The organism is Flavobacterium hauense (genome assembly GCF_054457175.1).
Genome location: NZ_JBTKVX010000001.1, coordinates 113519 through 171189, shown reverse-complemented (window position 1 = coordinate 171189; position 57671 = coordinate 113519). Strand labels below are relative to the sequence as shown.

Annotated in this window: 58 protein-coding genes and 1 other RNA gene (2 of these 59 running past the window's edge); 34 read left to right on the top strand and 25 right to left on the bottom strand. The window is 40.2% G+C overall.

Annotation, left to right across the window (positions count from 1 at the left end; translation table 11 throughout):
• The 4 genes from ACX0HA_RS00755 to ACX0HA_RS00740 form a co-directional block, all read left to right on the top strand.
• A protein-coding gene (locus tag ACX0HA_RS00755) for a phospho-sugar mutase (protein WP_458843348.1) crosses the window boundary here: on the top strand, positions 1-415 show its 3' end. It extends 1313 nt beyond the left edge of the window; 415 of the gene's 1728 nt are visible here — the last part of the coding sequence; its start codon lies beyond the left edge, outside the window; it ends in the stop codon at positions 413-415.
• Entirely contained in the window at positions 416-2242 is a 1827-nt protein-coding gene (locus ACX0HA_RS00750; RefSeq protein ID WP_458843347.1) for an ABC transporter ATP-binding protein, read from the top strand.
• A gap of 99 nt (positions 2243-2341) precedes the next feature.
• Positions 2342-2965, top strand: coding sequence for an HAD family hydrolase (locus tag ACX0HA_RS00745; protein ID WP_458843346.1), 624 nt, complete (start codon positions 2342-2344; stop codon positions 2963-2965).
• A gap of 197 nt (positions 2966-3162) precedes the next feature.
• Positions 3163-3861: a hypothetical protein gene (locus ACX0HA_RS00740; protein WP_458843345.1), complete on the top strand. Its 699-nt coding sequence runs from the start codon at positions 3163-3165 to the stop codon at positions 3859-3861.
• Positions 3862-3935: 74 nt separating this feature from the next.
• On the opposite strand, the gene ACX0HA_RS00735 is transcribed toward ACX0HA_RS00740, so the two are convergent.
• Genes ACX0HA_RS00735 through ACX0HA_RS00725 form a run of 3 tightly spaced genes read right to left on the bottom strand, consistent with a single transcriptional unit; the run spans position 3936 to position 8890 of the window.
• Complete coding sequence (locus ACX0HA_RS00735) at positions 3936-4664, bottom strand: hypothetical protein (RefSeq protein WP_458843344.1); 729 nt, start codon at positions 4662-4664, stop codon at positions 3936-3938.
• Positions 4665-4710: 46 nt separating this feature from the next.
• On the bottom strand, positions 4711-7188 hold the full coding sequence (locus ACX0HA_RS00730; RefSeq protein WP_458843343.1) for a TonB-dependent receptor: 2478 nt from the start codon (positions 7186-7188) through the stop codon (positions 4711-4713).
• A complete protein-coding gene (locus tag ACX0HA_RS00725) occupies positions 7172-8890 on the bottom strand; it encodes a M23 family metallopeptidase (RefSeq protein WP_458843342.1) in 1719 nt (572 codons plus the stop codon). The genes ACX0HA_RS00730 and ACX0HA_RS00725 overlap by 17 nt, the downstream gene beginning before the upstream one ends.
• 177 nt (positions 8891-9067) lie before the next feature.
• Here ACX0HA_RS00725 and ACX0HA_RS00720 point away from each other — a divergent pair, with 177 nt between their 5' ends.
• The 5 genes from ACX0HA_RS00720 (at position 9068) to ACX0HA_RS00700 (ending at position 12271) form a co-directional block, all read left to right on the top strand.
• Entirely contained in the window at positions 9068-9358 is a 291-nt protein-coding gene (locus ACX0HA_RS00720) for a hypothetical protein (protein WP_458843341.1), read from the top strand.
• 8 nt (positions 9359-9366) lie between these two features.
• Positions 9367-9660: a cell division protein ZapA gene (locus tag ACX0HA_RS00715; protein WP_458843340.1), complete on the top strand. Its 294-nt coding sequence runs from the start codon at positions 9367-9369 to the stop codon at positions 9658-9660.
• Between the two features lie 58 nt (positions 9661-9718).
• Positions 9719-9824: non-coding RNA, 6S RNA (gene ssrS, locus ACX0HA_RS00710), on the top strand.
• A 58-nt stretch (positions 9825-9882) separates the two neighbouring features.
• Positions 9883-11445: a ribonuclease Y gene (rny, locus tag ACX0HA_RS00705; protein ID WP_458843339.1), complete on the top strand. Its 1563-nt coding sequence runs from the start codon at positions 9883-9885 to the stop codon at positions 11443-11445.
• Positions 11446-11569: 124 nt separating this feature from the next.
• A complete protein-coding gene (locus tag ACX0HA_RS00700; RefSeq protein WP_458843338.1) occupies positions 11570-12271 on the top strand; it encodes a putative polyvalent protein kinase domain-containing protein in 702 nt (233 codons plus the stop codon).
• A gap of 95 nt (positions 12272-12366) precedes the next feature.
• On the opposite strand, the gene ACX0HA_RS00695 is transcribed toward ACX0HA_RS00700, so the two are convergent.
• From ACX0HA_RS00695 to ACX0HA_RS00665, 7 genes are all read right to left on the bottom strand, one after another.
• Entirely contained in the window at positions 12367-13779 is a 1413-nt protein-coding gene (locus tag ACX0HA_RS00695) for a TolC family protein (RefSeq protein ID WP_458843337.1), read from the bottom strand.
• Between the two features lie 114 nt (positions 13780-13893).
• Positions 13894-17094 (bottom strand): efflux RND transporter permease subunit, encoded by a 3201-nt coding sequence (locus ACX0HA_RS00690; RefSeq protein WP_458843336.1) that lies wholly within the window; start codon positions 17092-17094, stop codon positions 13894-13896.
• A 31-nt stretch (positions 17095-17125) separates the two neighbouring features.
• On the bottom strand, positions 17126-18271 hold the full coding sequence (locus ACX0HA_RS00685) for an efflux RND transporter periplasmic adaptor subunit (RefSeq protein ID WP_458843335.1): 1146 nt from the start codon (positions 18269-18271) through the stop codon (positions 17126-17128).
• A 201-nt stretch (positions 18272-18472) separates the two neighbouring features.
• On the bottom strand, positions 18473-19066 hold the full coding sequence (locus ACX0HA_RS00680; protein ID WP_458843334.1) for a TetR/AcrR family transcriptional regulator: 594 nt from the start codon (positions 19064-19066) through the stop codon (positions 18473-18475).
• Between the two features lie 118 nt (positions 19067-19184).
• Positions 19185-19577 (bottom strand): response regulator, encoded by a 393-nt coding sequence (locus ACX0HA_RS00675; RefSeq protein ID WP_458843333.1) that lies wholly within the window; start codon positions 19575-19577, stop codon positions 19185-19187.
• Positions 19564-21087 carry a sensor histidine kinase gene (locus ACX0HA_RS00670; RefSeq protein WP_458843332.1) on the bottom strand — a complete coding sequence of 508 codons (1524 nt, stop codon included), beginning with the start codon at positions 21085-21087 and terminating at the stop codon, positions 19564-19566. The genes ACX0HA_RS00675 and ACX0HA_RS00670 overlap by 14 nt, the downstream gene beginning before the upstream one ends.
• Before the next feature lie 74 nt (positions 21088-21161).
• Positions 21162-22079: a site-specific tyrosine recombinase gene (locus tag ACX0HA_RS00665; protein WP_458843331.1), complete on the bottom strand. Its 918-nt coding sequence runs from the start codon at positions 22077-22079 to the stop codon at positions 21162-21164.
• A 94-nt stretch (positions 22080-22173) separates the two neighbouring features.
• Between ACX0HA_RS00665 and ACX0HA_RS00660 the strand changes: the two genes are divergently transcribed.
• Entirely contained in the window at positions 22174-22779 is a 606-nt protein-coding gene (locus ACX0HA_RS00660; protein ID WP_458843330.1) for a porin family protein, read from the top strand.
• Positions 22780-22852: 73 nt separating this feature from the next.
• Here ACX0HA_RS00660 and ACX0HA_RS00655 read toward each other — a convergent pair whose 3' ends face one another.
• Together ACX0HA_RS00655 and ACX0HA_RS00650 are read right to left on the bottom strand one after the other, a co-directional pair.
• Entirely contained in the window at positions 22853-23455 is a 603-nt protein-coding gene (locus ACX0HA_RS00655; RefSeq protein WP_458843329.1) for a porin family protein, read from the bottom strand.
• Positions 23456-23633: 178 nt separating this feature from the next.
• A complete protein-coding gene (locus ACX0HA_RS00650; RefSeq protein WP_458843328.1) occupies positions 23634-24137 on the bottom strand; it encodes an outer membrane beta-barrel protein in 504 nt (167 codons plus the stop codon).
• A 396-nt stretch (positions 24138-24533) separates the two neighbouring features.
• Between ACX0HA_RS00650 and ACX0HA_RS00645 the strand changes: the two genes are divergently transcribed.
• The 3 genes from ACX0HA_RS00645 to ACX0HA_RS00635 all read left to right on the top strand — a co-directional run bounded on the left by ACX0HA_RS00645 (position 24534) and on the right by ACX0HA_RS00635 (position 28144).
• Positions 24534-25082, top strand: coding sequence for a porin family protein (locus ACX0HA_RS00645; protein WP_458843327.1), 549 nt, complete (start codon positions 24534-24536; stop codon positions 25080-25082).
• Positions 25083-25221: 139 nt separating this feature from the next.
• Positions 25222-25638 (top strand): type II 3-dehydroquinate dehydratase, encoded by a 417-nt coding sequence (aroQ, locus tag ACX0HA_RS00640; RefSeq protein WP_458843326.1) that lies wholly within the window; start codon positions 25222-25224, stop codon positions 25636-25638.
• A gap of 10 nt (positions 25639-25648) precedes the next feature.
• Positions 25649-28144 carry a DUF5686 and carboxypeptidase regulatory-like domain-containing protein gene (locus tag ACX0HA_RS00635; RefSeq protein WP_458843325.1) on the top strand — a complete coding sequence of 832 codons (2496 nt, stop codon included), beginning with the start codon at positions 25649-25651 and terminating at the stop codon, positions 28142-28144.
• A 129-nt stretch (positions 28145-28273) separates the two neighbouring features.
• On the opposite strand, the gene ACX0HA_RS00630 is transcribed toward ACX0HA_RS00635, so the two are convergent.
• Genes ACX0HA_RS00630 through ACX0HA_RS00620 form a run of 3 tightly spaced genes read right to left on the bottom strand, consistent with a single transcriptional unit; the run spans position 28274 to position 29958 of the window.
• Positions 28274-28552 carry a hypothetical protein gene (locus ACX0HA_RS00630; protein WP_458843324.1) on the bottom strand — a complete coding sequence of 93 codons (279 nt, stop codon included), beginning with the start codon at positions 28550-28552 and terminating at the stop codon, positions 28274-28276.
• 5 nt (positions 28553-28557) lie between these two features.
• A complete protein-coding gene (locus tag ACX0HA_RS00625; protein WP_458843323.1) occupies positions 28558-29319 on the bottom strand; it encodes an NYN domain-containing protein in 762 nt (253 codons plus the stop codon).
• A gap of 60 nt (positions 29320-29379) precedes the next feature.
• Positions 29380-29958, bottom strand: coding sequence for a cytochrome b/b6 domain-containing protein (locus ACX0HA_RS00620; protein WP_458843322.1), 579 nt, complete (start codon positions 29956-29958; stop codon positions 29380-29382).
• A gap of 205 nt (positions 29959-30163) precedes the next feature.
• On the opposite strand from ACX0HA_RS00620, the gene ACX0HA_RS00615 reads away from it, so the two are divergent.
• Entirely contained in the window at positions 30164-32641 is a 2478-nt protein-coding gene (locus ACX0HA_RS00615) for a DUF5686 and carboxypeptidase regulatory-like domain-containing protein (RefSeq protein WP_458843321.1), read from the top strand.
• 4 nt (positions 32642-32645) lie between these two features.
• Entirely contained in the window at positions 32646-34298 is a 1653-nt protein-coding gene (locus ACX0HA_RS00610) for a S41 family peptidase (RefSeq protein ID WP_458843320.1), read from the top strand.
• A gap of 239 nt (positions 34299-34537) precedes the next feature.
• Here ACX0HA_RS00610 and ACX0HA_RS00605 read toward each other — a convergent pair whose 3' ends face one another.
• The 7 genes from ACX0HA_RS00605 to ACX0HA_RS00575 all read right to left on the bottom strand — a co-directional run bounded on the left by ACX0HA_RS00605 (position 34538) and on the right by ACX0HA_RS00575 (position 39099).
• Positions 34538-35116, bottom strand: coding sequence for an SIMPL domain-containing protein (locus ACX0HA_RS00605; protein ID WP_458843319.1), 579 nt, complete (start codon positions 35114-35116; stop codon positions 34538-34540).
• 30 nt (positions 35117-35146) lie between these two features.
• Entirely contained in the window at positions 35147-35563 is a 417-nt protein-coding gene (locus ACX0HA_RS00600) for a hypothetical protein (protein WP_458843318.1), read from the bottom strand.
• Positions 35564-35566: 3 nt separating this feature from the next.
• Complete coding sequence (locus tag ACX0HA_RS00595; RefSeq protein WP_458843317.1) at positions 35567-36049, bottom strand: hypothetical protein; 483 nt, start codon at positions 36047-36049, stop codon at positions 35567-35569.
• 81 nt (positions 36050-36130) lie between these two features.
• Positions 36131-37441, bottom strand: coding sequence for a UDP-N-acetylglucosamine 1-carboxyvinyltransferase (murA, locus tag ACX0HA_RS00590; protein ID WP_458843316.1), 1311 nt, complete (start codon positions 37439-37441; stop codon positions 36131-36133).
• Between the two features lie 15 nt (positions 37442-37456).
• A complete protein-coding gene (locus ACX0HA_RS00585; protein ID WP_458843315.1) occupies positions 37457-38167 on the bottom strand; it encodes a DUF4290 domain-containing protein in 711 nt (236 codons plus the stop codon).
• Between the two features lie 15 nt (positions 38168-38182).
• Positions 38183-38467, bottom strand: a complete 285-nt coding sequence (locus ACX0HA_RS00580) for a DUF493 family protein (protein ID WP_169521315.1) — start codon at positions 38465-38467, stop codon at positions 38183-38185.
• Between the two features lie 329 nt (positions 38468-38796).
• On the bottom strand, positions 38797-39099 hold the full coding sequence (locus ACX0HA_RS00575; RefSeq protein WP_458843314.1) for a hypothetical protein: 303 nt from the start codon (positions 39097-39099) through the stop codon (positions 38797-38799).
• A gap of 152 nt (positions 39100-39251) precedes the next feature.
• Between ACX0HA_RS00575 and ACX0HA_RS00570 the strand changes: the two genes are divergently transcribed.
• The 11 genes from ACX0HA_RS00570 (at position 39252) to ACX0HA_RS00520 (ending at position 46733) form a co-directional block, all read left to right on the top strand.
• Entirely contained in the window at positions 39252-40091 is an 840-nt protein-coding gene (locus tag ACX0HA_RS00570; RefSeq protein ID WP_458843313.1) for a bifunctional helix-turn-helix domain-containing protein/methylated-DNA--[protein]-cysteine S-methyltransferase, read from the top strand.
• A 2-nt stretch (positions 40092-40093) separates the two neighbouring features.
• Complete coding sequence (locus ACX0HA_RS00565; RefSeq protein WP_458843427.1) at positions 40094-40807, top strand: 2OG-Fe(II) oxygenase; 714 nt, start codon at positions 40094-40096, stop codon at positions 40805-40807.
• Positions 40804-41055 carry an Ada metal-binding domain-containing protein gene (locus ACX0HA_RS00560; RefSeq protein WP_458843312.1) on the top strand — a complete coding sequence of 84 codons (252 nt, stop codon included), beginning with the start codon at positions 40804-40806 and terminating at the stop codon, positions 41053-41055. The genes ACX0HA_RS00565 and ACX0HA_RS00560 overlap by 4 nt, the downstream gene beginning before the upstream one ends.
• Positions 41042-41650, top strand: coding sequence for an alpha-ketoglutarate-dependent dioxygenase AlkB family protein (locus ACX0HA_RS00555; protein WP_458843311.1), 609 nt, complete (start codon positions 41042-41044; stop codon positions 41648-41650). Before ACX0HA_RS00560 ends, ACX0HA_RS00555 begins: the two co-directional genes overlap by 14 nt.
• Before the next feature lie 149 nt (positions 41651-41799).
• On the top strand, positions 41800-42099 hold the full coding sequence (locus tag ACX0HA_RS00550; protein WP_458843310.1) for a hypothetical protein: 300 nt from the start codon (positions 41800-41802) through the stop codon (positions 42097-42099).
• A gap of 214 nt (positions 42100-42313) precedes the next feature.
• The gene (locus ACX0HA_RS00545; protein WP_458843309.1) at positions 42314-42598 is read left to right on the top strand and encodes a hypothetical protein; all 285 of its coding nucleotides are present in this window, start codon (positions 42314-42316) and stop codon (positions 42596-42598) included.
• 71 nt (positions 42599-42669) lie between these two features.
• Positions 42670-43503 (top strand): hypothetical protein, encoded by an 834-nt coding sequence (locus ACX0HA_RS00540; RefSeq protein WP_458843308.1) that lies wholly within the window; start codon positions 42670-42672, stop codon positions 43501-43503.
• Positions 43504-43736: 233 nt separating this feature from the next.
• On the top strand, positions 43737-45101 hold the full coding sequence (locus ACX0HA_RS00535; RefSeq protein ID WP_458843307.1) for a GH1 family beta-glucosidase: 1365 nt from the start codon (positions 43737-43739) through the stop codon (positions 45099-45101).
• Positions 45102-45131: 30 nt separating this feature from the next.
• A complete protein-coding gene (locus ACX0HA_RS00530) occupies positions 45132-46133 on the top strand; it encodes a glycosyltransferase family protein (protein ID WP_458843306.1) in 1002 nt (333 codons plus the stop codon).
• Between the two features lie 134 nt (positions 46134-46267).
• Positions 46268-46486, top strand: coding sequence for a hypothetical protein (locus tag ACX0HA_RS00525; protein ID WP_458843305.1), 219 nt, complete (start codon positions 46268-46270; stop codon positions 46484-46486).
• A gap of 7 nt (positions 46487-46493) precedes the next feature.
• Positions 46494-46733, top strand: coding sequence for a hypothetical protein (locus ACX0HA_RS00520; RefSeq protein ID WP_458843304.1), 240 nt, complete (start codon positions 46494-46496; stop codon positions 46731-46733).
• Positions 46734-46872: 139 nt separating this feature from the next.
• Here ACX0HA_RS00520 and ACX0HA_RS00515 read toward each other — a convergent pair whose 3' ends face one another.
• Positions 46873-47364: a hypothetical protein gene (locus ACX0HA_RS00515; protein WP_458843303.1), complete on the bottom strand. Its 492-nt coding sequence runs from the start codon at positions 47362-47364 to the stop codon at positions 46873-46875.
• A gap of 324 nt (positions 47365-47688) precedes the next feature.
• Here ACX0HA_RS00515 and ACX0HA_RS00510 point away from each other — a divergent pair, with 324 nt between their 5' ends.
• The 4 genes from ACX0HA_RS00510 (at position 47689) to ACX0HA_RS00495 (ending at position 52917) form a co-directional block, all read left to right on the top strand.
• Positions 47689-49998: an Ig-like domain-containing protein gene (locus tag ACX0HA_RS00510; protein WP_458843302.1), complete on the top strand. Its 2310-nt coding sequence runs from the start codon at positions 47689-47691 to the stop codon at positions 49996-49998.
• Between the two features lie 360 nt (positions 49999-50358).
• On the top strand, positions 50359-51171 hold the full coding sequence (locus ACX0HA_RS00505) for an SRPBCC family protein (RefSeq protein WP_458843301.1): 813 nt from the start codon (positions 50359-50361) through the stop codon (positions 51169-51171).
• 158 nt (positions 51172-51329) lie between these two features.
• Positions 51330-51767, top strand: coding sequence for an outer membrane beta-barrel protein (locus tag ACX0HA_RS00500; RefSeq protein WP_458843300.1), 438 nt, complete (start codon positions 51330-51332; stop codon positions 51765-51767).
• 367 nt (positions 51768-52134) lie between these two features.
• Positions 52135-52917, top strand: a complete 783-nt coding sequence (locus ACX0HA_RS00495) for an HNH endonuclease (protein WP_458843299.1) — start codon at positions 52135-52137, stop codon at positions 52915-52917.
• A gap of 171 nt (positions 52918-53088) precedes the next feature.
• On the opposite strand, the gene ACX0HA_RS00490 is transcribed toward ACX0HA_RS00495, so the two are convergent.
• Entirely contained in the window at positions 53089-53268 is a 180-nt protein-coding gene (locus tag ACX0HA_RS00490; RefSeq protein ID WP_458843298.1) for a hypothetical protein, read from the bottom strand.
• Between the two features lie 212 nt (positions 53269-53480).
• Between ACX0HA_RS00490 and ACX0HA_RS00485 the strand changes: the two genes are divergently transcribed.
• The 4 genes from ACX0HA_RS00485 to ACX0HA_RS00470 all read left to right on the top strand — a co-directional run bounded on the left by ACX0HA_RS00485 (position 53481) and on the right by ACX0HA_RS00470 (position 57469).
• Complete coding sequence (locus ACX0HA_RS00485; protein ID WP_458843297.1) at positions 53481-55373, top strand: RecQ family ATP-dependent DNA helicase; 1893 nt, start codon at positions 53481-53483, stop codon at positions 55371-55373.
• 1 nt (position 55374) lies between these two features.
• A complete protein-coding gene (gene fmt / locus ACX0HA_RS00480) occupies positions 55375-56322 on the top strand; it encodes a methionyl-tRNA formyltransferase (protein WP_458843296.1) in 948 nt (315 codons plus the stop codon).
• Between the two features lie 188 nt (positions 56323-56510).
• Positions 56511-56789, top strand: coding sequence for an HU family DNA-binding protein (locus tag ACX0HA_RS00475; protein WP_458843295.1), 279 nt, complete (start codon positions 56511-56513; stop codon positions 56787-56789).
• Between the two features lie 119 nt (positions 56790-56908).
• A complete protein-coding gene (locus tag ACX0HA_RS00470; RefSeq protein WP_458843294.1) occupies positions 56909-57469 on the top strand; it encodes a YqgE/AlgH family protein in 561 nt (186 codons plus the stop codon).
• A gap of 184 nt (positions 57470-57653) precedes the next feature.
• Here the strand turns inward: ACX0HA_RS00470 and ACX0HA_RS00465 are convergent, their stop codons facing one another.
• Positions 57654-57671 carry the 3' end of an aminotransferase class IV gene (locus tag ACX0HA_RS00465; protein WP_458843293.1) on the bottom strand. Its footprint extends 822 nt past the window's final position, so the window shows 18 of its 840 coding nt (coding positions 823-840); its start codon lies off the right edge, out of view — the gene reads right to left on this strand; its stop codon occupies positions 57654-57656.

The window sequence follows — 57671 nt, the reverse complement described above, 5'->3', positions numbered from 1 at the left end:
ACTGCTCAAACTATACGAACAATACGGTTTCTACAAAGAATACCTTATATCACTGACCAAAAAAGGCATGGATGGTGCTGCCGAGATACAGCAGATGATGCTTGACCTGCGCAACAATCCGCTTAAGGAAATAAATGGCGAAAGCGTAGTGATGGTAGAAGATTACAAGGCTTCTACCGCCCTTAACATGTTTACCAACGAGATCGAGGAGCTTAAGCTGCCAAAATCTGACGTGCTTATCTACTATCTTGCAGATGGTACTAAAATATGTGCACGCCCAAGTGGTACAGAACCAAAAATCAAATTCTACTTTAGCGTAAACGAACCGCTAAACGACATTAAAAACTTTAAAGAAGTCGAAGCATCGCTTGATGCCAAGATTAAAAACATCATCGAAGAGATGAGCCTGATCTAAATGAGTAATTTCAAGAAAATTTTTCGCTTTGCGATCCCTTACAAAAAGTACGCTTACCTGAATATTTTTTTTAATATCCTGTATGCGCTTTTTAGCACATTATCATTTATTGCGCTAATACCGATGATTTCGGTAATATTTGATGATACTAAAAAAGTAACAACAATACCTGTATATACTGATATCTGGCATTTAAAGGATTATTTGACAGAATACCTGAATTACTATGTAACAATCACAAACAGTACTAAAGGTCCTGAGGTTACATTAGCCAGCATGGTAGTGATCATTATCAGTATATTCCTTTTAAAAAACCTTTTCAATTATTTAGCCCTATTTTTTGCGACATATCTTCGAAATGGCGTTTTAAGGGATCTTCGTAACGCCATGTATAAAAAGGTAATAGAACTGCCATTGGCTTTCTATTCCGAGAAACGAAAAGGGGATGTAATAGCACGTATGTCTTCAGATGTTAATGAAGTACAAACCTCCTACCTCTCTATTCTTGAATTAATCATCAAAGAACCTCTTACGATTATATTCTCAATCGCATTTATGGTGGGAATAAGTCCTAAACTAACACTTTTTGTTTTCATCTTCATCCCCGTTTCAGGATTTATTATCTCTAAAATTGGTAAATCACTAAAGAAACGATCAGGCAGGGCACAGGTTGAACAAGGTATGTTCCTTTCTATTATTGAAGAAACCCTGGGCGGATTAAAAGTGATAAAAAGCTTTACCTCTGAAGGTTATTTCTCTAAAAAATTCTACGACTCAACCGACAGGCATTACAACTTATCCAATAAGATACTTAACCGACAAAACCTTGCCTCTCCATTAAGCGAATTTATGGGCATCATGGTTATAGCCATATTATTATGGTATGGAGGCCATATGGTACTGGTAGAACATTCCCTTGAAGGAGGAGCATTTATAGGATATATGGGCCTTGCCTACAATATACTTACACCTGCTAAAGCCATTTCTAAAGCATCTTACGACATCAAAAAGGGTAATGCTGCAGCCGACAGGCTTATGGAAGTACTGGAACAGGAAAACCCGATAACCGACAAACCAAAAGCTCTTGACAAGGATACTTTTGAAAGTAACATAAGCATTGAGAATATCAACTTCCGTTATGAAAAAGAAGATGTTCTGAAAGATTTCTCACTTATAGTACCAAAAGGACAGACAGTTGCACTTGTAGGGCAGTCGGGTTCAGGAAAAAGTACGATCGCCAACCTGCTTACACGTTTTTATGATGTTCAGGAGGGTGCAATTAAAATCGACGGAACCGATGTTCGTGATTTTAAGCTCCACTCACTGCGCGGCCTTATGGGACTTGTGACTCAGGACAGCATACTATTTAACGACACTATCCGTAATAACGTTGCCCTGGGCAAAGAGGATGCTACAGATAATGAAATCATCGACGCACTTAAGATTGCCAATGCTTATGAGTTCGTTAAAGATCTTCCGGATGGCATTAACACTAATATTGGCGATAGCGGAAATAAACTTTCCGGTGGTCAGAAACAGCGTCTTAGCATTGCCCGTGCTGTTTTAAAGAACCCTCCTATCATGATCTTAGACGAGGCTACCTCTGCCCTGGATACCGAAAGCGAAAGACTGGTACAGGAAGCATTAGAGAACATGATGCAGAACAGGACATCAGTAGTTATTGCCCACAGGCTTTCTACTATCCAAAAGGCAGACAAGATCGTTGTTATGAAAAAAGGACGCATTGTTGAGCAGGGCACACACGATGAGCTTATTGCTCAGGATGGTGCTTACAAAAAACTCGTAATGATGCAGTCTTTCGAATAGATTTTAGACATCAATAAATAACATAGTATTAATAGCTGCATTTTTTGCAGCTATTTTTTTATGCCTTATTTTTATGCATCCAAAAAACATATAAAGTATATGCCTGTAAAAGCAATCATTTACGACCTTGACAATACCATTTATCCTGTAAGTTCCATTGGCGACAAGCTATTCGGTCCTGTATTTGACCTTATTGCTACCAGCGGAAAACACAATGAAAACCTTGACGACATTCGCAAGGCTATTATGCGTACTCCGTTCAGGCTTGTGGCACAGCGTCATGGCTTTAGCGATGAACTTACCCAACAAGGAATCGATTTACAAGAGGCAATGGACTATCAGGGAGAGATACTTCCTTTTGAAGATTATCCTGAGATAAAACATATTCCCGGAGAGCGTTTCCTTGTTACCACAGGTTTCAGGACCATGCAGCTAAGTAAGATACGTCAGTTGGGTATTCATGACGATTTTAAGGAAATACATGTGGTCAACCCTGTAGAAACTTCCAAGAAAGAAGTGTTTGCCGATATACTAAGACGTTACAGTTATAATCCTGAAGAGGTATTGGTTATTGGCGACGACCCGGAAAGCGAAATTGCAGCCGCCAAAGCATTAAGAATTCCTACCGTGCTTTATGATAAGACAGACAACTTCGGTGAAAAAGAGGCCGATTATAAAATAAAACATTTCGCAGAGCTTGCCGCTATTATTCAAAATTATTGAGTATCTCCATATCATTCTAGCCTTTTGAAATCTCTTTACACATAATGCAATAAACTGAAGTACAGTAAAGTTCAACCCTATAAACCTCACTTTTCTTTCCATAGAATACCTAACCGATTTGTAACGAAAATATAAATTAAATCCGAAAGTTTTAATGTAACTTTAAGCGACTTTCGTTGTACAAAAAACTGCTAACTATGTATATTTTTAATAAAGACATTGAACTACCAAGTAATGATACCATTGTCTGGAAATACATGGACCTTTCTAAATTCCTCGACCTGCTGCTTTGCAGACAAATGTTTATGGCCAGATCGGATAAGTTTGAAGACCAATATGAAGGTACTTTCAGCGAACCTACGTATGAAGAACTGAAAAAATTATCCGAAAACAATCCTGAATTCCTCCAGCACCATAAGACACACCGCAAGAATGTGGTCATAAGCAGTTGGCATATCAATGAATATGAATCGTTTGCTATGTGGCAGATATTCACCAAAAATAACGAAGGCCTGGCAATACAGTCAACAATAGGCCGCATGCAGGAAGCATTGGGCCCCGAAAATCGTTATGATCAGTACATCGGCGCTGTAACCTATATCGATTACAAAAAAGAATATGTGCCTCTTGACAATGCTTTTTTCCCTTTTCTCTTCAAAAGGAAAAGCTTTCAGTACGAACGCGAAGTGAGGATAATCTCTGACCTTTCAGAGCAGCAGATGTACATTAACGAAGGAGTAAAAATAAATGTAGACATCAATAAACTTATTGATAAGATCTACATACACCCAAAATCAGAGAATTGGTATAAAAATCTTGTGATACAACTGATGCAGCAGCTTGGCTTTGATTTTGAAATAGAGAAATCAGACCTGGAGAGCGATATTTTTGTGTAATAGTATTGAGATATGAGATTTTAGATGTGAGACTGTAGACAAGACACGTTAGATGTTTAATCATTTTCCCAATTCTAATTCACAGGCTCATATTCAGAAACAGTCCATTCATCAGAAGTAAGGCTTACGTAATGGTAATGCACTTTATCATTTTTATCGAAAGCACCATTTTTATTGATATCCTCAATAGTACGGAAGTATACCCTGCCCTGCACCTCGATAAGATTCCAGTCAATCAGCTCCTGAGCATCCTGAGATAGTTTCTTGAATCCTTTACCGGCAGCATCACTGATGTAAAGCGACTTGATATCATTCACATCTACTTTGCTGTCCTGATTGGTATCGGCATCGACAAGTGTATAAAGAAGGATATTCTTTTTATACTTTGCCGCGATGGTATTAAGATAAGTAGCAGTCTGTATCTGGATTTTTTTAGTAGTAAGCGGTCGCAATGCCGTTGAGTCAACATGCTGAAACTTCAGGTTTTCGAAATAGCCTGTTATCTCAAAACGATTGTAGTTAGATATCGCATAGCTTACATTACCATTAGTTCGGCTGGTACCATAACTCCTGTTAGAATCATCATACACCCTTATATCCCCCACAGGATGGATAAGATACTTAGTCCCCTCCATATGCACAGGAAGATCGGCTACCTTAATTTCGGTAGAATCAACTTTTTTTGCCTGCCCTTTACCCGAACCGGCTTCATCATAAATAACTTTTGGCTTCTGCTCTTCCTCTTTACAGGCAACAAAAAATAACGAAGACAAGGCGATGATGGCTATAAGGGCTTTTTTCATTGTAATAGGGATATGTAATCAAAAATAAGCAAAATGTTTCAAATAATTATATACTCACATTCAGCTTAAGGCTAAAAACACGGCTGGTAAGGTAATTCGGTATGCCATACTGGCTTTTGGTATACACATCGCGCACCCATGTATTCGTAATTGCATTTTGGTTATTGAACAGGTTAAATATTTCAAGCCCTAATGAAAGATCCCTGAATACTGACAGCCAGTGCCCCTTAGGATAATCTGATTTTGAATCAACAAACACATAGGCAAAGCCAGCATCTACCCTGCGATAATCGTTAAGTCGCGACTGGTAGAGGTACGGATCAGCATAAGATGGCGAACCACCTGGAAGCCCTGTATTATATACCATGTTCAGGTACACTTTTAAACTTGGGATGTTAGGTACATAATCCTGGAAAAGGATTGCAAATTTCAATCTTTGATCTGTAGGCCTTGCTATATATCCCCTGTCATTCAGGTTTTCTTCGGTTTTCATGTAGCCAACAGTAACCCACGACTCAGTACCCGGAACAAACTCACCATTCATCCTGAAATCAAGCCCGTAAGCATAAGCCACCGCATCATTATTGGCACGGTAACGCATACGTACATTCTCAAGGGTATACGTATTTACATTATCCATTTTTTTATACCAAACTTCAGAAACCAATTTAAATGGCCTTTCCCAAAGTTTAAAGCTATAATCATTCCCTGCTACTATATGTATTGATTTTTGAGCCTCTACATTAGGCCTTACCTGACCCAGTGAGTCACGCAGCTCCCTATAGAATGGCGGCTGATGATAAAAACCTCCCGAAAGGCGGAAAAGCATATCCTTATTCCATGAGGGCTTAAGTGTAAGCTGTGCCCTTGGGCTAACGGTTGTTTGGCCTTTACCGTCTAAATTACCACTAACCGTCCAGTGCTGTGCTCTTACCCCTGCATTGATAAAAAGGTCGGCTTCTCCAATTTTAGTCCTGTGGCTCCATTGTGCAAAGCCCGAAAAACGGTTTATCTGGGTAAAGTTTGTCGCTCTCACATTTTGATAAGGTACAAGCGCTCCCGTAAAAGGTGTATAAGGCTGGTCATTTGGAAGATCAACAATTGGTGGCCTTACCGAAAATCCTGCAGAATCTATAACTTCCCATTCCACAAGCCTGTCGCGAATATCTTCGCGGGTATATTTTACACCCCACTCCAGCCTGTTATTATCTATAATATGATACCCCTTAACTTCTGCATTTGCAATAAGTGCATCAAGATTATTACGGGCGTGGTTAAGCTGTGAGCCTACCCCGCGTGCATATTTTATATCTCCAAAAGTATCAGAACCGATATTAGTATCTACTTCACCCAGGTTGTATTGTGCCAGAATGTCGAAATACTCCTGCTCTACTGTATGATATAATGAGCCAATAACCTTGAACTGGAAATTTTCAGACACTGTATAAGTAGATTTTATAGCACCAAAATAAGTAGTGTACTGGTCTTTTTCTTTACCGTTGTAAAATATTTGCAAAGCTATAGGTTCATCGATCGTACCAAAATTAGTTTGCCTGTACAAAGGTTCATAGGTATAATTATTCTGCGATATGTTACCCAAAAAATTCAGTTCCCATTTAGATGAAGGTGTAAAATTTACCATCGCCTGAACATCGGTAAATGTAGGTTTATAATTAGATTCGGTCTCCTGGCTGTTTACCAGAAGGCTGTTATTCCTGTAACGCCCCCCAACGATTGCACTCCACTTCTGGTCTTTAGAAATAGCTTCAGCCGTAAGGCTGGCACCAAGAAAACTCGCTTCGGCCGTAAGGCCAAATCGTGTAGGCCTCCTGTAGGTTATATCAAGCACCGACGACATTTTATCGCCATACTTAGCCTGGAATCCACCAGCTGAGAAATCAACATTCTGAACCATTGATGTATTAGTAAAGCTCAACCCCTCCTGCTGCCCTGATCGGATCAGGAAAGGACGGTATATCTCGATATCTTCTACATAAACAAGGTTCTCATCATAACTCCCCCCGCGCACAGCATACTGTGTACTCATCTCATTATTAGAGTTTCCTCCAAGCAGCTTAACGATATTCTCTACTCCGGCATTAGCTCCGGGGATATTCTGGATAACATCACGTGATATTTTAGTAAGCCCCTGTATGCTCTGGCGGCTTGTTTCGGCATTGATTTTAACCTGTGGCAACATTTTGCTTGTCGCCTCAAGCACAGCATTGATCTCTCCTTTTTTACCTGCCGGCAATGTAATTGGAACTGATGCTGGTGTAAAACTAACATGGGTATAGTAAATGATGATTTCTTTACCTGCCGGTATCTCCAGTTTGTAAAAACCGGTCTTGGCAGAAGCCGTCTCTCCGGTAGCACCATTATCATCATAAGAAACTGTAACACCTTCAACTGGCTGGCCGCTTTCATCTAAAAGTACGCCAAATATTAGAGCCTTATCCTGAGCAAATGCAGTGGCGCTGAACAATACAAACAGCAGCGCAAATATTCTATTTATTGTTTTCAACAGAGGTTGGGTTTTGTGTTCTGAAAAAATGCGTCTCAAAGGTAGCAGAATTTCCCACACTATCAGTAACTATAACTTTTAAATCGTTACGGCCTTCGGCAGCTATGCCGTCACTGAAATTGTGGAAGATGACCCTTGTTTTATAATCGTAATGCATGAGTATCCATTTGCCGTTCAGCCATGCATCTATGGTAGCAATGCCCGAACGGTCGTCACTTACCTTCATATTGAACTGCTTGTTTTTAGTTAGCCATTTGCCCGGTGTAAAGCTCGGACTGAAAATTTTTGGCGGATTGTTATCCTGCGCAAGCTTAAAGTTTCCAAGCGTTTTTACCTTGGCCGTAAGCCTTCCGTTTTCCATAACGCTCGAATTGTACGAAAGTTTCTTTTCGTTAAAGGTGGCAATGAATGTTTTTTGAAGCACTTCTTTAGATATCCCTTTTACATCAAACGATACTGTTATGGGCGTATGCACAGGTACAGTTTCGTTATTTATGTAAAGAATAGAATCCTTCACATCAAAATCCATGTAAAAATCATCATAGAATGCATTTGCAGGAACAAATACCGATATATTGTTCTTGGTATAGTTATTATCATTAGCCGCTTTTACGAGGTAAGGCGTAACTTTTTTAGGTTCTGAAACCTCTGCCGGCTTATCGGAGTATTCAATGCTTCCGTTTATAGTCGTTTTGTTGCCGTGGTAATCACTTACCACGATCCTGTAGTTCTTTACTTCACCGGGAACAACATCAATCTGCCCGTTGGTCGTATTGCTCTTTATCATCGAAAACGCATAAGGCGTGCGATAGAACAACTTTTGGAAACGCTGACCGGTAGTGTAATAACGAGGATAATCTATAAAATTATTGATATAACGTCCTTCGTTGAACGCAAATGTATTGAAGGTATATGTAAAGCCGGGAGTACCATTATAAAACGTCTCCATTTTATAGATACCGTTGTTGCCAACACTGCCTGTAGATTTATCTGAAGTGCTTACTTCAATACCTATCTTTCCTTTCGCTTCAATTTTATCGGCAAGATAAGTACCGTCGCCCTGCATCTTTACATTTACAGGCAATGCCCTGCCCAATTCGTTTACCACAGCACCATCGCTTAACGGATATACCATCAGCCCGTGGAATGAAGGTGCTTTGGTATCCTGCATCTTTTTATCAAGACCAAACAGTAACGGATTGATAACCCATTCTGTTTTTGTATCCCTCACCTCAAAATGCAGGTGTGGCCCTCCTGACCCTCCGGTATTACCGGAAAGCCCTACAAGCTCGCTTTTAGTAACTTTTATTTCGTCTTTAGCCGGAAAAATCTCAATCTCAAAAGACTTTTTCTCATATTGTTTAGCCCTTACATACGCCTCAATTTTATCTGCATAAGCGCTAAGATGCCCATAAACGGTAGTATACCCATTCGGGTGATCTATATACAATACGGTACCATAGCCATACGATGACACTTTTATACGCGATACATACCCATCTGCGGCAGCATATACGGGCAACCCTTCACGCTGCTCGGTACGGAAGTCCAGACCGGCATGAAAGTGATTGGTGCGCAATTCTCCAAAAGTGCCCGAAGGGTGAATAGGTATATCCATAGGCGAACGGAAGTAGTCCTGCGGATAAGGATTCTGTGCTTTGAGCGAAAATGTAATAAGTAAGGATAAAAGAAGTAATCTCATAGGGCTAAAATATAAAAAACCTTAAAAAAAACCTCAGGCTTTAGCTTAATGTTATAACTGTTTACCTCCCAATTTATTACGCCTCTACGAAATTTTTCGCATAATTTTTCCTTAAACTATTGTTTCTAATTAAAGTAATATTAACTTTGTAAAATCATGTAATGAAAGTTGACTGTTATGAACGGATTATCCGAAATAGTTGATGCTCTTGAGATTAAGCTTGAAAGACTGGCTCAGAGGCTGGACAGGTTACAAGCAGAAAAACAGGAGTTGGAAAACGAGGTTTCCCGGTCGGCTTTGGCTTTAAACAGGCAGAGTGACGAGATTTTATTGCTAAAACAGCAAAATGAGTCTTTGAGGATGGCCAATTCATTACTGGGCAGTGACGACAATAAAAGAGACACGAAACTCAAAATAAATTCATTGATCCGCGAAATAGATTATTGCATAGCACAACTATCTGATTAATATAGAAGATGGACGATAAGCTGAAGATCAAAATATCAATTGCTGACAGGGTTTATCCCTTAAACGTGGACCCGTCGCAGGAAGAAGGCTTACGAAGTGCCTCTAAAAAAATTGATGCCATGATAAGGCAGTTCGAAGAAAACTATGCTGTTCGCGATAAACAGGACGTTTTAGCCATGTGTGCATTGCAATTTGCAGCACAGAGCGAACAAAAGCAGATTGATAAGTCTGCCGACCTGGAAGATGCCTTTGAAAGGCTTAGGAAAATGGATGAAAAAGTGAGCAAGCTTCTCTCTGAATAATAAAATACGTTCTTTACATACGTCAAAAATACTGCCTACATTAGTACAAATTTGATAAACTCAACGCCAATTCTTTAAAATGGGTGAATCGTCGCTACTATAGCATGCTGCCTCGAGCAGATCCTTGAACAGCGGGTTAGCCCAAAACTTGTCAATACGAGTTTATACAATTCTTCTGATGTGGGCTTTTTTTATATATAAAAACAACCAAACAAAATCTAAATGGATATAGCTTTAATAATAATTATCGGGATCGTAGGTGTAGCGATAGGATTTGGGGTCGCGAAGTTCCTGGAGAAAAAAAATGTATCAACACTGATAAAAAACGCCAGAAAAGAGGCATCTAATATCATAAAAGACGCTACTAAAGACGGCGAAAACATAAAAAAAGACAAAGAGCTTAGGGCTAAAGAAAAATTTCTTGAACTTAAAGCTGAACATGAGCAGGTAATTTTAGCTAAAGACAGAAAAATTTCAGAAGCTGAAAAAAGAACGCGTGATAAAGAATCTCAGGTATCTAATGAGCTTGCTAAAACTAAGAAAGTAAACGACGAAGCAGAAGCTAAAATCGCCGATTATAACTCTCGCATTGAGTACCTTGACAAGAAACAACACGAGATAGACAGGCTTCACAAAAGCCAGGTAGAACAGCTTGAGGTTATCTCAGGCCTATCTGCTGATGAAGCTAAAAACCAACTTGTAGAAAGCCTTCGTGCAGAAGCTAAAACAAGTGCAATGTCTCACATTCAGGATACTATCGAAGAAGCTAAACTTACTGCACAGCAGGAAGCTAAGAAAATCATCATCAGCACTATTCAGCGTGTAGGTACCGAAGAAGCAGTAGAAAACTGTGTATCGGTATTCAACATCGAGTCTGACGACGTTAAAGGACGTATCATTGGGCGTGAAGGACGTAACATCCGTGCGCTTGAAGCTGCTACAGGTGTTGAGATCATCGTAGACGATACTCCTGAGGCGATCATCCTTTCTTGTTTTGACCCTGTTAGAAGGGAAGTTGCACGTCTTGCTTTACACAAGCTTGTTACTGACGGCAGGATTCACCCTGCACGTATCGAGGAAGTAGTTGCCAAAACAACAAAACAGATCGAAGACGAGATCATCGAAGTTGGTAAACGTACGGTTATCGACCTTGGTATACACGGGCTTCACCCGGAACTTATAAAAATCGTAGGTAGAATGAAATACCGTTCTTCTTACGGACAGAACTTACTACAGCACTCAAGAGAGGTTGCCAAACTTTGTGGTATCATGGCAGCAGAACTTGGCCTTAATGTTAAGCTTGCGAAAAGAGCAGGTCTTCTTCACGATATCGGTAAAGTACCGGATGCTGAAAGCGACCTTCCTCACGCATTGCTTGGTATGCAGTGGGCTGAAAAATATGGTGAGAAAGAAGAAGTATGCAACGCTATTGGTGCTCACCACGACGAGATTGAAATGAAATCATTGCTATCGCCTATCATCCAGGTGTGTGATGCAATCTCAGGTGCAAGACCGGGTGCAAGGAGACAGGTTCTTGACTCTTACATCCAGCGTCTTAAAGATCTTGAAGATATTGCTTACGGATTCCAGGGCGTTAAGAGCGCTTATGCTATCCAGGCAGGACGTGAGCTTCGTGTTATCGTAGAAAGCGAAAAAGTAACCGACGATATGGCGGCGAACCTTTCTTTCGAGATCTCTCACAAGATCCAAACCGAAATGACCTACCCTGGTCAGGTAAAAATTACCGTTATCAGGGAAACAAGAGCGGTTAATATTGCGAAATAAGTTACTGAGGTTCTTAGCTGCTTAGGCACTGAGGCTAAAAATATAAAACTCCGGAGGAAACTTCGGAGTTTTTTTTATGGATTTATTGTTGCCAGAAAATGAGCAAGAGTAGGTTTCCCCTCCTTTGGAGGGGTGGCTGAAAGCCGGGGTGGTTCATTTTAAAATTTTATTTATATTTACTAATACCAAGTTATTAAAAAATGAAATTTATAATATCTTTCAAGGAAAGAGCACAGTTAGGTTTGCACCAACTATCCCAACAGAAACCAGTTACTTTAGAAATGGCTCGTCGTCAGGCGCAACAACTGAAAACACAAAGCACCTCAAAGAACAAGAAGAGCAGAGGCTAGAAGATTTTATATCTGCAAACAATCTTTGGATAAATGATATTGACCTTTCACAATATGTAAGTGAAGGTGCTGAGCAAAAAGTTTATCTAAAAGATTCTGACCATGTTCTTAAACTAAATGATGCTATCTACTATAGCTCATGGAAAGATTATCTTTATAATCTCTTACTCCACAATTATTTCTTCGAAGATACTGCCTACGATTTACTGGGATTTACAAAAAATGAGGATACTCTATATGCCATTGTGCAACAGACTTATGTATCAATTACAGAACTTACAGATTTAAAACAGGTTAAAGCCTTTATGAAGTCCAATGGTTTTGAAAACAATCGCAATAATGATTATATCCACCGTGAACTTGGAATTATTCTTGAAGACTTACACGATGAGAATGTTTTGACTAAAGATGGCTTCCTTTATTTTATCGATACTGTATTTTATCTTAAAGATGAATTTTGGCAAATAGATGAATAACCTCCGGGTATTCAGACTTACATTCTTATACTAATAACAAAACCCTCCCCTGAATGAACAGAGAAGGGTTTCTTCCACTTAAAACAATAACACCATTATCTCCAGCCCCCGCCAAGTGACCTGTATAACTGGGCCACAGCGTTCAGCTGGTCTCTTTTTAATGCTGCCAGATCCAGTTCGCTCTGCAGCACATTGCTTTGTGCATTTATAACTTCCAGATAATTGGCCATACCGCTTTTGAACAGCATGTCGGCATTGGTTGTCGCTTTGTGCAGGTTGGCCACTCGATCTGCCGCAAACTCCTGCTCCTGTTTAAGTTTCTCTACCCTCACCAGTGCGTCTGATACTTCGCCTACAGCTTTTAGTACCGACTGCCTGAAGGCAATAACTGCTTTTTCACGCTCTACTTTAGCTACTTCATATTGCGTACGAAGCTGCTTTCTTTGCAACAGTGGCTGTGTAACGCTACCGGCCACCATACCAAATAATGAAGCTGGCATATTAAACCAGTTATCTGATTTGAAAGAGTTAAGACCGCCTGTCGCTGTAATGTTCAGCGCCGGGTACATAGAGGCTTTGGTTACCCCTACTCTTGCATTGGCCGATACAAGTTCATATTCTGATGCCTTAACATCGGGCCTGTGATTTAAAATTGATGACGGAACTCCAGATGATAGTTCTGTAAGCAAAGGCGTAAGATCCAGCGTGCTGCTTCTCACGATTTCTGACGGAAGCGCACCTGTAAGTAAGCTCAGCCCATTCTCCTGGATGATGATTTCTTTTTCCAGCATGGGTACTATCTGTGCAGCTTTTAATCGTTGTGTTTCTGTCTGCTGAATGGCAAGCGATGTCACCTGCCCTGCATCAAACTGCATTTTTACAATACGCAATGTATTCTCATTCAGTGCAAGGTTCTTTTTGGCAATAGCCAATTGTGAATCCAGCATCAGCAGGTTATAGTAACCCTGTGCTACACCCGCAACAAGATTCGTCTGGATAAGTTTTCTTGCTTCTTCTGTTTTCAAGTATTGGTTCAATGCCTCTTTTTTACGGCCTTTCAGCTTACCCCAGATATCCGCTTCCCACGAAAGGGAAAGATTCGCGTTATAATCTTCGATGTGGCCTGTACCTAAAAAGTTATTGGCACTAAGTCCGTTAAGGCTGTTATCTGAAACAATAGTAGTACTTGCCCCAACATTCGCATTAAGCTGCGGTATATTGTTCCATTTAGTCTGCCTGAACTGCAGCTGTGCAGCCTCAATATTCTTAAGGGCAGTCTGCATATCATAATTCCCGGCAATGGCTTTACCAATCAGATCCTGAAGGGTGGCATCGGGAAAGAATTGTTTCCATTCTATAGTAGCGATACTGGTTGTATCAGCACTGGCTGCCGCGTTCCTGTATTCCTGCGGAAGTTCAGGTTCCGGTGTAGGTATATCTTTTGACACTTTACAGCCTGTTAGTATCAGGAATGCTGTAAAGAGCAGATAAATATTATACGTTTTCATTTTAATGGTGGTGTATATTTAAGTTGATTCCTTTAGTCACTGTCTCCGACCTCCCTTTCATTAGTGGTGAAAGGGAGCGGACAGCTTTATAAACAAACATTTAAGGATAATTTCTTATTTAACTAATTCTAATTCTTCTTTAAGGCTGTCAACTTCGTCGCTTCCAACAGCAGTCAACGGTCTGCCGGACACTTTTTCCTGCAGGTACTGGAACACGATGAACAGTACTGGAATGATGAACAGTCCTAATACAACACCGCTTATCATACCTCCTGCAGCACCTATACTGATGGAGTGGTTACCCTGGGCAGATGGGCCTACGGCGCTCATCATTGGGATAAGTCCCACAATAAAAGCAAGCGAAGTCATGATAATTGGCCTCAGCCTCAGTTTGGCTGCCTCCATGGCAGAAGAGACCAACGACTTGCCTGCCCTTCGTCGCTGAACGGCAAACTCTACAATAAGGATAGCATTCTTAGCAAGTAATCCTATAAGCATCACGAGTGCTACCTGAACATAAATATTATTTGAAATTCCCGTCATGCCTATCGCTGCAAATACCCCAAACACTCCTGTTGGTATTGAAAGGATTACAGCCATTGGTAGGATATAACTTTCGTACTGTGCTGCAAGAAGGAAATACACAAATAGCAAACTCAGCATGAATACAACTGCCGACTGTCCGCCGGAAATAATCTCTTCCCTTGTCATACCCGAAAACTCATAAGAGTAGCCCGGTGGCAAATGTTTAGCAGCAACTTCTTCTACAGCCTTGATGGCCGCTCCGGAGCTAAAACCAGGCTTAGGAATAGCATTTACCGTCATTGAGTTGAACAGGTTATATCGCGAAGCGTTTTCCGGCCCATATACCCTTTCCAGTTTTACGAGCGTATTTATCGGCACCATTTCGCCGGTTTTATTTTTCACGAATACGCCTCCCAGTGATTCAGGATTTGCACGTGTATCTTTATCGGCCTGAACCATTACACGGTAATACTTACCAAATCGGTTAAAGTCTGATACCTGTGCACTACCGTAATATGCCTGAACGGTCTGGAGAAGCTCTTTAACACTAACACCCAGCTGCTCTGCCTTAACATCATCTACTATCATTTCATACTGAGGGTAATCGGCACGGAATGGTGTAAAAGCAACTGCTATTTCCGGCCTCTTCATTAACTCCATAATGAAGTTATTACCTATTCCGCTAAATTTATCCAACCTTCCTCCGGTACGATCCTGAAGTACAAAGTCCAGTCCGTCGATATTACTGAATCCCGGTACTGTAGGGAATGTGAACACAAAGAAGTTTGCGCCTTTTACAGCCGAAAGCCTTTGCCTTACATCATTCATGATATCATCTATATTGCGCATTTCGCCACGCTCATTATTTTCTTTCAGCAATATAAAGGCAACACCAAATGATGGACTCGATGATTGCGTAAGCATATTGAATCCTGAAAGTATATTTACAGTACGCTGGTAGGGTGCCGGCGCAAGTATTTTCTCAACCTGGGCTAACGCTTCCGTTGTACGCTCAAGCGAAGTACCTGCCGGCATGGAAGCAGAGATGGCAATAAAGCCCTGGTCTTCTGAAGGAATGAATCCTGACGGCGTGGTTTTGATCATCCAGGCGGTAGCAAGCACTACAAGTCCAAGCCCACCCAGGCTATACCATCTGTAACGGATCAGGAATTTAATGCTGCCCATATAACGGTTGGTTACCTTATCGAAGCCAACATTAAACCCTTTAAAGAATCGCTCTTTAAAATTTGGCTTATGCTGCTCTATACCATTATGTTCATGGCCGTGGCCAACATGCGGTTTCAGGAATAAAGCTGCCAAGGCCGGACTAAGCGTTAATGCATTAACCGCCGAAATTACAATCGCTATGGCCAGCGTAAGGGCAAACTGTCTGTAGAATACACCCGTTGATCCTTCCATAAAGCCTACCGGCAAGAATACCGCCGACATTACCAGTGTGATAGAGATAATAGCTCCTGTAATTTCACTCATTGCAGATACGGTTGCCTGTTTTGGCTGATAACCCTTCTCGAGTTTGGAGTGCACCGCCTCGACGACGACAATCGCATCATCGACGACAATACCAATAGCCAGTACTAATGCGAACAACGTAAGCAGGTTGATTGAAAAACCAAAAAGCGACATGAAAAAGAACGTACCTAACAAGGCTACCGGAACTGCTATTGCAGGTATTAGTGTTGACCTGAAATCCTGAAGGAAAAGATAAACCACTATAAATACAAGTATGAATGCCTCTAAAAGTGTATGTTCTACCTGTGCGATGGATGCATCAAGGTTTCGTTTGGTATTATAAAGTATAAGATACTTAACATCTTTAGGGAAGTTCTTAGATGCCTTCTCCATAAGTTTTGCAATCTCCACCTGGATGTCGTTAGCATTAGAGCCCGGCAGCTGTATAACTGCAATATTTACCCCCGGTTTACCATCTACCCTGGTATAGTTACCATAGCTGTAGGCACCAAATTCAACACGGGCTACATCTTTAAGTCGCAAAATCGATCCATCAGGATTAGTGCGTACAATTATATTTTCGTAATCGGCAGGCTTGTTCAGCTTACCTTTATATTTAATAACATATTCAAACGACTCGGTACTGCTTTCTCCAAATTTACCCGGAGCAGCTTCAAGGTTTTTATCCTGAATAGCCGCCATTACCTCTCTTGGCGCAATATTATAAGTACTCATTTGAGCCGGCTTAAGCCAAACCCTCATAGAGTAATCCTTATTACCCCCAAATATTGAGGACTGCCCTACTCCCGGAATCCTTTTAATATCAGGAATAATGTTTATTTGCGAATAGTTGGCAAGGAATGTCTGGTCATAAGCTGAAGGATTATCAGAATACATAGAGACCACCATAATAAGGCTGTTCTGTTGTTTTGCTGTAGTTACACCAGCCTGAATAACCTCTGCAGGAAGCTGGCTCGTTGCCTGAGACACCCTGTTCTGAACGTTTACGGCTGCCTGATCAGGGTTAGTGCCAAGCTTAAAATAAACAGTGATAACAAGAGAACCGTCATTACTCGCAGTAGAGCTCATATAGCTCATATTCTCTACACCGTTTATAGCTTCTTCAAGTGATGGTGCTACCGACCTTAGTACGGTCTCGGCATTTGCACCGGGATATAAAGCCGTTACCTGTACCGCCGGTGGGGCGATGTCAGGAAACTGCTGCAAGGGCAGTTTTGTAAGGCCAAGAACCCCTAAAATTACCAATAGGACGGATATGACCGTAGCCAAAACCGGCCGGTCTATAAATTTCTTTAACATGGTTTGTTTTGCTTAAGTGATTAGTTAGTAATTATTTAACTGCAACTTCTTCCTGAATTTTCTCAGGGATGATAACCGTACCGTCTGCAAGGGTTTCGAAGCCTTTGTACACGATCCTGTCGCCTGCTTTAAGACCGTCTTTAATAAGATAATCTGTTCCGCTTTTGCCTAAAATAGTTACCGGTGTCTTGGTTACTTTGTTGTCTTTATCTACAATATATACAAACACCTTGTCCTGAACTTCTGCCGTAGCAGACTGTGGAACAGTAATAGCATTCGCATGGCTGATGCCAAGACGCACCTTTCCTGTATTGCCTGAACGAAGAAGCCCTTTGGTATTAGGGAAATTAGCCCTTAAGGTTATAGCACCTGTAGTACGGTCAAACTGCCCGTCTACCATGTCTATTCTACCTTTTTGCTCATATTCGCTGCCATCTGCAAGCAGCAGGCTAACAGCAGGAAGCTTTTTAAGTTTGTCGCTAAGAGTAGTGCCTTCGTGCTTATCCCTGAAAGCAATGAAATCAGCCTCTCCCAAAGAGAAGTAAGCGTGCACTTCAGTTATATCAGACATTAAAGTAAGAGGTATCGGATCAGCTGCAGAAACAAGGCTTCCCTGCTTTTTGGGAAGTCGGGTAATATAACCGTCTACAGGTGCAGTAATAAGTGTATACCCAAGGTTTATCCTGGCAGATGCTACAGCAGCTTCGGCCTGTTTTTTATTAGCTTCAGCAATTTTTACAGATGCTTTTGCATTCTTAAGCTGATATTCAGAGATTACCTTACCTTCAAAAAGTGGGGTCATTTTCTCAACCTCAAGCTTTGCATTGATAAGTGCACCTTCAGCTCCGTTTAAAGCTCCCTGTGCATTATTAAGCAATTCGCGGTAACGGCTTTCGTTGATCTTAAAAATAGGCTGCCCTGCTTTTACAAAAGCCCCTTCGTCAACAAATACCTTATCAAGGTAACCGTCTACCTGAGGGCGAATCTCTACGTTTACCCTCCCTTCAACGGTAACGGGATACTCCTGATAGGTAACTGCTTCCGCCTGTCCTATTGACAATACAGGAACTGAAACAGCCTGAGGAGCAGCCGCCTGCTCTTCTCCTCCTCCGGTAAATCCGTAGAAGGCAATGCCTGCAACAAGTACTATAGCTATGATAATTATTATACGTTTCATAATAAAGTTAAATAATTTAATGATGTTAAGTGATAGTCCAAAAAAATTAAAAATAATGATTGATGATTGCGCTTTATGCTTTTAAACCATTTAACAGCGTTAAGTAGTTTTGCAAAAAAAAGCAGTAGTGCTAAAAAAGAGTTCTCATGATTATATACTAATTAAATGATTTAATGGTGTTAAGTGAAATGCAAAATTTTTTTATTCTTTAATGTACCGGACAATGCCGTTAATCGCGTCTTTCAGTATTTGTTTATTGATATCATCTGATAAGCCATTACCAACAATATTGATGGAAATAAGCCCATGTATAACTGAAAAGAACGTAAAATATTTTTGCTTGATAACTTCCGGTTTAGGATTCTCATCTTCCATCAGTTGAGCAATAACATTACTTATCAGTGTGTACGGCGCATCGGTTTCGGTATTGCGCTGTGCACAACAAGTCATCTCTACTCCATACATAAGCTGGTACATTTCTTTGTTCTTTAGAGCAAAGTTCCAGTAGGCCAGCCACATCCCTTCCAGTTGCTCGGCAGGATCATTCGATTCTGTTTTTGCAGCTTCCAGGTCTTTTGTCAAAATCCCGAACCCCTTACAGGTAAGTTCCTGTAGTATAGCTTCTTTGTTAGAAAAATATTCGTAAATTATAGGAGCTGTATATTCAATCTTGTCAGCGATCTTGCGCATGCTCAGACCTTGCCAGCCTTCTTCCTTTACTATCTCTCTCGCAGCTTTAAGTATATTCGAACGGGTTTCTTCTTTCTGTCTTAATATTCTCTCTTTACTTCCCATTTAATAGCTTTTAAATTACTTAACAGCGTTAAGCAAAGGTAAGGTGTTATAATTTACGTTTACAGTTTTTCTTTATCACTTTTATTTATAGCTGTCATAAACAAAACTTATACCGCCTTTAAATAAAGATCTTATCAAGGTCTTCCTTGCATATTGGCTTCAAAAAATATCCTTTAACAGCCCCGTCAAACTCTTTGGATTTATTAATATCCACTTCGTTATTCGAAGAACTTATCATGTATATGGTAGGTGTTTTCGAAAGTCCATGGGATATTTTTCCAAATTCTTCCAGGAATTGCCAACCGTTCATGATAGGCATATTTACATCCAGCAATATAAGGTCAGGCAATATATCTTCACCGTTGTTCTTTTTTATGTAATCTATAGCGTCAGAACCATTCACAAAAAATGTAGACGCAACATCTATCCCATTCTGCTTGAACAGGTTTTTCAACAGAAAATGATAGATCTTATCATCATCTATTACATAAAGGTTGCTAATCTTCTTCATCAAAATAAACTTTAAATGTAGTTCCTTTATTTAATTCACTGTTCACTTCAATTTTCCCACCCATGGCCTCAACCTGGTTCTTTGTTATAAACAAGCCTATGCCTCGAGCATTTTGGTTCTTATGGAATGTTTTATACATGCCAAAAAGGGAATTTTTATGTTTTTTCATATCAATTCCGAGTCCGTTATCTGTAATCGAAAGTGCTTTTTTTCCGTCAATTATCTCAAAATCATAGGATATCATTGGCTTCCTGTCCGGACTTGAGTATTTAATGGCATTTGTTGTAAAATTAAGCAATATACTCTCAAGATAAGCAGGATTATACTCTACAGTAACGTCCAAAGGTATATTTATCTCAATATCAACATTATGCTTCTTTATTTCGTTATGCAAAATGTTAAGGATGTTCTTTAAGTAGTGTCTTAAATTAAGCTTTTCTCTTACGTTTTTAATTTCGGTCTGTATCTCAACAAGTTCCTTTAAGTGGCTGATAGTTATGGTCAGACCATCAGAAATTGATTCAAGGTGCTGCAACATCTCCTCTCTTTCTTCTTCATTGGCAGTCTTAAAGAGATCCAGCAGCATTTTAAGATTACTGGCATGCGACCTTAAATTATGGGATACGATGTGTGCAAAATTATTAAGGCGGTTATTCTGACTGACAATAATATTTATAGTATTACCCAGTTCAACCTCTTTTTCCTTGAGCTGATTAATATCTTTTAATGTGCCTATAGCCCTTGACGGGTTTCCGTCTTCATCATAACTCACTACTCTGCCACGGCTCAATACCCACCTGTACTTGCCCTGATCTGTGAGTATACGATAAATGCTCTCATAAGAAGCATTCTTCTTTTTAAAATAATCGGTTTTGCTTTTATCATAAGCAAGGGAATCGTCCGGATGGATACGGCTAAGCCAAAAGGTATTCGGAAAGTAAGCCTCAACCTCTTTCTTTCCCATTATCTTCATGAGCTGTGCAGAAAAATATACAACATTTGTCTTCATATCCCAGTCCCATATGCCTTCAGATGCCGCCTTAAGGGCATAATTAAAACGCTCCTCCGACACGTGAAGCCTGGCCTCCTGCTCTTTATGATCGGTTATGTCGGTTGCCCTGCCATAAAAACTTACAGAACCATCGGGTTTTACTTCGGGAACTGCTGTTACCCGCATCCATCGCAAACCTTTATCCGGCAGCTGAAGCCTGTAAGTATGATCCCATTTCATAAGTTTTTTTCGAGAATCTTCAAGGCTCTCAATAAATGGCAGTGCATCTTCAGGCACCATGCGGTCATAAAAGTAATGATGAGGATCCGACTGGAACACATCCTGAGGAATTTCATAAAGATCTTTAATGCTTTCGCTTAAAAAAATAATGGCATATTTTTCTGTTTCTATGTTCCATCGTATTTTAAAAATAAGATCCGGAACCTGATCCAGCAGTTTTTTATAAAAAGCATTCAGGCTTTCGCCATCATATATATCCTGTTTATCAAAAATCTTCATCCTCCTTTTTCGAAATTAAGTCAAGTGTTAAAATTAAGAACTTTTACTAAAAAAACATGGGTTTTTCTATTAAATTATCGCCTCGGATGGTATGTATTCAAAATTGTATTAAGGAATTTTCTGTCTATATGCATATAGATCTCTGTGGTAGTGATAGATTCGTGTCCCAACATTAATTGAATGGAACGAAGGTCGGCACCATTTTCTAAAAGGTGCGTTGCAAATGAATGCCTGAATGTATGTGGACTGATGGTCTTATTTAACCCTATCTTAACGGCAAGGTCTTTTATTATGGTAAACACCATAGCACGCGTAAGTGCTTTGCCCCTACGGTTAAGGAACAGGGTATCCTCCTGCCCTTTTTGGATAGTAAGTTTGTTTCGATCGGTAGTCACATATAGATTTATATATTTTTGGGTAGATAATCCAATGGGTACAAAACGCTGCTTATTACCCTTACCCGTTATTTTAATAAATCCCTCTTCAAAGAATAAGTCTGAAAGCTTTAAAGTTACCAGTTCCGAAACCCTTAGCCCACAGCTGTAAAGTGTCTCCAGCATTGCCCGGTTGCGTTCGCCCTGCGATTTGCCTTCTTTATCAACTTTTGTCATCTCAATGGCAGCAATAAGAGCGTCAATTTCATTTACCGAGAGCGTATCGGGAAGCTTTCGCCCAATTTTTGGCACTTCAATAAGCTCCATTGGGGTGTCTTTTCGGTAATTTTCAAACACCAAATAGTTAAAAAAACTCTTAAGACCGGAAATTATACGTGCCCTTGAACGTGGATTAAGTTCCGCTGCAATATGATAAATAAACTGTTGGATCACTTCCTCATCGATTACAATAGGCGATACATCAATACAATTGCTATCAAGGTAATCTACAAGCCTTTGCACGTCAAAACAATAATTTTCGATAGAATTTATAGCCAATCCACGCTCAATTTTGAGGTATGATTTATAGTCATTTATAAATTTAATCCAACTTTTCATACACGGTTAAAGTTATGTGAATTAAGAATCCTTTCAGAATTGCACCAATAGTAATGGTATAATTTTGAAATACAAAACTAAAACTTATAAAGTGATGAAACTATTTAAAATGTTATCAGTAGGTGCATTATTACTAGCGGGAGCAGTAACGTATGCACAAAACCCTAAGGGGATGTCGCCAAGCTTTGGTGTAAAAGGTGGTGTTAACTTTGCAACAATATCGGGTGACGATTTTGACAGCCCCGATTCAAGAACCAGCTTTCACGTAGGTGCACTGGCTGAGTTTCCAATGGCAGATATTTTCTCAATTCAGGTTGAGGCATTGTACTCAGGACAAGGTTTTAAATCGGACTACGAAAGCTTTCTTGGCGAAAATGAGAAAGTAGAATACCAATTGGATTACATAAATGTACCTGTACTTGCTAAAGTATACGTATTGGAAGGATTAAGCCTTGAGGTAGGTCCCCAGTTCAGCTTTAAGGTAAACGAAGAAATTGACGGTGACCCAACAGATAATGAGGGGGATATTGACCTTAACGAAGCTAAAGATTTTGAATTTGGTGTAGCTGCCGGTGTTACTTTCCAAACCCAGATGGGATTATTTGCATCAGGAAGGTATAACCTTGGTCTGACTGATATTTTTGAAAACAGTGACGCAAGAAATTCTGTTTTCCAGATAGGTGTAGGATATAAATTTTAAGCATATAGTATTGGTTAAAATTAACAAAGCCTCCGCAATGCGGAGGCTTTTGCCATATAACTAAATACAAATATTAGAATTTGTAAACCATACCAAAGTTGATATCGCTAAAGTTAGCACCAAAATTGAAAGTGTTTGTAGAATCAGCACCATCAACATCCGGCTTAAGCGTATTGTAACCTAAGATTCCGAAAGTAGCCTCGAAAGCAATGTGGTCAGATACGAAATAGCTAACACCCGGAGCTAGTCCGATGTTTACACCATTTTCTTTGTACTCAGGTTCTCCTTCATCTTCTACTTTGTTAGAAACGTAACCAACTGAAAGTTGTCCGAAGAAAGATAAGTTTCTTGCTGGAGTGAAATAATATCTACCAAATGCACCAACTTCAAGACCTGTTTGTTTGTTTTCTACATCTCCTGCAGGAGTTTCAACTGTATCTTTACCAGATGTAAAACCTAATTGAACACCTACAGCAATGTTACTAGTTACAAAGTAACCTGCTTTTGGAGAAAAGTTGAAAGTGTTAGTTTTTGCATCACCAGTTTTTTCACTGCCGAATCCAACTGAACCTGTAATAAACACATCTCCTTCAGAGAAACCAGTTGTAGCTGCTTCCTGAGCATTAGCGAAACCAAAAGCCATTACAGCGATAGCTGATAATAAAATTTTTTTCATTTTAAATTGATTTGATTATTTGACTGCAAAGCTATATAAAATTATTAATAGGAAAATACCCTTTGTTAGGTATTTTTTATAGTTACAATATAGTAACCTGGCATTCACACAGTAAGCCGTTTTAAAAGCATAAAAAAAGCCTCCATTAATGGAGGCTTACTATAATGTGAATTCATTCTTAGAATTTGTATGCAACACCAACAGTAACAGCAGATACATTTCCACCATCTACCGAGATCCCTTTGTAACCTAAATAAACATCAAGCTGTTCAGCAATATGGTAACCTACTTTTGGCTGGTAGTAAAAACCACCATCTCCGTCTCCGCTTCCTGCATAGATAGCATAACCAAGATCAGCTCCGATAAAGAAAGCATCAAAAGAATACTGCCCGGTAGCAGCTACTGGTATGTACCCAAAGTCATCTGCTTTTATTGAACCACCACCCGGTACATCATAGTCTTTGCCCAAAAAATGAGTATATCCTGTTGTTATACCTGCAGAAAAACTGTCAGCTACAGGCCAAAGATATGATACATCTGCACCAAAGTTAAAAGAAGAAACATCGCCTGCATCCCCAATTGGAGCACCTAAATGAATACCTGCCTGAAAACCACTCTCCTGAGCCTGTGCAGCAAAACCAAATGCCATAACAGCTATGGCTGATAAAAAGACTTTTTTCATTTGTTTTAAATTTTAGTTATTGTGTAAATCAAAAATATCAAAATAATTAACACTTAAATTATCGATTAACGTGTCTTTTTAACTATTTTATCAACAATATTTATATATCCAAAATACTGAAGATTTTTATTTAAGGACAAGAAAAACAAATTTACTTAAAATCAACAAGTTACATAAAAAGACCTCCTAAAACCCAACATATTGAAAAATCATCACCATTTAACCCTATAATACAAATAATTAAAGAAAAATTAACATTTTAAAAAAGCCAAAATACGGTTAAAAAACTTTCATTAGTACTACTTTTCTTTACTTTTGCAATGTATATCACCGTAATTAAAGATTGCGCATGTTTATATGAAATATAAGAATAACCATTTTTAAATAAATAAAACCATGAAAAAGATCATTTTCTTATTTGTAGCGCTGGCAGGAAGCTTTGCCGCGCAGGCACAAGGCATTAACTTTGGTATTAAAGCCGGAGCTAACTTCGCTAATTTCTCAGGAGACATTGACACTGACGGAATAACTAACTTCCACGCAGGTGCGGTATTGGAGCTAAACATTGTTCCAATGTTCTCTGTACAGGCTGAAGGTTTATTCTCTTCTCAGGGTGGTAAGTATGACACAGTACTTGACGGTGCTGAAGATATTAACCTTGATTATATCGCAGTACCTGTACTGGCTAAATTCTACATCCTTCCGGACAGATTAAGCATAACCGCAGGACCTCAGTTCTCTTTCCTTGTAAGCGATGCTGACGAAGTTCTTAAAACCAAGAGTTTTGATCTTGCCGCCTCAGGAGGTGTTGAACTAAAAATTATCGCAGGCCTTTTTGCACAGGCACGTTATAACGTAGGTTTAACTGACATTAATGATGATGGCGACTTTAGTGGTAATGTTAAGAACAATGTATTCCAGCTTTCTGTTGGGTATATGTTCTAAGAAATATATAGATTATGCAAAAGCCGGTATATCTTTTAAGATATGACCGGCTTTTTTATAGGCCAATGTGTTAAAAATACTATTAAAGCATATACAGCATACCTCACTAATACTTACTTTTACAATACAAAAATCACTGATGAAGATCATTATTATTAACGGACCTAATCTTAACCTGTTAGGTGTACGCGAACCTGAGATTTACGGCGGACGCACTTTTGAGGACTATCTTGCCGAATTGCAGCAAAAATTCCCAGGGATAAAGCTGGAATACTTTCAGAGCAATATAGAGGGTGAAATAATAACCAGGATTCAGGAGACAGGCTTTACTTATGATGGTATAGTGCTCAATGCCGGCGCTTACACACATACCTCAATAGGTATTGCCGATGCGGTAAAAGCTGTAACATCTCCCGTGATCGAGGTGCATATATCAAATACTTTCTCAAGGGAAACCTTCAGACACCAGTCATACCTCTCCCCTGTGGCTGCAGGAGTGATAGTCGGCTTTGGCCTAAAAGGTTATGAACTCGCGCTACAGGCGCTGTTACCATAAAAAAACTACTATGAAAAATGTTCTGATACTACTATTGCTGCTTGCCGGCCTGACCTCCTATGCTCAGGTAAAAGGCCATGTAAACGCCAAAACCGGCGAACCCGTACCTTTTGCAGGCATAATGGTAGAAGGAACCTATAATAGTACCTCAACTAACGAAGACGGAAGCTATTCTTTGAATGTTTCCGCTAAAGGGCATTATACACTTATATTTCAGTCGCTGGGCTACAAGACCCGGGAGATAACCATAGATATTACCTCCTTTCCACATACCCTTAATGTAACTTTAGAGGAAGAAAAATTTAACCTGAAAGAGGTAGTTATTTCTAATACTGATAATCCTGCCAATGCCATTATCCATAAAGCAATTGAACACCGAAAAGAAAACAGCCAACGCATTATGGGCTTTGAAGCCGATTTCTACTCGCGTGGGATCTTCAGATTGAGGAATGTGCCTGATAAGATACTGGGACAAAAAGTAGGTGACTTTGGTGCATCGCTCGATAAATCAGGGAACGGGATATTATATCTTTCCGAAACCTCATCACATGTAAAATACCAGCAACCCGACAAGATGCACGAACGTGTTATCGCTTCAAAAGTAAGCGGAGACGATAATGGCGTGAGCTACAACAATGCTGCAGCAGCCGAGTTTGATTTTTACCAAAACTATATTCCATTTGAAGTGAACGCAATTTCTCCTATTGCTGACAACGCTTTTAATTATTACAATTATCAGTTGGAAAGCACTTTTTTTGCCAATGACAAATACCTCATCAACAAGATAAAAGTCACTCCAAAAAGAGATAAAGAACCTGCCTTTAGCGGTTACATCTATATTGTCGAGGATACCTGGCAGCTCTATGGTATTGACCTCTCCATAAAAGGCAGCCAGATACAAAAAGACCTGCTTAACATCCTAACCATAAAACAGAATTTTGGCTACAACAACAAAGAGAAAGTATGGACAAAAAACATACAGACACTCGATTTTGATGCCGGACTGTTCGGGGTGGGATTTAACGGAAGATTCTCTTATGTATACAGTAATTTTAAACTGAATCCCGAATTTGAGCCTAAAACATTTGGCCCGGAAATACAGCGTTTTGAGGAAGGTGCTAATGACAAACCCGACTCTTACTGGAATAAAATACGCCCTATACCTCTAACACAGGATGAAATTACAGATTACCGCCGAAAAGACAGCCTTCAGGAAATAAGCGGCAGGAAGTCGCACATGACAGCAATGGACAGGAAACGTAATCGCTTTAAATGGCTGTCTACCCCAATAGGGCATGTATACTACAATACCGAAAAGAACTGGCAGATAAGCTATACCGGAATCATCCGCAGGCTTGGTTTTAATACCGTACAAGCCTATAACCTTGCTCCCGGTTTTTATTTTACAAAACATAATCCTGATAAAAAAACCTACACCACCATAGGCACCGACCTTAACTATGGCTTTGCAGAACAGCGCTTCAGGGCAACAGGAACCATTTCGCATAAGTTCAATAATTTCACGAAACGCATTATAACCCTTAAAGGAGGCAGCAGCATAGAGCAGTTTAATCCTGAGAATCCTATTAACCGTATTGTAAATAGCGTAAGTACGTTATTCTTTAAGGACAATTACATGAAATTGTATGATAACAATTTTCTTCGCCTGAGTTATGAAGAAGAAGTGACCAATGGCCTTTATTTATACGGTACGGCTGAATATACACGTAAACGTTCCTTACTAAACAACACAGAGTTCTCAACACTAAAGAACCTGTACAAGCCTTATACATCGAACAATCCTTTGCTACTGGATCTGCCCCTGCTTCAATACGACAACCGTTTGCCTGCTTTTCAAAAGCATGACATGTACAAAATATCACTGGCTACAAAAATCAGCTTCGGGCAGAAATACAGAACACGCCCCGACGGCAGGGAAACCATACCAAGCGATAAGTACCCACGCATTTTCCTAAAGTATGAAAAAGGCTTTGCGGCAAGCATAAGCGATTATAATTTTGACCATCTTTCGGCAAAAGTGAATTACGATATTACTGTAGGCAATAAAGGAGAGCTCGGCATGAGCTTCAGGACAGGGAAATTCTTTAATTCAGAAAACATCGCCTTTACTGATTACAGGCATTTTAACGGTAACCAGACACATATTGGTAAATCTGAACGCTACCTGAACGTTTTTAATTTCCTGCCTTACTATTCGCATAGTACCAATGACCAATATTTTGAAGGCCATTTAGAACATAACTTTAAAGGATTTTTAACCAATTCAATTCCGTTATTCAATAAGCTGAATTACCATTTGGTAGCGGGATATCATATTCTTGCCGTACCGGAACGCAGTCCTTATTCGGAATTTACCATTGGTCTTGATAATGTGGGTTGGGGAAAAGCACGCTTTTTCAGGATAGATTACATACGATCGTATGAAAGCGGTTTTATAAGTGATGGGGTAATTTTTGGACTTACGTTCCTGGATATATTTGAGTAATTAAGTTTACAGTTATAAGTTAACGGTTAACAGTCCGCCCAACATTCCTTAAAGTTATAATTAGAATATTAGATAGTGAACTTATTCCTATTCGCTAACAACTGTTCGCTGTAAACTGTAAACCTATAACTAATTCTTCTTCCTGTTCTTCAAAACACTTCCCCTGAAGCCTTCTACAGGATCTTTATGCAGAAAACGCTCAAGGTCTTCCCAGGTAGTGCATAGTATTGGATATTTTACACCATCAAAATCCAATGGCAGCGTTACCGATTCGATTCCGGTAAGGTCTTCCTTCAGATAGTCTTCAAGGTCTTCTACCGAATAGAACCATTCCTTATCAAACTGCATTTTGTTTACGCTCTTGTCTTTTCGGAGTACAGCTTCGGTGAGTTTTTTTATTTCTGCCATCTTTCTTATTTATTCTTTACATATACGTGCTTAATCTTGCTTTTGCCCGTATCTCTTTCATCAACAACAAATTTATCAATACTTTTTATTAGTGCCAGCATTTTAGGGTAACCATAGTTCCTTGAGTCGAAATCCGGCTGCTTTTTCAGGATAAAGTTACCCAGGTCGCCCAGATAGGCCCAGCCATTCTCATCGGCAAGATCGTTTATGCTCTGGCTCAGGAGTTTTATCAGTCTCCTGTCTACTTTACTTATAGGCTGCTTAACAATTGGAGCTGCTTTTTCTTCTTTTGTATCATCTTCATGATCATGATCTGCATCAGCTTTTCCTAAGATCTCAATATAGATAAATTTATCACAGGCTGATATAAACGGAATAAGGGTCTTTTTCTCTCCTATACCTATTACCTTCATTCCTGCTTCGCGAAGGCGGGTCGCAAGACGCGTAAAATCGCTATCGGAAGAAACGATACAAAATCCGTCGACCTTACCAGTATAAAGAATATCCATCGCATCGATGATCATCGCACTATCGGTGGCGTTCTTCCCTGTAGAATAACTGTATTGCTGAATGGGCGTAATTGCATTTTCAAGCAATACCTTTTTCCATCCGGATACGGTAGGCTTGGTCCAGTCGGCATAAATACGTTTAAAGGTGGGTGTACCATATTTGGCGATTTCCTCAAACATTTCCTTCACGTTGGCATAAGGAACATTATCGGCATCAATCAAAACGGCAAGCCTGAGATCCTGAATTGTACTACTCATAAGTATAAGATTTACTCAAAGGTAGCGTAAAACTATGACAGCAGCAGAATTTCCGGTAAACTATTGCAAAGGCCTGTCCCCACTTATTATTTTAGAGATAATCCCCCTCTCCTTTCCTGCATCGGCCATCAAAACACCAACAGTATGCAACACAATGAAAGTAACCGAATAGTATAATGACAGTACGTGAATATCTTCCATGGTATGCTCAAGGCTTTCAGGGCCAAATTCCATCATCAATCCTGTAAATAATGAAGCTCCTAAAAGAATATAGAAAATAACATATACCCACGACTTGAATTTATCATACTGCGAAATGCCTTTCTTTAACGGATTAACAAAACCCGCTCCCTGAACCCAGGTCAGGATCATACGTAATACAAATAGCCCAACTAACACATATCCTGCAATGGTGTGCGTGTTCCACATCGGCTTGCGTACTTTTTTTGCAATCACAAATGCATCGTCCTGATTAATGGGAATATTTTGCTCGTTGAGATTCTCCTGTATTATGATTCCCATACTGCCTTTGTTCATCCACCCCATTCGAAGCAGCACGGTTAGCATGATGTATAAAAAGGTAATCGCAATAGCCCAGTGCAGCAGCCTGCTGGCAAGATTAAATCGTTTTTCTCTCATAAGTACAAATTTAGAGGGCACAGTCGGTTCTGCCAAAAGATTATTTTAAAGCGAATGTTAATTTTATTTCCGCCGCCTGTAAGAAAACGGAAACAAAGTCGTTAATAATGGATAAGAAAAACTTTTTTATGCCTATGATACAACCATTGTAAGACTAAAAGCGTCTTGCTTTTATTACCATTGCCTAACTATAACCATTAAACCAATGTACAAATTATTGACAGCATGTTTCCTTTTGCTTGGCGTAGCCGCTAATGCACAGATAAAAGGAAAAATTACTTCCACAAATGGCGAAAGCGTGCCTTTCGTGAGCATCACCATCGAAAACACCTATAATGGTACTACAGCCAACGAAGAAGGCCAGTATGAACTGAATGTAAAAACTCTGGGGAAATATACCGTTATCTTCCAATCCATAGGCTACAAAACACAAAAGCTTGTAGCAGACGTAAAATCACTGCCTCATGTGTTGAATGTGGTTTTGGCCGATGAGAACTACCAGCTTAAAGAGGTAGTGATATCCAATTCTGAAGACCCTGCTTATGCAGTGATCAGGGAAGCAATTGCCCACAGAAAAGAGAACTCTGCCAAAACAGGCCGTTTTGAGTCGGATTTCTACTCTAAAGGTATCTTTAGGGTAAAGAATCTTCCTAAAAAGATCCTGGGTCAAAAAATAGAAATGCCCGACGGAATGGTAGACTCTACCGGAAGCGGCATACTATACCTCTCTGAGACTGTATCGCACATCACTTTTGAGCAGCCTGACAAACTTAAGGAGCGCATTATCGCTTCTAAAGTGAGCGGTAACGATAATGGTTTCAGCTACAACACAGCCATGAATACCTACTATAACTTCTACGACAATTATGTAGACATGGACGAAGTTCAGGTAATATCGCCTATAGCCGGCGGTGCGTTAAGCTACTATAAGTATAAGCTTGAAGGTACTTTCTTTGACGAGAACAATAACCAGATCAACAAGATCAAGGTTATACCGCGCCGTGACAAAGAAGCGGTTGTTGAAGGATACATTTATATTGTAGACAACAGCTGGGCCATATATGCTACCGACTTTGACATGAAAGGCTACAGAATGCAGACGCCATTCCTGAACAACATGAACCTGAAGCAAAACTACACCTACAACAGCCAAAACGGCATTTGGGCTAAGAACTCTCAGGTATTTGATATTGATGCAGGAGGTTTCGGCATCAAGTTTAGCGGTACATTTACCCACGTCTATAATAACTATATTTTTCACGATAAGTTCGCAAAGAAAACTTTTGGTAAAGAAATAATTGTTATCGAAGACGAAGCGAACAAAAAAGACTCGGTATACTGGAACAACATAAGACCGATTCCGCTTACTAATGAAGAAGTAGTTGATTATGTAAAAAAAGACAGCATACAAACGCTTCACGAATCAGAAACCTACAAGGATTCAATCAACAGGAAACATAATAAATTTCATTGGTTTGATCCTATTGCAGGCTACAGCTATAAAAATTCAAAAGACACCCATTTTTATTATGACGGCCTGATACATCTGCCATCCTACAATACAGTGCAGGGCTGGGTACTTGATACCAAAGTAAATGCGAGCTTTGCACTGAATCCTGAGGAGAAATACGACTTTAAAAAGAAAAGGCTTTATGCCGGTCTTAAAACCGAATATGGTATTGCCGAAGACCGATTGAGGGTAAACGGAGCGCTGAGTGCTTATAACTTCTACCTAACGGGAGGTAACACCGCAGAGCAGTTTAACCCAACTAATATTTCGCCATTCATCAATGCAGTAAGTACGCTGTTCTTTGAGCGAAACTACATGAAACTGTACGATAAAACTTTCGCTAAAATAGCATATTCAAACAAAATTATTGACGGCATTAGTGCTACAGGAAGTGTAGAATACCTGCGCAGGAGGCCGCTATATAATAATGCCGACTGGGTATTTATTAAAGATGACGACCATAGCTATACGTCGAATAACCCGCTGGAGCCGCTTAATTATTCTTCGGCACCGTTTGAAAAGCATACGCTATATAAAGCAGGCATAACTGCCAACTTTAACTTTGGGCTGAAATACAAAGTATACCCCGGTGGAGAGAAGAGAGCCATGAACTATGGCGAGTATCCGTCATTGGCAATTAAATATGAAAAAGCCTTTGCAGGAAGTAATAAAGAATATGAATATGACTTTGTTGCAGCGGGTGCTTATTACCAGAAAACCCTGGGTAATAAAGGAGATTTGTCCATCAGTGTAAAAGGAGGTAAATTCTTTAATGCAGAGGGTATTGCCTTTACCGATTACAAACACTTTAATGCCAATGAAACCCATGTTAACTCAGGCAATGCTAATGTAAGCAGCTTCAACCTGATGCCATATTACAGCCTGTATACTAACGATGCCTATTTTGAATCACATATTGAACACAACTTCAAAGGCTATATCATGAACAAGATACCCGTGCTTAATTACCTGCAATGGAATCTTGTTGTAGGCTACCACACAGCCGCGACACCTAATACCAAACCTTACCAGGAGTTTACAGCCGGATTTGATAACATAGGCTGGGGCGATTTCAGGATGCTGCGTATCGATTACGTACGTGCTTACCAAGGCAGCGGTTTTGCTACTGATGGTGTAATGTTTGGTCTTAAATTCTTAGATGTTTTAAACTAGCTCTATGAAGAAAATAATGAGTTTGATTGCCCTGCTGCTATTACAGGCGGCAGGTGCGCAATCGCTTAGTGACACCCAAAAACTGGAAGCTACAGCTCGCATCTGGGGTTTCCTTAAGTATTACCATCCGCAGGTGGCGGCAGGCAAATACAACTGGGACGATAAGCTTATCGAACTACTCCCGGTTGTAGAGCAGGTAAATACCGCTCAGGAACTGAGTAAAGTATATCTTAATTGGATAGACGGTTTAGGTAGTGTACCGGTATGCAAAAAATGCTCTCAAAAAAGCAAAAAAGATTCTTTTGACAAAAACTTTGATATGGGCTGGATGGAAAACAGTGCTGTTTTTACTCCGGAATTAACTGCCAAACTGAGATATATTGAAGCCAACAGACTGTTAGGCATCAAACATTATGCAGCATCTGAACCTAATTTACAGATTAAAGTGCAAAATGAACCAGAGTACACAAACTTTGAGTACCCTGCCCGTGAGTATAGATTACTTAGTTTGTTCCGTTACTGGAATATCATTGAATATTTTTTTCCTTATAAATATCAGACGGATCAAAAATGGAATAACGTACTTACAGAAATGATCCCAGAATATATAAATGCAGTAAATGCCGAAGAATATCATTTAGCAATGCTTAAAACGGTCGCTAAAATTGACGACAGTCATGCATTTTTAAAATCAAACGTGATAAGCAACATGTTGGGTGATTACTGGGTCCCTTTTGCAACAAAAATTATTGACAATAAGGCTGTAGTAGTTAGGCTGTTCGATGAAAAATTCTGTGTAAAAGACGACATAAGAATTGGCGATGCCATTACGCACTTTAATAACAAATCGATTGAAGAATTATTCAATGAGAAGAAACCCTACATACCCGCATCATCTGAAGCCGGAAAAAGAAGGAATGCCACTGCTTCTAGGTTATTTCAGGGACATAATAATGAACCGGTTATCATAAAATTTGAAAGAGCCGGCATTGTTTCTGAAAAAACCATAATTCGCTACAAAACGGATGATTTTTCAAAGAAAACACCATTAGCACAAACAGCATATAAAAAATTAGATGGAGCTATAGGTTATGTAGATATGGGAATACTTGAATATAAAGATATCAAGAATATGTTTTCCGATCTAAATGACTGTAAATCCATCATTTTTGACCTCAGAAAATATCCGAAAAGTACAGGTGGAGGCATAGCACATTACATTCTGCCCGAAAAGAAAGAATATGCAAAGCTTATATACCCCGACCTTGATTATCCCGGAAAATACAAACCGATTGATAAGGATTTTACTATTGGTGGCAGCACGAATAAAAAAAATATCTATCAGGGTAAGATTATCCTGCTTATTAATGAATCTACTCAAAGTCAGGGTGAGTATACCACAATGATCCTGAGTAACTCTGACAAAGCCGTTAAAGTAGGCAGTGCTACTGCCGGAGCAGATGGCGATGTATCAGACTTTCCTTTTGTAGGAGGCTACCTGACACGCATATCCGGTTTAGGCGTATTTTATCCGGACTGGCGGGAAACACAGCGCATTGGAATTATTCCTGATATTCAGGTATATCCCACCATTGCGGGTATTCAGGCGGGTAAAGACGAAGAGCTTGATAAAGCTATTGAAATAGCAAACCAATAAAACCTCAAGGGACTGTCTCAAAAGTGATTTATAAGGTATTTTTATCATTCTGACGAAGGAAGAATCTAATATTAATCAAACATTTAGATTCTTCACTACATTTCATTACGTTCAGAATGACACTTTTGAGATAACGCCTTTTCATTTTATGCCATACTTGACGTAGTACGAAAATTTGATTTTTATCTTTTGAAAATCAGTGTTATCTTCAGCTTCTGCTGTAATACCACCACCTACAGCTACATTGCTGCTGCATAAGGCATGGAATAGTTCTCTTCTCTGATGATTAATGGCTTAGCCGGCTGCTCGCCAATTGCCTCTAAAAGGTATACAGCTTTTTCTTTTGCAGCCTTAATAGCACTTATGCGCACTTCTTTACGCAGGGCAGTAATTTGAGAATGGTCTACCCTTGCTATTGATGCCTCTTTAATATTATTATTGTAAAGTGCCTCAAACACCTGGTTAACCTGAGCTGCAGTACTAACCTTTAGCATATAGTCTTTGCGTTGTGCAATACCTTTCTCTTTCTGTCTTTTCATGATAACATCACTGTTAGCACCGCTAAGGCTAAGATTAGACAAATCTATATTCAGGTTTTTTAAAGCCTGTTTAAGTTTTTGCTCCTGATCATCTAAAGTATAAGTCGACTTCCCTTCAATCTTATCAGACAGCGTGATGCTTATGTAAATAATATCGGGCACAACTTCTTTTTCGGCTGTACCTGTTACTTCAATGTACGGCACTTCTTTATCATTCGCGACTTGTGCATTACCATGCATCGTTGCAAATAGCATTAGTGTAAACAATAGCTTTTTCATAGTATGGTGGTTAATAGTTTAATTACTTTATTACTGGTTCTCAATTTCCATCTCAGTTACTTTCCACTCACCGTCCTGTACTTTTTCAAGATGTACAGATACATCAAGATCACGCTTTTTCCCTTTTACGCTAATGTCAAAATCAGCAGTGCCATAGCCGTTTTCTGTAGTAATTTCGAAGGTAGGAAAAGAACCAAATTCTTCTATGCCGCCACTGTGCGCCAGGATCATCTCGTTTTGCGAAATATAGTGGGTTGCTGCTTTATAAGCATCCGACCCCTTCATGACTGAACTTAAACCAAAAACAAGGAGAGGAAGTCCAAGTAGCACAATGCCGACAGCAATACTGGTTATTAGTATGGCTTTCTTCCTCATTTTCCTTTTTGCCTCTTTCCTTATTTTTTCATATTCCTCGTATGCACTGTAAGCTGTAGATTGATTATCCAATTTTTATCGTTTATTTAGTTGTTGTACTACTTTTTCCATTTCCTCAGGTTTTTGTGTCCCTATTAAAAAGTGTTTGCCATTGGTAAACCTTATGAAAAGTCCTTTATCTCCCGAAACATTATAAGCACCGTTGCGCATGCCCCACCCGCCATAATCATGCATCGCATTATAGGTTCTTACATCACAGTTCCTAATGGTTTCCCATTTATAGGTTTTCCATTCCCTGTCAAAAGGCGAAAATTTCACGTTTATTCCGCTACTGTCAATTTTAGTATTCAGTGACATCACTAAAAATAATATGAGGACAGGCACCGGTATAGCTGCACAGATGTAAAGCACAACTTTACCGATTGTAGAATTAAGAGGGCTGCCCTGTTTGGGTTTGAATCGTTTTATACAATAAAAGATTAGTGCTGTTACTGCAGCAAGTATCAGTACATGCCAAAATTCAAAACGCTGGGTTTCTGTAAAAATAATGTTATTCATAAATGCAGGTTCTCTTACAAATTTACACAAAAAAAGGCTGCACATAGCAGCCTTTCAAAGTATTATAATCTGACTAATTGATTAGTCGAATCTTTCAATTTTAGCACCGATTGCACGAAGCCTTTCGTCAATCCTTTCATAACCACGGTCAATCTGGTCGCTATTCTGAATAGTACTGGTACCCTTAGCCGAAAGCGCAGCGATAAGCAGCGATATACCGGCACGGATATCAGGAGATGACATTAGGATACCTTTTAGGGTCGACTTAAAGTCAAGGCCTATAACAGTAGCCCTGTGCGGATCGCAAAGGATGATCTTGGCACCCATGTCGATAAGCCTGTCAGTAAAGAACAAACGGCTTTCGAACATTTTTTGGTGGATAAGTACCTCACCTCTTGCCTGTGTTGCCACAACAAGGATGATACTCAATAGATCCGGCGTAAAGCCCGGCCATGGAGCATCGGCAATCGTAAGGATAGAACCGTCTATATAGTTTTGTATCTCGTAACCATCTGTGTGAGCAGGAATATAGATATCATCTCCCCTGCGCTCAAGCGTAATACCCAGTTTTCTGAAAGTACCCGGTATCACCCCAAGGTTATCCCAGCTTACATTCTTGATCGTGATCTCACTTTTTGTCATCGCCGCAAGGCCAATCCAGCTACCTATCTCGATCATATCCGGAAGGATACGGTGTTCGCAGCCACCAAGTTTCTCAACACCTTCAATTTCAAGAAGGTTAGAGCCAACTCCAGTAATTTTTGCGCCCATGCTGTTCAGCATTTTGCAAAGCTGTTGCAGGTACGGTTCGCAAGCCGCATTGTATATGCTTGTTTTGCCCTCAGCAAGTACCGCAGCCATAACAATGTTTGCCGTACCGGTTACCGATGCCTCATCAAGAAGCATGTAAGCACCTTTTAGCTTTGTAGCCTCAACGCCATAAAAATGGTCTTCTTTGTTGTAACGGAAGGTTGCTCCAAGGTTGATGAACCCTTCAAAGTGGGTATCAAGCCTTCTTCGGCCAATCTTGTCACCACCCGGCTTAGGGATATACCCTTTACCGAAACGGGCCAATAGCGGGCCAACGATCATAATAGAACCTCTTAATGAAGCTCCCTCTTTTTTAAATGCCTCGCTCTCAAGATAAGCAAGGTTTACCTCATCGGCCTGGAAAGAGTACGACCCATGAGCCAGTTTTTCTATCTTAACCCCCAGATTGCGCAATAAGGCAATAAGCTTATTTACGTCAATAATATCCGGAATGTTGTTAATGGTTACTTTTTCGGGCGTAAGCAATACGGTGCATAGCACCTGCAATGCCTCGTTTTTAGCTCCCTGAGGCGTAATCTCACCTTTTAGCGGCGCGCCTCCTTCAATTTTAAATGTTCCCATGCAGTGAAAATAGAATTATGTTTTTCGGTTGTTTTTGTTTTGGTTATTCTGGTTGTTTTTCCCGTTGCTGATCTTGTGCTGCCCTTTTTGCTTTGGATTGCTAAATTGAGTCTTGTTGCTCAGCTTTTTGTTTATCCTCATCAGGTCCGTAGAGTTGGAAAGCTCTTCCTCGGTAGCCTGAAGGTTTATTGTTCCGCCGGACAGTTCATAAAGGTGCTCAAAAATAACATCGTCTTTAACAGTATCCTTGTTCCAGCTCAGAAACGACTTTTTCATGTGGTTAGCAATAACCATGATAAGTGCGTTCTTCATTTCGCCGTCTTCCCATTTGTTGGCAACATCGATCATGTATTTGATGTTATTGCCATAAAAACGATATTTTGGGAAGTTTTGCGGATACTCCAGCCTGTCAGGCTTTTGCTCCAGTAATTCTTTTGAAGGTATTGGGTATGGCGAATCAACATCCAGTTTAAAGTCAGACATTATAAATATCTGATCCCATAGCTTGTGCTGAAAATCGGGTACATCCCTTAGGTGCGGATTAAGGCTGCCCATTACGGAGATGATATATTTGGCCGCTTTATTACGTTCATTCCTGTCTTCAAGCTCTACTGCCTGCTCTATAAGCTTTTGCAGATGCCTGCCATATTCAGGTATGATCAGGTGTGGCCTTTCAGCATTGTATTCAAGATGGTTTACTGCTTCTGCCGGATTATGTCGCGTCATTTTGTTTTGAGGTCTTTATAATGATATGATACCTTCGATCTCCGAAAGCTCAATATATTTGTCTATTACCGACTGTGCACTTACCATTCTCACGTTTACCGAAACGGCGGTATATTTTCCGGTTTTAGATTGTGTAGTTTCTATAACTGCACCCATGTTGTCAAACGATTTTTCAACCTTTTCAACATTCGCAGGTAGCGATGGCACAATAAATTTAAATAAATATTCCGAAGGCCACAGGGTAGAATCGGTAAGTTCCTGTTTTAGCCTTGCATAAAATTCTTCGCTTTTCTTATCCATTCTAATAAAATAAACGCAAATATACGCATTACGCAGCAAGTATTTATAAAAAATTAGGCTGCAGGCGCTTTATTACGGCATTCATAATTTTTTTGAGTCATCGGTATTCGGCCATTGCCAATACCGCATTTTACAGCACTTGTCGCTGTTATTTTTATCTAAAGTATGGAAAAATCTGAAATGTAAAAACCAAATGGGACAGTTTAAGAAAAAAAATCAAGATCTCACGCAACCTTTTCATTTTCCTGCGTCTATAGAATATAGGTTTAGGTTATGAATTGGTTATTTTGAAACCCCGCTGTCTTCATGCAGCGGGGTTTCGTTTTTTTTTAGGTAGTGCCAATCAGTACCACGACAATTATCGATGCTAGGGCAATGAATATAAATGACCCAAGTATGATCTTATCAAGCAACGTCCTGTTCCTGAACAGCCTGATGACAATGTAGAGCACAGACCCCATTATAAGGTTCAGGAATATCCATTTGGTAAAAAGATAGGCAAGTGTGGCATCACGGCCTCCATAGGCATTAGCCAGCGCCATTCCCATAAGTATGCTGAATACCACCATCCATATAAAATACAGCGCCACAAGCGCATGAAAAGCAATATGCTTACTATCTATTTTTCTCATTTCTAAAAAACGCTTATCGGTACATATATCATTACATAACGCAACATTATGTATATTTATTGATGCCTTAACTGCCCAAAGTTGGCAAGATTCGGGTTGCCCATGGCAGCAGCAGCAAATACCTTTGTATTGAAATCATAAGGCATTTAATCATGAAAGAGCAAAATACTATAAATTTTGAAAGAATAAAACAGGCGATAGGTTATCTTAAAGATAATTTTAAAGACCAGCCCAATCTCGACGAGGTGGCAGGAAGAGTACACCTGAGTCCGTTTCATTTCCAGAAGCTGTTTACCGACTGGGCGGGCGTCAGCCCTAAAAAATTCCTGCAATACTTAAGCATTGAGCATGCCAAGAAACTCCTTGCAGATACCTCCTCTACCCTTTTTGATGCAGCATTACAAACGGGATTGTCTGGTACAGGCAGGCTGCACGATCTTTTCGTGACCATAGAGGGCATGACTCCGGGCGAATACAAGAACGGTGGCGAAAACCTCAGCATCAGCTATAGTTTTTCAGTAACACCTTTCGGCACCATACTGGCGGCATCAACTCCAAAAGGTATTTGCCATCTGGCATTTGCCGATGATGAAAGTGACGCGCTGGATGTGTTGAAAAAGAAATTCCCCAATGCAGATTATATCGAATCTACTGATAGCTTTCAGACAGAAGCACTCAATGCTTTTACCAACGGAACTTCGGCCGATGCCATAAAACTCCATCTGAAGGGCACGACCTTCCAGCTTAAGGTTTGGGAAGCATTGCTCAACATCCCTATGGGTAATCTTATTACTTACGGAAGTATTGCGCAGCTTGTAAATTCGCCAAAAGCATCAAGGGCAGTCGGTTCGGCAGTAGGCGATAATCCGGTGGCTTTTATTATTCCGTGCCACAGGGTAATACAATCCACGGGAATTATGGGCAATTATCACTGGGGCAGCAGCCGAAAAGCCGCAATGATAGGATGGGAATCGGCAAAAGCGGAGGTATAATCATGGACAGCATTTCTCAAAAGACAGCAACCCTGCAATGGAGCAGTATTGCCGAAAGCCTTAATGAACGAGGCTATGCGATAATCCCAGGATTCTTTACCTGTGGCGAATGTGATACACTTTCCGAACTATACGACAATCCGTCACTATACCGAAAAACCGTGGTCATGGAAAGGCATCGTTTCGGGCTGGGTGAGTATAAGTACTTTAACTACCCCCTACCCGATGCTATCGCCTCTGTACGAAAAAACATTTACCCTTTTCTCTCGGCTGTTGCCAATACATGGATGAAAGCATTGAACATAAACACTGTTTTCCCAAAAGAACTGGAACAGCTGCATGAACAATGCCGCACGAACAACCAACTGAAATCTACCGTACTGATACTGAAATATGGCCCGGGCGGATTCAATACCCTGCATCAGGATATTTATGGCGATGTATACTTCCCTATGCAGGCTGTGGTTATGCTAAGCCAGCCCGGAGAAGACTATACGGGCGGCGAATTCGTACTCACAGAACAGGTACCAAGGGCACAATCCAAAGCCATAGTACTGAAGCCTAATAAAGGCGATATGCTTATCTTTACCACAAACTTCAGGCCTGCAAAAGGCAGTAAAGGCTATTACCGTGCAGCGATGAGGCATGGCGTAAGTGAAGTGCACAGCGGTAAAAGAATGGCTATGGGTATCATATTCCATGATGCAATAACATGATTGAGCACTCCCAACTTTCGGCAACAGAGCTGAGGGCGCTGATTAAAGCAGGTGTACTTACCCTTGGCGGTAATAAAAAGCTGAAGATTTTTGGGCAGCTGAACTGCTCATCAGGCAAACGGATGCTAAAAGAGAACCGTGTATTCTTTACATCAGCACACGAAGCAAAATACTTTGGCTACCGCCCCTGCGGACATTACATGAAGCAGGATTACAAAATTTGGAAACAGGACAATGGACTTATTTAACACCAACTCAGAAACCAACCTACTCCCCTACGATGGCGAGGTAATTTACTATGGGCACGTGCTTAGCGAGAGTGAAGCAAAACGTTATTATGACATCCTGCTGAATGAGATTCCCTGGCAGCATGACGAAGCCATTATTTATGGCAAAAGGATAGTGACCAAACGCAAAGTTGCATGGTATGGCGATGAAAGTTATGACTATACATACTCGCGTACTACCAAGACTGCCCTCCCCTGGACAAAAGCCCTGCTCGAACTAAAAGAAATTACAGAAAAAACCTGCGGAACAAAATTCAATTCCTGCCTTTTAAACCTGTACCACGATGGCGGAGAAGGCATGGCATGGCACAGCGATGATGAAAAAAGTTTAGGCAAAAATACCGTCATCGGTTCTTTAAGCTTTGGAGCTGTAAGAAAATTCAGTTTCAGGCATAAGACGCGGGGTGAGAAAATAGATACAGTTTTAGACAGTGGAAGCCTTTTGGTCATGAAAGGAGAAACACAGACCCACTGGCTGCACAGATTACCTCAGTCCACTAAAATAAAGCATCCGCGTATAAATTTAACCTTCAGGACAATCGTTGAAAATATATAGTACCCCACAGGCAATAAAATATTCCGACTAATTTCCTTAACGGATTACAAATATTATATATATTTATCACGTTAATTCTTTGCTAACAAAGAGTTAAGGCCGCCCCCAGCCACCAATGCCTCAAAAATCTATTAATTTATTAAACAACTATGAAGCTAAAAGACCTAAAACTCTGGCTCAGCAAGTTGTCTGACGAAGAGCTTGAGAAAGAATTGTTATACAATTCTATGGACTACGGGATTTCAGGGCCGGTATCTGAAATAAATAAGTCCAGCGACAACCTTTATTATGTTGGAGACGAGCCGGTATTGCTGCACACAGAGTCAGAACTCAAACAACGTGGTTACAGCGAGAACCAGATCTCCGATCTTGATGTGGAAATTCCTCAGGGATGCTATTACATTGAACTAAGCAATGAATACAGCATTCTGGAGCGTTTTATTGACTAAGCCCCCGTCTTGGCCTGCATTAACATTATATTATATTGATAATCAGGTAAATTTTGGTAAATTAGCTTTACCAACACACCTTACCCGGACATGGCTCACTTTAACTAAACATCGTATTATATCCTCAACCCTCAGGGCTTGGGGAATTTTAGTTTATATATGTGCCACATTAGCAATAAGAAGAACCAAAAATTTACAACCAAAAAAAGAAACCATGAAATACCTTGACGCAAAAGACGTTTTTGAAGAGCTCAAAAGTTTTGAAGGCAAAGCAACCTTTAAGGGAGAAAATACCGTTATAGACTATTTTGTTCTTTTGCCCAAGGCTGACTGTAAGGATATTGACATAAAAGCATTTTTAGAAACATATCAGGCAAGTACAAGTTTTGAAATTGAGGGCAGCCACGAAGATGAACCTTACACGCTTATAGGTGTCAACATGGATGAGGAACGCTGTACCAATGATGTTGATTACTTTATGAAGATGATCGTTTGGTAGACAAAACAGGTATTTTTACCTGATTTTACCTAAACCTGAGCAGCTACATTTGATACTATAAATCTTATCAAATGGAAAATCTTACCAAAGCTATACAGGTGTTTGAGGACAGCATGAATACTTCTGAAACTACTAATCAAAACTTAAAAATAATTCATCCTCCGGCTCCCGCACCTCCGGCACCTCAACCTCTGCCATCTTTTAAAGATTTTAACAATGTAGGCTTTATAGGCATACATGAGATCGTTGAAGATAATGCCGTAAAAGAAAAAATGGAGAATCTGAGAGTTATTGCAAAGAAGAGTCTCGCAGTACTAAATCTTGCAGCAGATGCAGCGGTAAGGCAAAAAAATTATGTAAAAACAGACAAATCAGCCTGGATAGGATTACAATATTTTCCTTTACTGCGTTTAACAGAAACCGTAAGCACTTCCTTATCCCTAACTACAAAAGGTATTGATGTAACAGGGAAAATTTTCAGCATCATAAAAGGCTTCAATGCAAAAGAAGATTCTGAACTGACTAAGTTTTGTGAGCACCTTGGCAAAATAGCCCGTTCTTTTAAACCTTTAAAATACGATCGTTTCAGACAGAATGATAACGATAATGACATGATGGTATTTACCTACAGCGTAGATATTTCGAAAATTGAAAATAGCATTACCTATCAACCTACCATTAAACAATTTTCTATAAAACTGAATAATGACTTATCAGGAATTAGATGTCAAAATAATTCTGATGTTACTGTAAACATTACCATCAGCTGTTCAACTTTCATTCTGGATTATGACACAGATAAGCAACAAAATAAAGATCAATTTCATAATTTCCTCAATCGTTATGGCGATGCAGACATTACTACAGAACCGGCTCACTTTGAAGGTTACTTCAGGAGAGCCTAGGCTTTAAAAATATATTTTAAAAGCATATAGCGCTGATAATTAATGTTTTATTAACCTCAACATAACCATACATTCATCTCAGTATCCGTATTTTACATAAAATTCAGGATATGAAATTCTTTCTTTTCAAATATTTGATTTCCTTCAGGGAGTGGCTTTTCCTAAAAGCGATGCAGTCAACTTTCATTCATTAATATTCTTTCAGAGAACAATTTGATACACTTGCTTTTTGAATGAACATGAATGACGATTTTACCCCTGACAAATCCCATTTTGGAGACGATTTCCTGTGGGGCGTGTCAACTGCGGCCTTCCAGATAGAAGGTTCACACGATGCCGATGGCAAAGGCCTTTCCATCTGGGATGTTTTTACCGCCAAAAAAGGCCGGATAAAAAGCGGCCACCATGCCATGACAGCCTGTGATTTTTACAGCAGCTACCATACGGATATACACCTCATCCGTCAACTTAACATCCCTAATTTCAGGTTTTCCATCAGCTGGTCGAGGCTTTTGCCCGATGGCACAGGCACCGTTAACCAGGCCGGAATGGACTATTATAACCGCCTTATTGACCATCTGCTGGAATGTGGCATAGAACCCTGGGTTACGCTATACCATTGGGACCTGCCCCACGCCCTCGAACTGAAAGGCGGATGGACGAACCGCGAAAGCATAGACTGGTTTACCGAATTCGTTGACCTTTGCGCACGTACTTTTGGCGACAGGGTTCAAAACTGGATGGTGATGAACGAACCATCAGTATTTACCGGAGCCGGTTATTTTCTGGGCATACACGCACCGGGACGACGAGGTATCACCAATTTTGCCAAAGCTGTACACCATGTAACCCTTGCTACCGCAGCCGGAGGAAGAACCCTGCGCAACATCCTGCCTGAAGCCAACATAGGCACAACGTTTTCCTGTACCTATATAGAACCTGCAAGCGATAAGAAAAAAGACATAGCGGCAGCCCAACGTGTAGACACGATGCTGAACCGCACCTTTATAGAACCCATACTCGGATTGGGTTATCCTCAGGCCGACCTGCCCGTACTCAACAAGCTCAACAAATACATGCAGCCCGGAGACAGGGAAAACATGGCCTTTGATTTTGACTTTATAGGCCTGCAATGTTATACCCGTGAGGTAGTGCGCTCCTCTATGCTTACGCCCTACATAGGTGCGGCATTAGTAACTGCCCAAAAACGTAAAGTCCCACTTATTACCGAAATGAAATGGGAGGTCTATCCTCCATCCATAGGCCATCTGCTTGAGCGTTTCAGCAAATATGAAAACATCAGGAAAATTATAATCACCGAGAATGGTGCCGCTTTTCCTGACACTGTAGTGAACGGAGAAGTGAACGATAAGGAACGTACACAATATATCCAGAATCACCTGAACGAATTACTGAAAGCCAAAAGGCAAGGTGCTAAAGTTGACGGTTATTTTGTATGGAGCCTTACCGACAACTTTGAATGGGCAGAGGGCTACCATGCCCGCTTTGGCCTTATCCATATAGATTTTGACACACAAAAAAGAACCATAAAACAATCGGGGCACTGGTACAGCCGCTTTTTAGCCAATGAAAAATAAGCCTGCCTGCCTCACAATTATTATATTGCTATGAAAATACTTTATGCCGTACAAGGTACCGGAAACGGCCACCTGAGCCGAGCCATAGACATTATTCCCTGCCTGCAGAAACACGGAGAAGTAGATATACTTGTAAGTGGCATACAGGGTGACCTGAAACTGCCCTTTCCTGTAAAATATGAACTAAGGGGGCTTAGTTTCATTTTCGGAAAAAAAGGTGGAGTAGACATCTGGAAAACCTTTGCCAAAACCAATACGCGCAAGCTTGTGCGCAGCATAAAAGACCTGCCTGTAGAAAAATATGATCTTGTGATCAACGATTTCGAACCGGTTTCGGCATGGGCCTGTAACTTAAAGAACAAACCCTGTATAGGCCTTAGCCACCAGGCAGCGGTTTTAGACAAACGCTACCCACAGCCCGAAGACAAAGACAGGACAGGAAGACTTATCCTGAAACACTACGCTCCAACCGATTACAGGTATGGCTTTCACTTTAACGGAGATAATGAGTCTATATTCACCCCGGTAATAAGGCAGCAGGTGCGCGACCACGAAATAACAAATGGTGGACACTACACGGTATACCTTCCAGCTTATGACGACAAGACACTTTTAAAAACCTTATCGCAATTCAAGGATGTGAAATGGGACGTGTTCTCCAAGCACAATAAGAAAGAGATCGTAAAAGGCAATATTATCATTCAGCCGATAAACAACCAGCTCTTTACTGCAAGCATGGCAGCATCTGCCGGAGTGCTTTGCGGGGCAGGTTTCGAAACTCCGGCTGAGGCATTATACCTGGGCAAGAAATTACTGGTGATCCCAATGAAAAACCAGTACGAACAGCAACTTAATGCCGCAGCCCTTAAAGAGATGGGAGTACCGGTGATAAAAAGCCTGAAGCCTAAATATGACCCGATTATAAAGGAATGGATTGAAAATGGCGATGTGATTCCTGTGAATTATCCCGACATGACGCAAAGAATAGTAGACAGGGTGATTGTAAGGCACATGAAGACAAAACTGGTTTAACATTTTACTTAACTGTGGCATAACAGGTTAGTATTTTTCTTAAAAAGAATTAATGTTTTATTGGCTTTATTTTACCAAAACTTTAAAGCTTTATGGTTCATCTTTGCATCACTAACCACCTAAAACTATTCGCTATGAAAAAGAACATTGACCTTGCCACGATTAAAAATTTTATCCTTACCAATGCCTTATCAGAAAATGTAATGCTGATGCTTCACCCGTCAAATTTTGACAAGCTGGTGACAAACGGAAAAGCTAAGGCACTTTGCATATCAGGCATCAATATAATACCTGACGACAATAACGAAATCAGCGAGGGCGAGATAGATGTCCTTGAAATAAAATTTAACTAAGACACAAATGAGAATTGCCATAAGCTACGACACGGTACAGGAATACATCATAGATAATGACCTTACCGACAATGACACCATAGTATTGCATCCGTCAGACTACGAGACCCTTGCAGCTGAATATGCCGAAGAGAACAATATTATGATATTCCGCTCTCTTGAAATACTCGGTATTCCGGTACTTGAAGATACTGAAAACGAAGTAAAAAAGAGCCAGATCGTTGTAACGCAGCTGGCAGCCTCTTAAGAATATACTACTTTATTGGTAGAGCCATCCGGGAAACCGGGTGGCTTTTTTGTATTTACAAGGTTTCAGTGCCTTGGAGCTGTGAGCTAAAAAAACCTGCAAGGTTTTGAAATCCCGCAGGCTATATTGTTACTAAACTTTAGTTTGCTGTCATGGCCACATTAGCCATTGTTCCGCTGAAAACACCCGTAAGGAAACTATCCAGGCAATTAATATCTTTTTGCGAACGTGAGTCCTTCTTTACTTTCAGGGCTGCATCAACGAGGTATTTTTCGCATCGGTTTACAATTGTCCTTGCCTGCATTGGCCCCATGACTTCAATAATCTTAATGTCGGTTACGGTAACAATATAATTGCCGTTCTCGTTTCGCACCTTAAAATTAAATTTGCAGTCATTCCTCATAGCAGGACTGCCATCAGAACAGGTATTCTTTATTTTTTCTGCCGATCCTGTCTGTACACCATTCAGCATGGCTTCAACTTTTAAATCGGGCTGATTATCTACCGTAGCAGTAACATTACTGGTAGCAGGGAACGCATGTTCCCATATTAAATTTCCGTTTTCGTTCCTGAAACCGTCCTGAGCCAATGCAGGCAGGCTAAACAGCAATGATAAAAGTAATTTTTTCATAGCGTGTAGTTTTTTAGATTAAACTGCTGTTTTGAGTATATAGGAAGGTGACTTAAAGTTACCCATAAAACAGTTTAACTTCTTCTTTCACTACCCTTTTACCATTTATTTGTGACAAATTCTTAATAAATGGTTAACAAGAGCATGCGAAAAAAACTCAAAACCTTTGGCTTTTTATTGCACCAACAAAAAAAATAATGTTAATAAAATGGCCAATCCATTAAAAGCCTGCACAAAAAATATTTTTTTCTGATAAATTCTTTTCGCCTTATTTTTAATTAATCTAAATAAATACATTTGTAACCGATTAAGATAAACACTTGCATGAAAAAAATTTTACTTTTTGCCTTAGCGCTTACATTTAGTGCCGCAAAAGCCCAAAACTGTCAGAGTACAGACCCCGGCACAACAGCAGGATCAACCAGCTGTATATCATTTATGTATGACGGTTCACTAATAGAATATACCACAGTGCGTGCAGCCGATGGCAATGTATGGCTACAGCAAAATCTTGGAAGCACTCAGGTAGCGACATCTTCATCAGATCCTGATTCTTACGGAGGATATTTTCAGTGGGGACGCTGGCAGGATGGCCATGAGAAGAACAATTCGCTTGTGGGCACTACAGCATCGCCTAACAACCCTACAGGGGTAGGCACAGCAAACGCTTACTTTATACCAACATGGTGGAATGTTGCCGCTACAGGTGATTCCTGGGCAGCAGCAACACCAAACGACGTTACCGAGACGAATGGTTGTGATCCTTGTAAAGCATTAGGCAACGGCTGGAGACTTCCTACTGAAGCTGAATGGAGTACAATTATAACCACCGAAGGAATAACTAATGTTTCGACAGGTTATGACAGCAATCTTAGGCTAGCTGTTGCGGGCTATCGCGGTTCTACAGGAGGATTTACTTTTGTGGGCTCGAGAGCCTATTATTGGAGCAGTACACCAAGTACCTCTACTACAAATTACAGTAAATACCTGTATTACAGCAACGCTGCAATGAATCCGAGTGCAGGCGGGCTAAGAGGCCAGGCAGCATCAGTGCGTTGCATAAAAGGACAATCGGCAACACCGCCGGCAGTACCTGTAAGCGTAGCAATTACCACACCGGGAGGTGCCCCAGCTGTAATTACTGCAAATGGCGGAATCTTAACCCTTTTATCTGCAATTACACCGGCAAATGCAACCCAATCGGTTACATGGAGTATAATTGAAGGCAGCGAATTAGCTACAATAAACGGTAATGGAGTGGTTACAGCCCTGGCAAACGGAACAATTACCGTTCAGGCCGCCAGTACAGAAACACCAACTGTTCTTTCAACAATTACAGTTACTATAACCAATCAGTATGTAGTACCAACCTCTGTCGAAGTTACAACACAAAACAATGCTGATGCAGCTATAAGCACTAATGCTGGAACACTTCAGCTTACAGCAGCAGTACTTCCGGCGGCGGCCGACCAAAGCGTGACATGGAACATAACCTCAGGAAATGGATTGGCATCTGTAGACGCTAACGGACTGGTTACAGCTATAGCAAACGGTACAATTACTGTTCAGGCCATAAACAACGCAGATACAACCCTGACAGACAGTATAGACATTACCATTACAGGACAGTATGTAGCACCAACAAGCCTTGAGCTTACGGTTGCCAACAACGATTCGCCTTTTATCATCACACAGAACGGTACACTTTTACTTCAAGCGGCTATTCTTCCTGCAGAAGCAAACCAGTCAGTTACATGGAGTGTTATATCAGGAGAGCTATTTGCAAGTGTCAATGAAGGAGGGCTTGTAACAGCCATCGCAGACGGCGTGGTGACCATACAGGCAGTAAGCAATGACGATGCCTCGATACTTGACACCATTAGCATAACCATAACTAACCAAAACCCCGAATCGGCAGCGCCTTATTGCGAAGTTAGCACTGAATATGGTGTAGAACCTATATCGCTGGTACAATTTGCAGGCATAGATAACCCTACAAGCCCGGAGATAAATTCTACCCCATCGTATCAAAATTTTACAACTAAAAAGGGAAGTGTGATAAAAGGAGAAACTTACACACTTACGGTAGAAGGCAATACGGCAGGACTATTCTCTCATGACATAAGGGTTTTCATAGACTGGAATATTGATAATGCTTTTGACATGGCTACTGAATACTATGCTACAACCATAGAAAATACCACAGGTACAGATGGTGTTCAGGCAACACTTGAAATCACGGTTCCACAGACAGCTGTTACCGGTACAACTAGGATAAGGATAACAAAAGATCAGTGGAATATTTATGAAGAAGGAGAATTTGACGGATGTACTGATGCTTATTATGGCCAGGTAGAAGATTATTCACTGGAAGTTACCGAACCTGTTACAGGAATTGATGACCTTAATAAAACAGCTTATACCGTATACCCTAACCCAACCAATGGCCTTGTAACTGTTCAGGCTGATGCTGAAGTACTTTCGGCTGAGGTATACAACCTAACAGGCCAGCTGATTGCCACAGCCAATGGGAAGCAGCTGAACCTTTCTCAGGCAGCGGCAGGCATATATATCATGAAGATACGTTTTGAGGGTGGCAACACCGCAACACAAAAGATAATAAAGAGAGATTAATTAGTAGTGTAGTTAATTTGCAGAGTCAAAAAAAATAGTGCATAATGATTTATAGTAGTTAAACGTTAGTTAGTTTTTGTTTTATTCATATTTTTTTTGAGAGCCGCTGGGGTAAAGACAGCGGCTCTTTTTTTGTTTTTACCCCCTCCAAAGGAGGGAATCTACTCATACCTTTAAAAACACAACAGTGGTTTCCCCTCCTTTGGAGGGGTGGCTGAAAGCCGGGGTGGTTCTTTAATGCAAGTAGATTTCTTGCTAAGGTTTATGACTCCCTTAAGAATACTTTACCATATCCTTATCACACTACCCTTTTTATAATGAGTAATTTTATACAAAGCAGAAACTATAAAACAACTCATTATGGAAACCAGGAACATTTTAAAGTCACCGGAACCGAAAAGGAATTTTTCAAAATATGACGCATCAGGTACCGATCCGAACCGTTATGCATCAGTTTCCAACTCTAAGGAAGCTGACAGCTTTTTGCATAAAGGCAAAAAAAGCATCATTCCCGGACTTAGGGTAAACGTAAGCAAAACCGAACGCATCATTATGGTAGCGGCAGGAGCTTACCTACTATACCGTGCCCTTAAAAAAGACCATAGCAAGACTAAAAAAGTAATGGAAGGCGTTACAGCCGGAACCATGCTTTTCAGGGGTATCAGCGGCTACTGCCCTGCTTATGACCTGATGGATAAAAAAGGGCTGCTAAAGGGCAGTAACGTTGCCATTACAGCCTCATTGAATATCAACAAACCGGTTGTAGATGTATATAATGCCTGGAGAAATCTTGAAAACCTGCCAAAATTCATGCAGCACCTGCACAGTGTGGAAGAGCTGGACGGAGGGACATCGAACTGGAAAGCCAAAATACCCGGAGGCATCGGTACTGTAGGCTGGAAAGCCCAAATCCTTACCGACAGGCCTAACGAAGTTTTAAGCTGGCAGTCCCTTGCCGATTCGACGATACACAATGCCGGCAGGGTAATTTTCAACAGGAACAGCGATGGCCACGGTACTGATATTGAAGTAAGCATTGCTTATCATGCACCATTTGGTAAAGCAGGCGAAGCAGCAGCAAAACTGCTTACTCCTGTATTTGAAAAAATGCTGCAAAAAGATATTGAAAGCTTTAAAACATACATTGAAGGCGGTAGTACACAACAAGCCTAAGAAAGATTTAGTGCAATTTCATTTGGTGAAGAAGGGCTCCGTTATTAATGGGGCTCTTTTTTAAATAAACTTGTTGCCCTACCAGTAAAAAACTACCTATTCAAGATAGTACTGAATAATTATAATTAAATTTGAGTATAACAATAAAGAAATTAACTATGGGAAAAATCGCTTTGTCAATTTTCGCACTTTTATGCTTTACAACTGTTTTTGGACAAGCCAGGGAAGAACTAAACTTTGGCCTGGTGGGTATTAATTATGAAATACCTGTTCATAGAGATATTACTATTGCTCCGGGTATTGGAACCAGCCTCGATCTTGACTGGCTGAATCTGGGAGTTAAGGCAAACTATTATTTTGATAATCTGTTTGATATTTCCGATGAGGCCTGGGATGTCTATGGGGGTGTTAATGCCGGATATTCTGTCGACATGGATGATAACGACAATAACGGTGACGATGAAAGTGATATCAACATTGGCCTTCATGTTGGCGGAAGGTGGTTCTGGAATGACAAATGGGGACTTTATGTAGAGCTTGCCGGCGGCAATGTTTCAGGATTTTCTCCGGGAATCGGAGTAACAATGAAACTATAACAATGAAGCTTTTATATATAAAAGCCTGTAAGGATTTTAACTTACAGGCTTTGTTATTTAATGGCACGGATCAGACTTGCAAATCCGTACTACCGAGGTAATCAGGTCAAAAAATGAATTACTTCAACTCCATTTTATCATACACATTTAATACCTACAAGGTTTTGAAAACCTTGCAGGAGCTTACTCATAATCCTTACATGATTCTCAACCTGCAAGGTCTTGGGACCTTGTAGGTTTAAATACATTATTGTGACTATTGGACGAATTAAAAATTCTTTTTATTTTTTTCATTTAAAAGCAGTATTTTTTAAAAAGAAAATATTGTTAAACTCAACTTAATAAAAACTAAATTTGTATTCAATAAATGAAATATTTTATCCAATATCATAAAGCAGAAGAACTAGGTATCCCATTAAGAACACCAGTATATAATACTCTAAACCAAAATTTTATTAGAAATAACCTTAGGTTTTTTACAAAAAAAAGAGCCATTAAAAGTGAGATCGGTAATAAGTGTTTTTTGATTGTTGGCTTTGGAAAGAAAGGTAAAATGGATTTTTATTTATGGTCTTTAATAAATATAGAAAAAGTTACTTTTGAAGATAAATTATTTTGGGCAGAAGGAATTGGTTTTGATTTCAATGCTCCTATATATTTAAATAATATAGAAGGTTTTAGAGACTTAAAGAACTTTTGTGGAAACTTTGGGTTAGGATTAACAGATATTACAACTCATCAATTTTGCAATAAAGTAATAGAACTTGAAAAAGATTATGAGGAACATTTAGAAATATTAAAAACAAGTGAAGAGTACTGGCTGAATATAATAGAAGCTAGAAAATTATCTTCATCAGAAAGAGCTAAGATTTTAAAAAATAGTAATCCTAAACCAGAAAAGTCTAAAGTCCAAATAACAGTTTTTAAACGAAACATCTATGTTATTGCAGAAACCCTAGAAAGGGCAAACGGAATATGTGAGAAGTGTAACAGTCCAGCACCTTTCTTTAGAGATAAAGACGATACCCAATATTTAGAAGTCCATCATAAAATTCCTCTCGCCGAAAACGGTGATGATACAGTAGAAAACACAATTGCATTATGCCCAAATTGCCATAGACATGCTCACTATGGGAAGAAGACGTATTAAAAAGAGTAATTATTTATTTTTTTAGTTATATTTCCAAAACACGTATTGAACCAGTGTCTGCCGCGGCAGATATGAATCTTGCTCTCTACATTAAAAAATAAATCTATCTCATATAATTAAAAAAGCCCATCGCTTTCACGAAGGGCTTTAACCCAAATAACTTAACTCAAATTAATTAAGATGCCCGGTTATGCCGCCAATAATGATCAGGGCAATGGCAATAACTCCGGCGATTTCTATATATCGAATAATCGTATTCTTTTTCTGGAAGGCATAATAATGTACGTATCTCTTTTTACCTGCTGTGGCTAATTGTACTTGTTTGTCTTTCGTGCTAGGCGTGTTTTTCATAATCATGTCATTTAATCGTTTCAATATGTCCTGTAAATATATACAACGCATTTCCGGAAAGAAAAGTGTTTAACAAAGTATTATCGTATCATTATTTTTCGAAAAGAAATATATGTAGCTACTGTTAAAAATTTCCGGAAGCGAATACTATTTATGTGATGCAATAAAAGTGCCAAATTCTTAGTAACTTCGTGCTACTTTTCAAATTAACTATGCAGCAGGCGCTCGATATCCTTAAACAATACTGGCAGCATGATACCTTCAGGGAACCGCAGGACAAAATAATCCAATCGGTACTTGAGGGAAAAGACACATTTGCCCTTATGCCTACAGGCGGAGGGAAGTCGGTTTGCTTTCAGGTGCCCGCCATGATGAAAGACGGTCTGTGCCTTGTTGTCTCTCCGCTTATCGCCCTGATGAAAGATCAGGTTGCCAATCTTGAGAAGCGCAACATTAAAGCCATAGCCCTTACAGGCGGCATCAGTACTGATGAACTTAGCGACCTGTTGGACAACTGTAAATTCGGGAATTATAAATTCCTGTACCTCTCCCCTGAAAGACTACAGGCCGACTGGGTAATAGAACGCATTAAAGACCTGCCCATAAACCTTGTCGCCATAGACGAAGCACACTGCGTGTCGCAATGGGGGCACGACTTCCGCCCTGCATACCTGCAATTGGCAGCACTGAAGAAACACCTGCCCCACGTTCCGTTTCTTGCCCTTACAGCATCGGCTACGGAGAGGGTACAGCAGGATATTATAAAACAGCTTGGACTTGAAGCTCCTGTAATATATAAAAAATCGTTCGCTCGTGAGAACCTTGCCTACATGGTCTTTGAGACCGAAGACAAGCTGCACCGCATTCAGCAGATACTGACCAAGAATGCGGAACCATCCATTATATACGTACGCAACCGAAAGGCCTGCCACGATGTTTCGTCACAGTTGCAATCCCTTGGCTTTAAGTCAACCTTTTACCACGGTGGGCTGAAAGAAAAAGAAAAGGAAACCAATATGCAGCTCTGGCTTACCGAGAAGGCACAGGTTATTGTAGCGACCAATGCCTTTGGTATGGGTATCGACAAAGCCAATGTAAAAACGGTGATGCACATACAGCTGCCCGACAACCTCGAAAGCTATTATCAGGAAGCAGGACGTGCAGGACGAAGCGGACAGAAATCGTTTGGAGTACTACTCGTAAACCAATCTGATATTGGTATTGGTAAACAGCAATTCTTAGAGGTGCTACCCGATAAAAAATTCCTGAAGGAAGTTTATTCAAGGCTTAACAGCTTTTTGCAGATCGCTTATGGCGAAGGCATCGGAGAGACCTATCCTTTTAACTTTACTAACTACTGCCAGCAGTACAAGCTTTCTACAGCAAAAACATATAATGCCCTGCAATTCCTGGACAGGCAGGGAATATTGACCCTCTCTCAGCAGTTTACCGAGAAGGTTACCATGCAATTCATCATTCCGAGTAAGGAAGTTATGCGCTATATAAGCTTAAACCCTGCCGACGAAGAAATGATACTCGCCATACTGCGTAATTATTCAGGGGTGTTCGACATGGAGACACCGCTCAATATGAGTCTGATCACTAAAAAGGCAAAAGCTACTGATGATCAGATCCTGAATCTGCTGGAACGTTTGGCGCAGAAAGAGATAATAACCTTTCGCAGCAGCGGAAATGACAGCAGCATAACGTTTAACGAAGTACGTGAAGACGAACATACCATAAACCGCATCTCTAAATTTTTAGAGCAGCAGAATGATATTAAACAAAGACAGTTTGAAGCTGTCGTGAACTATGTAACCAATACCGACACCTGCAAAAGCCGACTTATACTGGAGTATTTCGATGAGAAAACTACTACTGACTGTGGTATCTGCTCTTATTGTATTAGTAAGAACCGCAAGGTAGTGAGTCCGCTTGATTCAGCGAATGCCATATTTGGATTACTGAAAGACGCTCCTTTCAATTCAAAAGAACTGGAAAGCAGGCTCGACCTGACATCCGAAGAAACCGTGTTTGCACTGCAGATACTATTGGAAAATGACAGGATAATAATGAATACGAACAATCAATATACACTGAAATAAAATGGAACGCCTGAGAATTGTTTTTATGGGTACACCCGAATTTGCCGTAGGGATACTCGACACCATATACCAGCATAACTATGACATTGTTGGAGTGATTACCGCTGCCGATAAACCCGCAGGCCGTGGCCAGCAACTGAAATATTCAGCCATTAAAGAATATGCCCTTGAAAAAGGACTACGCCTGTTGCAGCCCAGCAACCTTAAAGACGAGGCCTTTCTTGAAGAACTGAAAAGCCTTAATGCCAACCTTAATGTTGTTGTTGCCTTTAGGATGCTTCCCGAAGCCGTTTGGAAAATGCCGAAACTTGGTACGTTTAACCTGCATGCTTCATTGCTGCCACAGTATCGTGGTGCAGCACCTATCAACTGGGCTATCATTAATGGTGAGCATGAAACTGGCGTAACCACCTTCTTTATCGACGATAAGATTGATACAGGAGCCATGATACTGAAAGCATCTACCCCTATAGGCGATAATGAAAGTGCAGGCGAACTTCACGACCGCCTTATGGATCTTGGTAAAGACACCGTTATAAAAACCCTTACACTGATTGAAAACGGCAATGCCGAAACGACCATACAGACCGAAAACGACGATATTAAGACAGCCTACAAGCTAAATCGCGATAACTGCAAGATCGACTGGGCCAAACCCGGAGCAGAGATACATAACCTTGTGAGAGGCCTTAGCCCCTACCCTACGGCATGGTGTTTTTTTAAAGACAATGGCCAGGAGTGGAATGTAAAAGTATACGAAACATCGTTTATTAAAGAAAGCCACGACAAAACTGTTGGAAGCATAATCGCAGATAAGAAAGAAATAAGGGTAGTCGTAAAGGATGGTTTCATCAAAATAAACAGTCTACAATTACCCGGTAAGAAAAGGATTACATCCAAGGAACTATTAAACGGAATGACTTTTTCGGAGGGCGCAACAGTAGCGTAACCCACTGAATACAGGACTTTCACAAAATTTTAAGAAAAACAAGCGCCATTGTCAACATTAACATAAAAGTTATCAACAATCGAGGGTAAAATAAGAGAAAACGCTTGCGTGGTATCGATTTCCTATTAAATTTGTAGGACAGGAATTGTAAAAGCAATTATTTAACCAAACAATTAATAACAATTATTATGAACAAATCAGAATTAATCGACGCAATGGCTGCTGATGCAGGAATCTCTAAAGGTGCAGCAAAAAAAGCATTAGAATCTTTTGTAAGCAACGTTAGCGGCGCTCTAAACAAAGGTGGAAGAGTATCTCTAGTTGGATTCGGATCTTGGTCAGTATCTGCAAGAGCTGCTAGAGAAGGAAGAAACCCACAAACTGGAAAATCTATCAGCATCGCTGCTAAGAATGTAGTGAAATTCAAACCGGGAGCTGAGCTTGACGGTGGTGTAAACTCTAAGTAATTTTATTACAGCACAATATAAAAAGCCTCTCAAATTTTGGGAGGCTTTTTCTTTAAAATAATCTAAATTTTTTGGCTGTCTGCAATTTTTCATTTAAATTTATTACAAATTGTAAGAAGATGATTTCACTAAGACCCAAAAAAGGACACCTGCTAATAGCAGAACCTTCCACTATCGGAGATCTTTCTTTCAACAGATCGGTAATACTTTTAGCCGATCATAACGATGAGGGGTCGGTAGGCTTTATCCTCAACAAACCGTTAGGATATACCATTCATGATCTTATACCTGAAATAAAAGGAAACTTTAAAATATACAATGGCGGGCCTGTAGAGCAGGATAACCTGTACTTTATCCACAATATACCTGAGCTTATACCCGACAGTATAGAGATATCTAATGGTATTTACTGGGGTGGCGATTTTGAGTCGACCAAAGACCTGATCAACAAAGGGCTTATCAAAAAGAACAATATCCGTTTCTTTTTGGGGTATACCGGATGGGAAGCCCAACAGCTTGACGATGAACTTGAAGAAAACTCATGGATCGTTAGCGAGAACAGCTACAACAACAAGATCATAGGCAAATCCAGCGCTTCTTTCTGGAAAGAAAAGATAATGGAACTGGGTGGCGAATACCTGATATGGTCGAATGCACCGGAGAATCCTACATTGAATTAATTTTTTAGCTATTACACAGAGCTTCACAAAGGAGCGCAGAGATACGCAAAGTTTCTTTAGCTATGATGAAGAACACAAAGCTGCCGACGGCAGAATTCTCTGTGAGCTAAAAAAGCCAAAAAACAACAACCTCTGTGTATCTCTGAGAAAAGCTCAGCGAATCTCTGTGGTATAACCAACCTCTCTAACTAAACCTAATCTT

Excerpts from the sequence above, each read along its gene's own strand:
- ACX0HA_RS00750 (WP_458843347.1), top strand. The coding sequence starts at position 416 with ATGAGTAATTTCAAGAAAATTTTTCGCTTTGCGATCCCTTACAAAAAG.
- ACX0HA_RS00745 (WP_458843346.1), top strand. The coding sequence starts at position 2,342 with ATGCCTGTAAAAGCAATCATTTACGACCTTGACAATACCATTTATCCT.
- ACX0HA_RS00740 (WP_458843345.1), top strand. The coding sequence starts at position 3,163 with ATGTATATTTTTAATAAAGACATTGAACTACCAAGTAATGATACCATT.
- ACX0HA_RS00735 (WP_458843344.1), bottom strand. The coding sequence starts at position 4,664 with ATGAAAAAAGCCCTTATAGCCATCATCGCCTTGTCTTCGTTATTTTTT.
- ACX0HA_RS00725 (WP_458843342.1), bottom strand. The coding sequence starts at position 8,890 with ATGAGATTACTTCTTTTATCCTTACTTATTACATTTTCGCTCAAAGCA.
- ACX0HA_RS00720 (WP_458843341.1), top strand. The coding sequence starts at position 9,068 with ATGAACGGATTATCCGAAATAGTTGATGCTCTTGAGATTAAGCTTGAA.
- ACX0HA_RS00715 (WP_458843340.1), top strand. The coding sequence starts at position 9,367 with ATGGACGATAAGCTGAAGATCAAAATATCAATTGCTGACAGGGTTTAT.
- rny (WP_458843339.1), top strand. The coding sequence starts at position 9,883 with ATGGATATAGCTTTAATAATAATTATCGGGATCGTAGGTGTAGCGATA.
- ACX0HA_RS00695 (WP_458843337.1), bottom strand. The coding sequence starts at position 13,779 with ATGAAAACGTATAATATTTATCTGCTCTTTACAGCATTCCTGATACTA.
- ACX0HA_RS00690 (WP_458843336.1), bottom strand. The coding sequence starts at position 17,094 with ATGTTAAAGAAATTTATAGACCGGCCGGTTTTGGCTACGGTCATATCC.
- ACX0HA_RS00685 (WP_458843335.1), bottom strand. The coding sequence starts at position 18,271 with ATGAAACGTATAATAATTATCATAGCTATAGTACTTGTTGCAGGCATT.
- ACX0HA_RS00680 (WP_458843334.1), bottom strand. The coding sequence starts at position 19,066 with ATGGGAAGTAAAGAGAGAATATTAAGACAGAAAGAAGAAACCCGTTCG.
- ACX0HA_RS00675 (WP_458843333.1), bottom strand. The coding sequence starts at position 19,577 with ATGAAGAAGATTAGCAACCTTTATGTAATAGATGATGATAAGATCTAT.
- ACX0HA_RS00670 (WP_458843332.1), bottom strand. The coding sequence starts at position 21,087 with ATGAAGATTTTTGATAAACAGGATATATATGATGGCGAAAGCCTGAAT.
- ACX0HA_RS00665 (WP_458843331.1), bottom strand. The coding sequence starts at position 22,079 with ATGAAAAGTTGGATTAAATTTATAAATGACTATAAATCATACCTCAAA.
- ACX0HA_RS00660 (WP_458843330.1), top strand. The coding sequence starts at position 22,174 with ATGAAACTATTTAAAATGTTATCAGTAGGTGCATTATTACTAGCGGGA.
- ACX0HA_RS00655 (WP_458843329.1), bottom strand. The coding sequence starts at position 23,455 with ATGAAAAAAATTTTATTATCAGCTATCGCTGTAATGGCTTTTGGTTTC.
- ACX0HA_RS00650 (WP_458843328.1), bottom strand. The coding sequence starts at position 24,137 with ATGAAAAAAGTCTTTTTATCAGCCATAGCTGTTATGGCATTTGGTTTT.
- ACX0HA_RS00645 (WP_458843327.1), top strand. The coding sequence starts at position 24,534 with ATGAAAAAGATCATTTTCTTATTTGTAGCGCTGGCAGGAAGCTTTGCC.
- aroQ (WP_458843326.1), top strand. The coding sequence starts at position 25,222 with ATGAAGATCATTATTATTAACGGACCTAATCTTAACCTGTTAGGTGTA.
- ACX0HA_RS00635 (WP_458843325.1), top strand. The coding sequence starts at position 25,649 with ATGAAAAATGTTCTGATACTACTATTGCTGCTTGCCGGCCTGACCTCC.
- ACX0HA_RS00630 (WP_458843324.1), bottom strand. The coding sequence starts at position 28,552 with ATGGCAGAAATAAAAAAACTCACCGAAGCTGTACTCCGAAAAGACAAG.
- ACX0HA_RS00625 (WP_458843323.1), bottom strand. The coding sequence starts at position 29,319 with ATGAGTAGTACAATTCAGGATCTCAGGCTTGCCGTTTTGATTGATGCC.
- ACX0HA_RS00620 (WP_458843322.1), bottom strand. The coding sequence starts at position 29,958 with ATGAGAGAAAAACGATTTAATCTTGCCAGCAGGCTGCTGCACTGGGCT.
- ACX0HA_RS00615 (WP_458843321.1), top strand. The coding sequence starts at position 30,164 with ATGTACAAATTATTGACAGCATGTTTCCTTTTGCTTGGCGTAGCCGCT.
- ACX0HA_RS00610 (WP_458843320.1), top strand. The coding sequence starts at position 32,646 with ATGAAGAAAATAATGAGTTTGATTGCCCTGCTGCTATTACAGGCGGCA.
- ACX0HA_RS00605 (WP_458843319.1), bottom strand. The coding sequence starts at position 35,116 with ATGAAAAAGCTATTGTTTACACTAATGCTATTTGCAACGATGCATGGT.
- ACX0HA_RS00595 (WP_458843317.1), bottom strand. The coding sequence starts at position 36,049 with ATGAATAACATTATTTTTACAGAAACCCAGCGTTTTGAATTTTGGCAT.
- murA (WP_458843316.1), bottom strand. The coding sequence starts at position 37,441 with ATGGGAACATTTAAAATTGAAGGAGGCGCGCCGCTAAAAGGTGAGATT.
- ACX0HA_RS00585 (WP_458843315.1), bottom strand. The coding sequence starts at position 38,167 with ATGACGCGACATAATCCGGCAGAAGCAGTAAACCATCTTGAATACAAT.
- ACX0HA_RS00580 (WP_169521315.1), bottom strand. The coding sequence starts at position 38,467 with ATGGATAAGAAAAGCGAAGAATTTTATGCAAGGCTAAAACAGGAACTT.
- ACX0HA_RS00575 (WP_458843314.1), bottom strand. The coding sequence starts at position 39,099 with ATGAGAAAAATAGATAGTAAGCATATTGCTTTTCATGCGCTTGTGGCG.
- ACX0HA_RS00570 (WP_458843313.1), top strand. The coding sequence starts at position 39,252 with ATGAAAGAGCAAAATACTATAAATTTTGAAAGAATAAAACAGGCGATA.
- ACX0HA_RS00565 (WP_458843427.1), top strand. The coding sequence starts at position 40,094 with ATGGACAGCATTTCTCAAAAGACAGCAACCCTGCAATGGAGCAGTATT.
- ACX0HA_RS00560 (WP_458843312.1), top strand. The coding sequence starts at position 40,804 with ATGATTGAGCACTCCCAACTTTCGGCAACAGAGCTGAGGGCGCTGATT.
- ACX0HA_RS00555 (WP_458843311.1), top strand. The coding sequence starts at position 41,042 with ATGGACTTATTTAACACCAACTCAGAAACCAACCTACTCCCCTACGAT.
- ACX0HA_RS00550 (WP_458843310.1), top strand. The coding sequence starts at position 41,800 with ATGAAGCTAAAAGACCTAAAACTCTGGCTCAGCAAGTTGTCTGACGAA.
- ACX0HA_RS00545 (WP_458843309.1), top strand. The coding sequence starts at position 42,314 with ATGAAATACCTTGACGCAAAAGACGTTTTTGAAGAGCTCAAAAGTTTT.
- ACX0HA_RS00540 (WP_458843308.1), top strand. The coding sequence starts at position 42,670 with ATGGAAAATCTTACCAAAGCTATACAGGTGTTTGAGGACAGCATGAAT.
- ACX0HA_RS00535 (WP_458843307.1), top strand. The coding sequence starts at position 43,737 with ATGAACATGAATGACGATTTTACCCCTGACAAATCCCATTTTGGAGAC.
- ACX0HA_RS00530 (WP_458843306.1), top strand. The coding sequence starts at position 45,132 with ATGAAAATACTTTATGCCGTACAAGGTACCGGAAACGGCCACCTGAGC.
- ACX0HA_RS00525 (WP_458843305.1), top strand. The coding sequence starts at position 46,268 with ATGAAAAAGAACATTGACCTTGCCACGATTAAAAATTTTATCCTTACC.
- ACX0HA_RS00520 (WP_458843304.1), top strand. The coding sequence starts at position 46,494 with ATGAGAATTGCCATAAGCTACGACACGGTACAGGAATACATCATAGAT.
- ACX0HA_RS00515 (WP_458843303.1), bottom strand. The coding sequence starts at position 47,364 with ATGAAAAAATTACTTTTATCATTGCTGTTTAGCCTGCCTGCATTGGCT.
- ACX0HA_RS00510 (WP_458843302.1), top strand. The coding sequence starts at position 47,689 with ATGAAAAAAATTTTACTTTTTGCCTTAGCGCTTACATTTAGTGCCGCA.
- ACX0HA_RS00505 (WP_458843301.1), top strand. The coding sequence starts at position 50,359 with ATGGAAACCAGGAACATTTTAAAGTCACCGGAACCGAAAAGGAATTTT.
- ACX0HA_RS00500 (WP_458843300.1), top strand. The coding sequence starts at position 51,330 with ATGGGAAAAATCGCTTTGTCAATTTTCGCACTTTTATGCTTTACAACT.
- ACX0HA_RS00495 (WP_458843299.1), top strand. The coding sequence starts at position 52,135 with ATGAAATATTTTATCCAATATCATAAAGCAGAAGAACTAGGTATCCCA.
- ACX0HA_RS00490 (WP_458843298.1), bottom strand. The coding sequence starts at position 53,268 with ATGAAAAACACGCCTAGCACGAAAGACAAACAAGTACAATTAGCCACA.
- ACX0HA_RS00485 (WP_458843297.1), top strand. The coding sequence starts at position 53,481 with ATGCAGCAGGCGCTCGATATCCTTAAACAATACTGGCAGCATGATACC.
- fmt (WP_458843296.1), top strand. The coding sequence starts at position 55,375 with ATGGAACGCCTGAGAATTGTTTTTATGGGTACACCCGAATTTGCCGTA.
- ACX0HA_RS00475 (WP_458843295.1), top strand. The coding sequence starts at position 56,511 with ATGAACAAATCAGAATTAATCGACGCAATGGCTGCTGATGCAGGAATC.
- ACX0HA_RS00470 (WP_458843294.1), top strand. The coding sequence starts at position 56,909 with ATGATTTCACTAAGACCCAAAAAAGGACACCTGCTAATAGCAGAACCT.